Genomic DNA, 56,910 nt, shown 5'->3' with positions numbered 1-56,910 from the left:
ATCGCCGGCATGTCCCCGCCCGGACCGTTCAGATGCGGCTCCAGCACCTGCAGGACCAGACCCGTCGCCACGGCGGCGTCGAAGGCGTTGCCGCCCTTTTCCAGAATGCCCATGCCGACGGCCGAGGCGATCCAGTGGGTCGAGGTGACGACCCCGAAACGGCCAAGCACTTCGGGCCGGGTGGTGAAAGACGACATGCGGTTCCTCCGGAGAAATGATCAGTGTTCGCGCGGGTCGAGCGCGTCGCGCAGCCCGTCGCCCATCAGGTTGAAGCCCATCACGACCAGAAAAATCGCCGCCCCCGGCCAGATCGCCATCCACGGCGCCTGGCTGAGGAAGTTCTTGGCGGTGTTCAGCATCGACCCCCAACTGGGCGAGGGCGGCTGCTGACCGAGGCCGAGGAAGGAGAGCGACGCCTCGGCGATGATCGCCGTGGCGACGGTCAGCGTCGCCTGCACCAGGATCGGTGGGATCACGTTGGGCAGGATGTAGACCGCCATGATCGCGAGGTTGCCGAGGCCTATGGCGCGCGCGCCCTCGACGTAATCCTCGGTCTTGACCGAGAGCACCTGCCCGCGGGTGAGGCGAATGAAGATCGGCACGGCGGACAGGCCGATGGCGATCATCGCGTTGGTCAGGCTGGGACCCAGGAACGCGGCCAGCGCGATCGCCAGGATCAGGAAGGGCATGGCCAGCAGCGCGTCGGTCGCGCGCGCGATGATGCTGTCGGTCCAGCCGCCGAAATAGCCCGCGACCAGCCCGAAGGGCACGCCGATCACCACCGCGATCAGGACCGAGACGACGCCGGCCAGAAGCGAGGCGCGCGCGCCCCAGACCATGCGCGAAAAGAGGTCGCGCCCGATCTCGTCTGTGCCGAGCCAATGCTCGGCCGAGGGGGCGAGGCGGATCTTGCCCCAGTCGGTCGTAGCCGGATCGGCGATGGGCAAGATCGGCGCCAGAACCGCAAGCAGGACGAAGGTGATCACGACGACCGCGCCGACAAGTGCCGCGCGGTTGGCGCGCAGCTTCTTCCAGGCGCGGCTGCGGCTGCGTGTGGGAAGGGCGATGGCGGATGTGGCGCTCATAGCGTCTGCCTCATGCGCGGGTTGAGCAGGACGTAGAGGACATCGGCGATGAGGTTCATCAGGATGAAGCCCACCGCGACGCACAGCACGACGCCCTGCACGACGGCGTAGTCGCGGTTGAAGACGGCATCCACGATCAGCTTGCCGAAGCCCGGGATGGTGAAGATCTGCTCGGTCAACACGGCGCCGGCCAGAAGCTCGCCGAATAGCAGCGCCGAAAGCGTGACGATGGGCAGGACGGCATTGCGGAATGAATGTTTCAGGATCACGACCTTTTCGCGCAGGCCCTTGGCGCGGGCGGTGCGCACATAGTCCGACTGCAGAACCCCCAGCATGGCCGAGCGGGTGTGCCGCATCAGCGTCGCCGCCAGCGCCGTGCCGAGGACGAAAGCCGGCATGATCATCGTCTCGAGGGACCTGACCGGATCGCGCCAGAAGGGCTCGTAACCCGAGGCGGGAAGCCAGCCCAGATTGACCGACACCAGCAGGATCAGGAGGATGCCGAGCCAGAAGTTCGGGATCGACAGGCCAGAGAGGGCGATGAAGTTCGCGATGTAGTCGATCAGCGTTCCCTTGCGCACCGCCGAGATGATGCCGGCGGGAATGCCTACGAGGAAGGCGAAGAACATTGCCATGACGGCAAGCTGGATGGTCACCGGCAGCTTGTCCGCGATCAGTTTCGTCACCGGATGCTGCGTGCGCAGGCTCATCCCCAGGTCGCCCTGCAGCACGTTCCAGAGCCAGTGGAAATACTGCACGATCAGCGGATCGTTCAGCCGGTACTGTTCGCGCAGATAGGCCAGCACCTCGGGGTCGCGTTCTTCGCCGGCCATGACCAGCGCCGGGTCGCCGGGCAAAAGCTTTTGCAGCATGAAGACGAAGACCGACACCAGCAAGAGTGTCGGGATCGCGATCAGGATGCGCCGCAGGATGTAGGAGAGCATCGCGAAACCCCGGGGTGGAGGGGTGGGCGCCCGTCGCGGGCGCCCACGTGTCGGTTACTCGACGCGCACGCCGGCCAGGCGGATCATCCCGTCGGGATACCCTTCGAAGCCGGTCACGTTGTTGCGCAGCGCCCAGAGCCAGGTCTGGTGATAGAGGTAGATGATCGGCATCTCCTCCATCAGGATCGCCTGCGCTTCCGCGTAGATCGCGCGGCGCTCGTCCATGTCGTTGACCTCGCGCGCGGCGTTGAGCAGGCGATCGACCTCTTCGCTGCAGAAGCGGCTGTCGTTCAGGCCCCCCTCACAGGTGACGAAGGCGTGCAGGTTGCCATCGGGGTCGGTGCGGCCCGACCAGCCGACCTGGCTTCCCTCGTAGTCGCCGGCGGTCTGCGCCTGCAGCATCGAGGCGAATTCGGTCGCGCGGATCGACACGTCGAAACCGGCTTCGGCGACCATCGACTGGATGACCTGCATCAGCTGCAGTTGCACCGGGTTGTTCGCGGCCTGGATTTCGAGCGGCATGCGGTCGACGCCGGCATCCTCCATCAGCGCGCGCGCGGCCGCGATGTCGCGGCCCTCGACCGGGTGGCTATCATCGTACCAGGGCGAGGTCGGGGGGACATGCTGGTTGCCGGGCGCGTAGACGCCTTCGAAGACGACCTGGTTGATCGCCTCGCGGTCCAGCGCCAGCGAGAAGGCCTTGCGCACGCGGGCGTCCTGACCGAACGGATTGTTGGCCCGTTCGCCGTTGTTCACGTTCACCGTGACGCCCTGATAGCCCTGGCTGACCGCCGAGACGAATTGCAGCGATCCATCGGACTGCACGCCCGCCGCATCCGAGGGCGCGAGCCGCTCCAGCATGTGCAGATCGCCCGAGCGCAGGTTGGCCAGACGCACGGTCGTGTCCGGAATCGGCAGGTAGATCACGCGGTCGATGTGATAGTCGTCGGCATTGTAGTGCTCGGCGAACTTCTCCAGCACGATGCGATCCTGGTCGATCCGCTCCACAAAGCGGTAGGGGCCCGAGCAGACCGGATTCGTCGCAAGACCCAGCCCCTGGGCGTCGGCGGCGGCGGGCGACAGCATCATGCCCGACCGGTCCGAAAGCTGCGCGAGCAGCGTCGCGTCGGGGTTGGCGAGGGTGAAGGTCACCTCGAACTCGCCGGTTGCCTCGACACTCTCGACCGAGGTCAGTTCGGACCTGCGGCGGCTCTCGGGCAGGTTTTTCGAGCGGTCGATGTTGGCGACCACCGCTTCGGCGTTGAGGGGCGTCCCGTCGTGGAATACGGCGTCGTCGCGCAGCTGCATGGTGAGCGTCAGCCCGTCGTCGGACCAGGACCATTCGGTCGCCAGTTCGGGGATGAACTGCTGGTCGGGCGAGATGTTGATCAGCTTGTCGCAGAGCGATTCGAACACGATCCGGCCGACGAAGGTGCGCGCCTGATCCGGGTCCAGCACGTCGGGGTCTTCCTGCAGGCCGATGCGCAGGTCGGCGGCGTAGGCCGAACCGGCCATCGCCGCGGACGCCAGAAGCGTCGCGAAGAGTTTACGCGTGGTCATTTGCCTTCTCCTTGTTGGGGTGGATGGTCTTTTCGGCACTCGCCGCACGAAAGAGCGCGAAGCGGCGTTCGGCGGCTGCGCTGCGGGTCTCGATGTGCAGCGCCGTGGCGTCGGGGGCAGGGATCGTCCGCCAGTGATGACAGGCAACCTGTTGTTCCGGCGCGGACTCCGACAGGACGGGACGCTCGCGCGCGCAAAGCTCGGTCGCGTGTGGGCAGCGGGTGTGGAACTTGCAGCCCGGGGGCGGATTGGCCGGCGACGGGATGTCCCCGCCAAGCGCCGTGCGCGCGCCGCGCGCGCCGGGGGCGGGCACCGGAATCGCCTGCAGCAGGGCCTGCGTGTAGGGGTGGCGGGGGGCCGAGAAGAGTGTTTCGGTCGGGGCAAGCTCGACGATTTCGCCCAGATACATGACCGCGATCCGGTCGGACATGTGCCGGATCACCGCCAGATCGTGCGCGATGACGATCAGCGTCAGCCCGAACTCGTCCTTCAGATCCTCCAGCAGGTTCACGATCTGCGCCTGGACCGAGACATCCAGCGCCGAGACCGGTTCGTCCCCGATCAGCAGCTTGGGGCCGCAGGCCAGGGCGCGGGCAATGCAGATCCGCTGGCGCTGTCCGCCCGAGAATTCGTGCGGGTAGCGGTCGGCATGTTCGGGGCGAAGGCCGACGCGGGTCAGCAGTTCGGCCACCCTGGCGCGGCGCTCGGCGCCCGACAGGGTCGTGTGTACCGACAATGGCTCGCCCACGATGCGTTCGACCGTCATGCGCGGGTTGAGCGACGAGAAGGGATCCTGGAAAATGAACTGCAACTCGGCGCGCAGCTTGCGCATGTCGGCGGCGGGAAGGGCGGTCAGGTCGCGCCCATCGTAGTGGACCTGACCCTCGGACGGTTCGATCAGCCGCAGCAGAAGCCGCGCCAGCGTGGACTTGCCGCAGCCGGATTCGCCGACGATGGCGAAGGTCTCGCCGCGCCGGACCTGCAGCCAGACGCCGTTGACCGCGTGGATCGTGGACTGCTTCTGCAAAAGCCCGCCGCCCATGTGGAAGCGTCGGTGCAGATCGCGGGTTTCGAGGATGAACTCGCTCATGCGGCGCCCCGGATATGTTGCTCCAGTGGCGCCTTGATGCAGGCATTGGCCCCGCCCCCCGTATCCGGGAGCAGCGGCGGCCGGCCCGCGTCACACTCGACGCTGGCAAAGGGGCAGCGGCTGGCGAACCGACAGCCGGGCGGCATGGATTCGGGCACGGGCACGGATCCGGGAATCGTGATCAGGCGTCCCTGCCGGCCCGAGATCGCCGGCATCGATCCCATCAAGCCCAACGTGTAGGGATGCTGCGGGTCGTTGAAGATGCGCGCCACGGGGCCGCTTTCGACGACGCGGCCGGCATACATCACCGCGACCTCGTCGGCGATTTCGGCGACGACGCCCAGGTCGTGCGTGATCATCAGAAGCGCAGCACCGGTCTCTTCCTGCAACTCGCGCATCAGGTCCAGGATCTGCGCCTGGATGGTCACGTCGAGCGCGGTCGTCGGCTCGTCCGCGATCAGAAGTTCGGGATCGTTGGCCAGCGCCATGGCGATCATCACCCGCTGCCGCATGCCGCCCGACAACTGGTGCGGATAGTCGTCCAGCCGCTTTTCGGCCGCCGGCATGCGCACCTTGCGAAACATCTCCAGCGCGCGGTCACGCGCTTCGCGGGGGCTGCACCGCTTGTGCCGGCGCACCGCCTCGGCCACCTGGTCGCCGACGGTGAAGACCGGGTTCAGGCTGGTCATCGGCTCCTGAAAGATCATCGCCATGCGGTTGCCGCGAAGATCGCTCATCGCGTCGGTCGACATCGTCAGCAGGTCCTGGCCGCGAAAGCGCAGGTTGCTGGCGGTGACGCGCGCCACCCGTTTCGGCAAGAGACCCATCACCGCAAGCGAGGTCACCGACTTGCCGCAGCCCGACTCCCCCACCACGCAAAGCGTGCGCCCCGGCTGGATCGCGAAGGAGACGCCATCGATCAGGTCGATCGGCTGCCCGGCAAAACGGATCGACAGGTCCTCGACGCGCAGGACGGCTTCATCCGACATTCGGCAGGGCCTCCAGCGAGGTCTGGCGATGCAGATTGTCGTTCAGCGTCAGGATATGCGCGCGCATCGCCTCGCCCGCGGCGACGGGGTCGCGCCCGGCCAGGGCGTCGCGGATCGCCCGGTGCTGCCGCTGGTAGATCGCGAAATTCGCGGTGCTGCGCGCGCGGGCGCGAAGGGCGCGCCACTGGTCGTCGTGGCGGGCACGGTCGATGGCGTCGAAGATCATCAGGAACATGCGATTGTCGCAGGCGCGGGCGATCTCGCGGTGCAGGGCGCTGTCCCAAAGCTCGCGCTCGTCGCCGTCGCCGGTCGTGTCCAGTCGGTCGACGAGGGCCGAGATCCGTTCGATCGCCTCGGGCCGGGCGCGCAACGCGGCCAGCTGCGCGATCTGCGGCTCGATGCGCAGGCGCACCTCCATCACCTCGATGGGATTGATCGCCTGCGGCGGGGGCGCGTCCAGCGCGCCAGGCCGCGGCCCGGCATAGGTGCCGGACCCCTGCCGCCGCCAGACCTGGCCCTCCGCTTCCAGCACCTCGATCGCGCGGCGCACGGACCTGCGCGAGATGCCCAGCGTCTCGGCCAGCGCGCGTTCGGTGGGCAGGCGGGCTTCGCCGTTCTGCGGCATCTCCGCAAGAAGCGTGCGCAACCGTTCGAGCGCCAGAGAGGAATTGTCGTTGGCGGGTGTCATCATGTGGGCCAAAACGAACCAATTGGGTAATGGCTCATCGCACGGGGGAACGCCCCACGCAATAAAAATATGCAGGAAGGCGCCTTGGAAGCAGCAATCCTTCCACGAGACGTCCAAATTATGTGCATTGCGTCTGCTCAAGCGCTTCGTGCATGCGCAGATGCAAGGTGGACGCGAATTGGTCTCGGATCGCTTGCAGATCAATCGCGAGTCTTCCGAGACTGTTACAAGGTCCGATAGGGGTCGCTGGCGCGAACAGTCCGGGAGCCGCAGGCGCGGGGGCGCGCAGGTCCCGGATTGTCGGTTGACTGTCCGCAACAGAGGACACTAACCTGTTTTCCGAAAGAGGGTGGGGGACAGGTGAACGGGCCGCTGGCGACCGGAAGTCGCGCGGGCAGGGCAATCCCGACGGCCCGGATCCAGCCACCCGCGCCCTTTACCGCGCAACGTCTTGCCCGATCCCACCGGAGGCCCCCATGCCCGAAGCCGTCATTGTATCCACCGCCCGCACCGGCATCGGAAAAGCCGGACGCGGCGCGTTCAATCGCACCCATGGCGTGACGATGGCCGGGCATGTCGCCGCTGCGGCGGTGCAGCGCGCCGGGGTCGACCCGGCGATGATCGAAGATAGCATCTGGGGCACCGGCTACCCCGAGCATGTCACCGGCGGCAACCTGGGCCGGCAGGCGGCGATCCGTGCCGGCCTGCCGGTTTCGGTGGCAGGCACCACCGTCAACCGATTCTGCGCCAGCGGCCTGCAGGCCCTGGCGCAGGGCGCGCACATGATCACTGCCGAAGGCGCCAAGGCGGTGCTGGTTGGCGGTGTCGAAAGCATCAGCCTGAACCTGCCGCCGCCGCGTCATTCGCGCGAGGCGTGGATCGAGGAAAACAAGCCCGACCTCTACATGGCGATGATCGAAACCGCCGATATCGTCGCCGCGCGCTACGGCGTGACGCGCGCGGCGCAGGACGCCTATGCATTGCGGTCGCAGCAACGTATCGCGGCGGCGCAGGAGGCGGGTCTCTTCAAGGACGAGATCGTGCCGATAGAGACGGTGATGAACGTGACCGACAAGGCAACGGGTGAAACCACCGAACGCACGATCACGCTCGACCGGGACGAATGCAATCGGCCGGGCACGACGCTGGAGGGGTTGGCGAAGCTGGACCCGGTGCGCGGCGAGGATCATTTCATCACCGCCGGCAACGCCTCGCAACTGTCGGACGGGGCGGCGGCGCTGGTTCTGATGAACGCCGACGAGGCGGCACGCCAGGGGCTTTCGCCGATGGGCGCGTTTCGCGGTTACGCGGTCGCTGGATGCGAACCGGACGAAATGGGCATCGGACCGGTCTTTGCGGTGCCGCGCCTGCTGGAACGCGCGGGCCTGTCGGTCGATGACATCGACCTCTGGGAACTCAACGAGGCGTTCGCCAGCCAGGCGCTCTACTGCCGCGACCGCTTGAGTATCGATCCCGAGCGCTACAACGTGAATGGCGGCTCGATCGCCATCGGCCATCCCTTCGGCATGACCGGGGCACGAATGGCCGGGCACCTTCTGCGCGAAGGCCACCGGCGCGGCGCGCGCTACGGTGTCGTGACCATGTGTATCGGCGGCGGGCAGGGCGCGGCCGGACTGTTCGAGATTTTCTGAAGGAAACATCATGGATCTGAGCTACACGCCCGAAGAGCGCGCTTTCCGCGACGAGGTCCGCGCCTTCCTGCGCGACCGGTTGCCGAAGCGGCTGTCCGACAAGGTCCGCCTTGGTCGACACCTGAGCAAGGACGACTATCTGGAGTGGCACGCAAGACTGCGCGAGAAGGGCTGGCTGGCACCGAACTGGCCCAAGGCCCACGGTGGCGCGGAACTGAGCGCGGTCCAGCGACACATCCTCGACGAGGAAGTGACCGCCGCCCATGCCCCGCGGGTCGTCCCCTTCGGCCTGAACATGCTCGGCCCTGTCCTGATGAAGTTCGGAAGCTCCGAGCAGCAGGCACATTATCTGCCGCGCATCCTCAATGACGACGACTGGTGGTGCCAGGGCTATTCCGAACCGGGCGCCGGGTCGGACCTGGCCAGTGTGCGCACCACGGCGGTGCGCGAGGGCGACGAATACGTCGTCAATGGGCAGAAGACCTGGACGACGCTGGGCCAGCATGCCGACTGGATCTTCTGCCTGGTACGCACCGATCCGCAGGCCGAGAAGCCGCAGCAAGGGATATCCTTCCTGCTGATCGACATGAACACGCCGGGGATCGAGGTGCGCCCGATCGTGCTGATCGACGGCTCGACCGAAGTGAACGAGGTCTTCTTCAGCGATGTCCGGGTGCCGGTGGAGAACCTGGTGGGAGAGGAAAACAAGGGCTGGACCTACGCCAAGTACCTGCTGACGCACGAACGCACAGGGATCGCAGGCGTGGGGTTTGCCAGTGCCGGCCTGGCCAATCTCAAGCGTATCGCCGCCACCGAGATGTCGGGCGGCCGGCCGCTGAGCGAGAATCCGTTCTTCGCCGCGCGCATGGCTCAGGTCGAGATCGACCTCATGGCGATGGCGACGACCAATCTGCGCGTGGTGGCGCAGGCGGAGGCCGGACAGGCACCCGGTCCCGAAAGCTCGATGCTGAAGATCAAGGGCACACAGATCCGTCAGGAGATCAACTTCCTGACGCGCCGCGCCGTCGGCCCCTACGCGATGCCCTTCGCCTCGGAACTCTTGGAAGAGGGGACCAATCACGAGCCGATCGGACCGGAATATGCGGCCGCAGCCGCGCCGCAATACCTGAACAACCGCAAGCTTTCGATCTATGGCGGCTCGAACGAGATCCAGCGCGGGATCATCACCAAGACCTTGCTGAACCTTTGAGGGGGGCCGCGCGATGGATTTCACCATGAGCGATGAGCGGCGCATGCTGGCCGACAGCCTGCGCCGCACGATCGAAAGACAGTATGGACCCGAAGCGCGTGCAAAGGCCGACGACACAGGTAGCGATCCGGCGGTCTGGGCGGCGCTGGCGGAGCTTGGTGTGCTGGGCGCGCTCTTCACCGAGGAGCAAGGTGGCTTTGGCGGCGCCGGTCCCGACATCGCGACCGTTTTCGAGGAACTCGGCCGCGCCGCGGTTGCCGAGCCGGTGACCGAGGCGTTGCTGGCGGGCGGGATCCTTGCCGATTGCGGTAAGTCCGACGCTGTCGAGCAACTCATCGCGGGCGATATGCACCTCTGCCTCGCCCAGACGGAACCCGGCAACCGCTATGACCTGACCACGGTGTCGACGCAGGCCACCGAATCCGGCGGCGCGTGGGCGCTGACCGGGCACAAGTCTGTCGTGGTCAACGCCCCGGCGGCCAATCTGATCGTGGTGACGGCGCGGGTTGCCGGCGATGTGGGGGATCGGGACGGAATCGGGCTTTTCACTGTCGCAGCCAATGCCAAGGGGTTGGCGATGCGCCCCTATCCGATGATCGGTGGCGGTCGCGGTGCCGAGGTCACGCTCGACGCCACGCCGGCCGAACGCATCGGACCCGACGACACCGCCGCGCCGATCCTGGAGCGCCACGTCGCACGCGCGATCCTTGCGCAATGCGCCGAGGCCGTGGGCATGATGGACGCTATCCGCGACATGACCCTCGACTACCTGCGGACCCGCAAGCAGTTCGGCCGACCCATCGGCAGTTTCCAGGCCCTGCAGCACCGCATGGCCGACATGGCGATCGAGATCGAGCAGGCGCGCTCGGCCGTGCTGAACCTTGCCGGGCATGTTGACGAGGAGCCGGCGCTGCGCGATCGCCATGCAAGCGCGGCCAAGCAGCTAATCGGCCGCGCGGCGCGGCTGGTTGTCGAGGACTCTGTCCAGCTGCACGGCGGGATCGGGATGACGGCGGAATACGGGCTGGGCCATCTGGTGCGCCGGCTGATGGCGGTCGATCACCGCTTCGGCGATACCGACCATCACCTGGAACGCTTCATCGCGCTACGCATCGGGGCCGAGGCGGGATGAGCGACGCCGGCCTGATCGTGGACGAGACCGGCTGCCAGCGCACGCTGGGCTATGTGCTGGATGTCGGCCAGCCGGATCGACGCGCGCGGTGCCGGATGGAGGTGACCGAGGCGCATCTGAACCGCCACGGCGTGCTGCATGGCGGGCTGGTCTCGCTTCTGCTGGACAGCGCGATGGGCGCCACCGCCAGCCTTTCGATCGATCCTGCGGGCAAGGCGCCGTTCCTGACCATTTCCATCACGGTGCAATTTCTGGCGCCGGCCGGTCCCGGCACGGTCACGGCGATCGGGCAGGTCATCGGCGGCGGCGCCTCCTTGCTCTTTGTCGAGGGTGTCCTGACCGATGCCGCCGGTACGACCCTTGCCACCGCGAACGGCGTCTTCAAGCGCGTCCCGCAGCGCGTGCTTTCCGAAAACGGTGCTGCATGACCCCGGCCGACCCGGCGCTGGAAACCGAGGTCACCCGCAGCTTCGGGGCGCGCCTTCCGCTGGTGGCCGGTGGGCTGATGTGGCTTTCTGACGCGGACTACGTCGCGGCCGGCGCCCGCGCCGGCGTGATGTCCTTCATCACGGCGGCCAGCTTTCCCGAAGCCGCCGATCTGCGGCGTGAAATCAGGCGGGCGCGCGAACTGGCCGCCGGGCGTCCCTTCGGCGTCAATGTCTCGATGCTGCCGAAGCTCGTGTCCGGCGAGAAGACGGCCGATGTCTTCCGCCTGATCGCGGACGAGGGCGTGCGCTTCGTCGAAACCTCGGGCCGCAACCCCGAGGAGTTCATGCCGATCCTGAAGGACGCCGGCATCTTCGTGCTGCACAAGGTGCCGGCGGTGCGCTATGCGATCAAGGCGCAGTCGATTGGCGTCGACATGGTCAGTATCGTCGGCGCCGAGTGCGGCGGGCATCCGGGCCTCGACATGATCGGCACGATGGTCAACGGCGCACTGGCCGACCGGGATCTGCGCATTCCCTGGCTGCTGGGCGGCGGCATCGGAACCGGCGCGCAACTGGTCGCGGCGCTGGCGATGGGCGCCGCGGGGGTGGTGGTCGGGACGCGGTTTCTGGTTGCGCACGAGATCGCCGCGCATGCCGACTACAAGGCCGCGATCGCGGCGGCCAGCGAACGCGACACGGCGCTGACCATGCAGACGGTCCGCAACACGATCCGCACCCTGCGCAACGAGACGACCGAGACCGTCACCCGGCTGGAGGCCGAAGATCCCGCGATCGGGATCGAGGGATTGCTGCCCCATGTCGCCGGACGCATCGCGCGCGAGGGGTATCGCACCGGGAACTGGCAGCAGGGGATGTATTCGGCCGGGCAGGCCCTGGGCCTGACGGATGCGCCGGCGCCCCTGGCCGCCATCGTCGACCGGTTCGAGGCCGAGGCGCTGCGGGCCCTGGCGCGCCTGCGCCCCGCGACGGCCAATTACGACAGGGCGGCGCAATGATTTCGCGCATCCACGAACTTGCGGCGCCCCACGTTTCCGAGCGTCCGGATCATGCTGCGCTCATCGACCTTGACGACACCGCGATCTCCTACGAGCGCTTGGACCAAATGGTGCGCGAGGCCGCGGATTTCCTCGGGCGCCACGGCCTGCGCCCCGGCGACCGCTTGTTGATCGTTGCCGAGAACTGCGCCGCGCTGGCGGTGGCCATATTCGCCGCCAGCCGGCTCGACGCCATCGCCACGCCGGTCAATGCCCGGATGACAGCCCCCGAACTTGCTCGCATCCGCGCGCATGCCGAACCACGCGTGGTGATCTACACCTCGGCCGTCTCGGCCGACGCGCGGACGCATGCCGAGGGCGCCGGCGCCGCGGCGGTTTCGATGGCCGGCTTCGCGGTGCATGTCGAGGGCGATCTGCCGGCCACACCCGAACCCGTCAGCCCGGGCCGCGACCATGTCGCCGCGCTGCTCTATACGACCGGCACGATGGGCACGCCGAAGGGGGTGATGCTGACCCATGGCAACCTGCTTTACGGCGGGGAAGCCTCGGCTGCCTTGCGCAGCCTGCAACCGGCGGATGTCATCTACGGCGTGCTGCCGATCACGCATGTCTTCGGGCTGAATTCGATGCTGGTCGCGGCCAGCTGGGGCGGCGCGACCATCCGCCTGGCCGCGCGCTTTACCGCCGCCGCGCTTTACGACGCGCTGTGCCGGGACGTCACCATCCTGCCCGCCGTTCCGCAGATGCACGCGCTTCTGATGGGCCATGCGCGCAGCCTCGGTCTGACCCGGCTGGAGGGGGGGCGTTTGCGCTATGTCTCCTCCGGTGCGGCGCCGCTGGACCCCGACTGGAAGCGACGGGCCGAGGCGTTCTACGGCCTGCCCCTGCAGAACGGCTACGGGATGACGGAATCGACGGCCGGGATCACCGTCACCCGCAACCCGCCCGGCGCGCTTGATGTCAGCGTCGGCAAACCCTTTCCCGGGGTCGAGGTCCGCCTCGACCCCTCGGTCGGCGCGCAGGCAGACGGCGGGGTTGGCGAGATCCTGACGCGCGGCCCGCATGTGATGAAGGGATACTTTCGCGCGCCAGAGGAAACCGCGAAGGTGCTCGACGCCGCCGGATGGCTGCGTACCGGCGATCTGGGCCGGTTCGACGCCGATGGCAACTTGCATGTCGTCGGCCGCTCCCGGGAACTGATCATCCGTTCGGGCTTCAACGTCTACCCGCCCGAGGTCGAGGCCGCGCTCAACGACCATCCCGCCGTCGTGCAGTCGGCAGTCGTCGGGCGCAGTCTGGCGGGTAACGAGGAGGTACTGGCCTTTGTCCAGATCGCCGAACCCGGTGGCGTGACCGTTGCCGAACTGGCCGCCCATGCGGCCGCGCGGCTCAGTCCCTACAAGCGCCCCTCGCGCATCGTGCTGGCCACCGCCCTTCCCGCGGCGGCGACCGGAAAGATCCTGAAACACCGCCTGATCGACCATTTCGCCGAGCAGCTTTCCGGTCCTTCTGACGCGTCCTGACCGCCGCCCCGTTCGGCGCGCACCACCGGTCGCTGCGGCACGCGAGATCCCGACCGCAGACGAACATCAGAGGCATTCGGGTCGGGACTGCTCTTGCGCGCCCGCTTATTGCGGATGATTTCTTCCAGAACCGAATATTGCAGTTTTGTGACACTGTGATAGCGTTCACACGATCAAGCTGAAAACGCTTTTCTGGGAGGAGAAAGCAGCCATGGAAATTCAACGCAACCTTTTGGCGACAGGCGCCTGCCTTGCTGCCTTGCTGATGTTCGGCGCGACGGCCGCAACGGCGCAGGATTGCCCCAACCGCGGCGATCTGGACGACATGTTCTGCGATGCCGACGGCGATCTCGTGGCCGATACGCCCGAGGATTCGTCGCAGTGGCGCGACCCCTCGACCCTGGTCTTCGCCTACACCCCGGTCGAGGATCCGGCGGTCTACGCCAATATCTTCTCGGAACTCGTCGACTACCTGAAGGAATGCACCGAGCGCGACGTCGTCTATTTCAACGTCCAGTCGAACGCCGCGCAGATCGAGGCGATGCGGTCGGGCCGTCTGCATATCGGCGGCTTCTCGACCGGGCCCACGGGCTTTGCGGTGAACCTGGCCGGCGCCGTACCCTTCGCGGTCAAGGGCGATGCCGAGGACTGGCAGGGCTACAACCTGATCGTCGTCGTGCGCGCCGACAGTGACATCGAAAGCCTGACCGATCTGGCCGGCAAGCGCTTCGCCCATACCTCGGCCTCGTCCAACTCGGGGAACCTCGCGCCGATGGCGCTGTTCCCGGAAGAAGGTCTGACCCCGGGCGAGGATTACGAGGTGATCTTCTCGGGCGGGCACGACAATTCGGTGATGGGCGTCGATTCGGGCGACTATGACGGGGCCGCCGTCGCGTCCGACGTGTTCGAGCGGATGGCGCGCCGCGGCCAGGTCGACGAGGACGATTTCCGCATCGTCTACCGGTCCGAGCGCTTCCCGACCTCGTCCTTCGCCTATGACAGCCGCCTCGCGCCGGAATTGCGCGACCGCGTGCTGGGCTGCTTCATGGACTACCGCTTCACCGAGGAAATGCAGCGCGAGTTCGACGGCGCCGACCGGTTCTACCCGGTGACCTACGAGGAACACTGGGCGGTTGTGCGCCGGGTCGCCGAAGCCTCGGGCAAGCCGTTCAATCGCACGACTTGGGAAGCGCAGTGAGCGACAGCCTGCGCGACGCAAAAGCCAAAAGCGACGACGCGCGAAAACCGGACCGGGGGGGCAACCCCCCGGTCCGACCGGCTGCGAACGGGCAGGACGCCGTGCTGTCCCTGCGCGGCCTGAACAAGGAATACGAACGCGGCAAGCCGGTCCTGACCGACATCTCGCTCGACTTTCCGGCGCGCGGCGTAGTGGCGATCATCGGACCTTCGGGCACCGGCAAGTCGACCCTGATCCGCTGCATCAACCGCCTGGTGGAGCCGACCTCGGGCGAGGTGCTGCTGGGCGGTCGCGACCTGACGAAACTGCGCGGCGCGCGCCTGCGGGCGGCGCGTCGCGAGATCGGCATGGTCTTTCAGGAATACAACCTCGTCGAGCGCCTCAGCGTGATCGAGAACCTGCTCTGCGGGCGCTTGGGCTACGTCCCCCTCTGGCGGGTCTGGACCCGCCGCTACCCCGACGCCGACATCGCGCGCGCGTTCGAGTTGCTGGACCGCGTCGGCCTGGGCGAATTCGCCACGCGCCGCGCCGATGCGCTGTCCGGCGGGCAGCGGCAGCGGGTGGGGATCGCGCGCGCGGTCATGCAGTCGCCGAAGCTGCTGCTGGCGGATGAGCCGACCTCGTCTCTCGACCCGCGCACCTCGGTCGAGATCATGACCCTGATGCGCGACATCGCCGCCGAGCGTGACATCCCCGTCATCATCAACATCCACGACGTGGCACTGGCCAAGCGCTTTGCCACGCGGATCGTCGGCATGTCCGAGGGGCGCGTGGTCTACGACGGTCCGCCCGAGGATCTGGCCGACTCGCATCTCCAACAGATCTACGGCCGCGGCGACGCGGGCGAGTGGATCGGATGAGCGCCGACACCGCCCCACAAGACGCCGCCGGCCTGCGCGCCCGCGCTTTCCGCCCCGACTGGCGGATGCGGGCGATCTGGGCGGGATTCGCCGTCTATGTCGTCTACGCCGCCGGACAGCTGAACTTCACCTGGGACCGCTTCGTCATCGGCCTCGACCGGGGCGCGGTCTTTCTGGGCCGGATGTTCCCGCCCGAGTTCGCGCGCTGGCAGCTTCTGGCCGAGGGGCTGCTGGAAAGCCTGCAGATCGCGGTGATCGCCTCGGCGGTGGGGATCCTCCTGTCGCTGCCCATCGGCCTGATGGCGGCGCGCAACCTGATGCCGGTCTTCGTGACCGTGCCGGCGCGCGCGCTGATCGCGCTGGCGCGGTCGTTCCACCCGATCATCGTGGCGATCATCTTCGTCAAGGCCATCGGCTTCGGCCCGCTGGCCGGCATCTTCGCGCTGATCCTCGGCTCCATCGGCTTTGTCGCCAAGCTTTTCGCCGAGGCGATCGAGGAAATCTCGCTCAAGCAGGTCGAGGCGGTGCGCGCCACCGGGGCAAGTTTCATGGGCGTCGTCATCATGGGGGTGCTGCCGCAGGTCCTGGCCCGCTTCATCGGCTTCTCGACTTATCAGCTGGACAGCAACCTGCGCAATTCGACCATGGTCGGCATCGTCGGCGGCGGCGGCATCGGCGGCACGCTCTTCGCCGCGTTCCAGCGCTTCGACTATGACTTCGTCGCGGCGATTCTGATCTGCATCATCGCCATGATCATGGCGGGCGAGCTGATCGCCACATGGTTGAGGAAGACCTTCCAGTGACCCTGTCCGCCGACACCCGGGAAACGCCGCGCTGGGAACGCTTCACGCCGAGCCAGCGACTGGCGCGCTTCGCTGTCTATCTGGGCATGGTCATGGTCGTGGTCTGGTCGGTGCGCAACGTGCGGATCATCCCCGAATTCCTCTATGACGCGCACAATCAGATGGCGGATCTGTTCACCCGGATGTGGCCGCCCGACCTGGCCTATTATCCAAGCACGGTGCACGGCGCGCTGATCGAGACGCTGCATATCGCCACCCTCGGCACGATCCTGGCCATCGTCATGGCGGTGCCCGTCGGGCTGATGGCCGCGCGCAACATCGTGCCGTTCCGGCTGGTCAACGAATTCGCCAAGCTCATCCTCGTCGCCTCGCGCTCGGTCAATTCGCTGGTCTGGGCGCTGCTCTTCGTCGCCGTCTTCGGCCCCGGCGCGCTGGCCGGGACCATCGCCATCGCTTTCCGGTCCATCGGTTTCGTCGGCAAGCTGCTGGCCGAGGCGATCGAGGAAGCCAATGCCGGCCCGATCGAGGCGCTGACGGCAGCCGGGGCGTCCTGGCCGAAGGTGCTGATCAAGGGCTACTGGCCGCAGGTCCAGCCCGCCTTCTGGTCGATCGCGCTGTTTCGCTGGGACATCAACGTGCGCGAATCGGCGGTGCTGGGGCTGGTGGGCGCGGGGGGCATCGGGCTGATCCTGGACAGCGCGATGAACTTCTTCCAGTGGACGCGGGTGGCGACGATCCTGATCGCCATCTTCACCGTCGTCATCCTGGCCGAAATCGTGGTCACGCGGATCCGCAAGCGCCTGATCTGACGCGCCGCCCCGTTCGGGGCCTTGCCGCGCGGCGCGGGGCGCATCATATGAAGCCGCACGCATCCAGCGAGGTTCCGACGTGACCGACGACCGGCCGATCATGCTGCTGACGGGGGCAAGCCGGGGGATCGGCCACGCGACCGTCAAGCATTTCCAGAAGCACGGCTGGCGGATCCTGACGGTCTCGCGCCAACCCTTCTCGGCCGATTGCGGCTGGCCCGAGGCGCGCGAAAGCCATATCCAGGCCGACCTGGCCGAGATCGAGGCGATCGGCGATCTGGGCCGCGAGGTGCGCGCGCGCCTGCCGCAGGGCAAACTGCACGCGCTGGTCAACAACGCCGGCATCTCGCCCAAGGGGCCCGAGGGGGCGCGGCTGGGCCTGATGGGCACCTATGCCGCGGTCTGGGCGCAGGTGATGAACGTCAACCTGATCTCGACCGCGCTTCTGGCCCGCGAATTGCTGCCGGAACTGGAGCGCGCCGGCGGCTCCATCGTCAACGTCACGTCGATTGCCGGGACGCGCGTGCATCCCTTTGCCGGCACGGCCTACGCGGCGTCGAAAGCCGCGCTGGGGTCGCTGACGCGCGAGATGGCCCACGAATTCGGCCGCCGCGGCGTGCGCACCAACGCCATCGCGCCCGGAGAGATCGAGACCTCGATCCTGTCGCCGGGCACGGACGAGCTGATCGCGGCCGAGGTGCCGATGGGCCGGCTGGGCGACGCGGCCGAGGTTGCGGCGACGATCTACTTCCTCTGCACACCGGCGTCGTCCTACATCAACGGCGCGGAAATCCACATCAACGGTGGCCAGCACGTCTGATTCCCGCGGCAGGGCGGTCCGCTGGCGGACCTGTCGGTAAGGCATTGTTATATCAAAATTATTTCGCGAAATTAACCGCAATGAAACTTCTGGGTCTCGAAAGTTTCACTACGGTTAATTTTTCGATTTTGAATAACGAAATCAATTCCTTGCGAAGGTGCTCAAATTTGAGCACCCGGTTTGCCAGGGCGCTATGAAAGCGTGTCCAGAACCTCGTCCAGGGTGGCGAGGAAGAGGTCCGCGTTCTCCGTCGAGAAGACCAGCGGCGGGCGGATCTTCAGCACGTTCGCCTCGGGCCCCGCGGCGCTGATCAGGACGCGCCGGTCCCGCAGCCCATTCACGACGGCCGCGGCCATCTCGGGCGCGGGCTGGCGGGTGCCCGGGTCGCGGACCAGTTCCACCCCGACGAAGAGCCCGGCGCCACGAATGTCGCCGATCACCGGATACCGTTCCGCCAGCTTCCGCAGTCCGGCGGTCAGGTAGGCGCCGACATCGCGGGCGTTGGCGACGATCCCCTCGCGCGCGATCACGTCGAGCACCGCCATGCCGACGGCGGCCGAGACCGGGTTGCCGCCAAAGGTGTTGAAGTAGCGCATCTCGCGCCCGAAGCGTTCCAGCACCTCGGGCCGGGCGACCATGCCCGCCAGCGGGTGGCCGTTGCCCATCGGCTTGCCCAGCGTGACGATGTCGGGGGTGATGCCGTGGCGCGAAAAGCCCCACATCCCGGCGCCGGTCCGGCCGAAGCCCGGCTGCACCTCGTCGGCGATGAACAGCCCGCCGGCCTCCCGGATCGCGGCGACCGCGCCGGCCAGAAAGCCCGCCGGCTCGGCAAAGACGCCGTCGCTGGAAAAGATCGTGTCGACCAGAAGCGCCGCGGGCGCGATCCCGTTGGCGCGCAGGTCGTCGATCGCGGCGCGCACCTCGGCCTCGAACGCCGCGCCGACATCGCCCCCGTCGCCCCGGTAGCCATCGGGCGCGGCGACGGTGCGGACGTGCGGCCCCAAGGTCATCGCCGGACCCAGCGAGGGCGAGAGTTCCGCCAGCGAGGCAGTCACGCCGTGATAGGCAAAGCGCGTGACGATGACCCCGGTGCCACCGCTATGCGCCCGCGCCACGCGCAGGGCCAGATCGTTCGCCTCGCTGCCGGTACAGGTGAAGATGACGTTGCCCAAGGCGTCGGGGAAATGGCCGAGCAGCCGTTCGGCGTAGTCCAGCACGCCCTCGTGAAGGTAGCGGGTATGGGTGTTCAGAACCGCCGCCTGCGCCGCCAGCGCCGCGACGACATGCGGGTGGCAATGGCCGACGCTGGCCACGTTATTGTAGACATCCAGATAGCGTTCGCCGTCGGGACCGTGGAGCCAGACGCCCTCGCCCCGCACCAGATGGACGGGGTTGGCGTAGAACAGCCGGTAGGCGGGGCCCAGCAGGCGCTGGCGCCGGGCGATCAGGTCGCGGTCGCGCGCGGGCAGGGCGGATGCGGCATCGGGGTCGTAGGCGTTGATCATGGTCATCGTGTCAGTCCTTCCGGCAGAGATGGCGGAAATAGTCCTGCGCCTGCGCGCGCGGGATCTGGTCGAGGCTTTCCAGCCCGATCCAGGCCAGCCGGTTGTTGCGCAGGATGTAGTCGCGATTGTCGGGATGGCGCGCCGCCCGCCAGCCCGAGATGGCGACGCTGACCACCATTCGCGCGGCGATCAGGTCGAAGAGGAGTGCGCATTCTTCTTCCTGCAGCGGCAGCACGTCATGGTAGCCCGCGACCAGGTCCGCCATTGCGGCCAGCGGGTGGTCCGCCTGTGCCGGATGATAGGCGGCGGCGACCGCCAAGTCGTTGACCAGCGGGGCGTGCACCATGTCGCCAAAATCGATGATTCCGGCGATGCGGCCGGGGTCCTCGGCGCTGACCAGCACGTTGTGCGGGTTGAGGTCGTTATGGATCACCTGCGCGCGCAGCTGGTCAAGGACCGGCAGGGCGTGCGCTTCGAAATTGTCGAGGAAGCGGCGGGCGAGGCCGCGTTGCTGCGGGTCGGGGATATGGTCCAGCAAGCCGCGAACCCGGTCCGCGTGCTGGATGTCCCACAGGAGTTCATGATGCGCGGCGGGATGTGCGAAGCCCTGCAGGGCGCGCGCGAGCCGGGCCAGCACCGCGCCCAGGTTGCGCCGTTGTGCGGCGCTTGCCGGCGCCCGGTGCAGCGGCTCGCCGTCGAGATAGCTGAGCACCCGGACAATGCGCGGGGCCTCGCCCGGTCGCGCGAAGAGCCAGTCGGGGGCGCCGTCGCGGGTGAGGTGGACGCGCGGCACGGGCAACGCGGGGTCGCGCGCCGCGACATGCAGCAACGCCGCGGTCTGGAAGGCAGTGACCTGCGGGTCCTCGGACGGGTGGCTGAACTTCAGCACGAATTGCGCCGCGCCGTCGACGCGCAGGTGGAAGTTGCTGTCGCGTTCGCCGCTGAGCGGGGAGACCGCGGCCGAGAGGCCGAAGACATCGCGGGCGATCGCCTCGGCCTCGGGCAGGGATACCGCGGGTGCGGCGGTTTCCAGAAGCGACCCGAGACTGGGGGGGGAGGGGGAGGACATGCGCGGGCTCCCTCGGTCAGGCGGGTTCGGGCGAGCGGTCGGCGTGGGCGACGACGCTGTGCAGCAGCACATTGAGGCCGGGTTCGAGGTCGGCGGGGGTGGCGTTTTCGTGGTTGTTGTGGGTGATGCCGCCGTGACAGGGGGTGAAGATCATCGCCGTGGGGCAGATGCGGGCAAGGAAGTAGGCGTCGTGCCCGGCCTGGCTGGGCAGGTCGCGATGGCTGTAGCCAAGGCGCGCGGCCTGCTGGCGGATGCCGTCGACCATGCCGGCATCGAAGATCGCGCCGCCCCAGTCCCAGCGATCCACGACCTGGGCGGTGCAGCCGGCCTGCGCGGCGGCGTTGGCGGCGGCGCGGATGACGCGTTCGGCCATCAGGTCCGAAGTCTGCGGATCGTCGTGGCGCACGTCGCAGACCGCCTGCGCCCAGTCCGACAGCGTGCCGGCCTTGTTGGGCCAGGCGACCAGCCGTGCGCCGGTGCCCTTGCCGCCGGTGTCGGCGAAATCCCAGCCGATGTCGTCGACCGCGACCAGCAGGCGGGCGGCGGCGATCAGCGCGTTCTTGCGCAGCTCCATCGGCCAGGGGCCGGTATGGGCGGTCTCGCCGTGGAACTCGACCAGAAAGCCGTGGGAGCTGTAGGCATGGGTGACGATGCCGACCTGCACCTTGTCGGCATCGAGGATCGGGCCCTGTTCGATGTGGAGTTCGAAATAGGCGTCGAGGGGCCGGCCACCGGGTTCCGCGTTGCCCAGATAGCCGATGCGCGCCAGTTCATCGCCGAAGGTCGCGCCGTCGTCGTCGGTGCGGGCGTGGACCCAGTGGACGGTGTATTCCCCGGCAAAGCATCCCGCGGCGGTCATCGGCGGCGAAAAGCGCGCGCCTTCCTCGTTGGCCCAGTTCACGATCTCGATCGGGCGTCGCGTGGCATGGCCGGCCGCGTTCAGGCAGCGTATCATTTCCAGCGCGCCCAGGACGCCGGCGATCCCGTCGAACCGGCCGCCGTTCTGTTGCGTGTCCAGATGGCTGCCGACGAGGACCGGCGGCAGCCCATCGTCCAGCCCCGCCCGGCGCGCGAAGATGTTTCCGACCCGGTCGACGGTCACTTCAAGCCCCGCCTCGCGGCACCAGGTCACGAAAAGATCACGCATCTGCCGGTCCGCGTCCGAAAGTGCGAGGCGGGACAGGCCATTCTCGCGCCCCGTTCCGATGCCGGCGGAGCGGTCGAGGGTGGACCAGAACCGGTCGATATCCACGCGGACCGCAGGGGAAAGGGGCATTGTAGACCTCAAGAACGTTGGGCGCCCGGGTTCAGGCGGATCAGGGCCGGTCGCCGGACGGCGCGTTCGACAGAACCTTGCTGTCGATGATCACCGCGCCGCCGCCGAAGAGGTCGTCGCGGATCGCCTGTTTCGCGGCCTTGCCGTCTTTCCGGCGGATGGCTTCGAGGGCGACGTAGTGGTGCTCGATCATCGTCCGACCTCCGCCCGTATAGGCGGCGGCGATGACCGGCCCCATCTGCAGCCAGAGGTTTTGCAGGATGCCGCGCAGGGTCGGCATTGCCGCAATCTCGGCCAGCTGGAAATGGAAGACCTGATTCATAGCGACCGCGCTGGCGATGTCACCTTCGGCGAGGACACGCTCGTTCTCGGCCAGCAGGGATTCGAGGCGCGCGACATCTTCGGGCGAGGCGGCCTTGGCGGCGCGTTCGGCGGCCAGCCCTTCGAGTTCGAGCCGGATGTCGCGGATTTCCAGATAGCGGGTCGAGTCGAGGATGGGCACGCGGATGTCGCGCAGGCTCCGCATCTTCAGCGCGCCTTCGTGCACCAGCCGGATCAGCGCGTCGCGGACGGGTGTGGAACTGGTGCCCATCTGCTCGGCCAGATCGCGGATCCGAAGCCGCTGGCCGGGCTGCAGCGCGCCTTTCACCAGGGCGCCGGCGATCCGCTGATAGACCACCTCGCCAAGGTTCACGTGGTCGATGGCTTCGAAGTCGCTAGCCATACTGCGATCCGTTGCCGAGGCGCGCCAAGGCAAGTCGGTAGAGCTTGCGATGCGGGCGCTGGGTCATCCGCTGCCCTCTCCGCCGCGCAGACCGTCGAGAAATTCGCCGAGGCAGTCGCCGATGACCGAGACCTGATACCCCCCCTCCTGCACGACTAGTGTCGGCAGGCTGAAGTCGCGCACGCGGGCGCCGACGGCCCGGAAGCCCTCGGTCGTGACCTTCAGGAGGCCGATGGGGTCCTCTGCATGCGCGTCATAGCCAAGCGAGACGACCAGCGCCTCGGCGCCGAAGTCGCGGATGCGGGCGAGCGCAGTGTCGATGGTGGCGAGGAACGTGGCGTTGTCCGATCCGGGCGCGACGGGAAGGTTCAGGTTGAAGCCCGTTCCGTCGCCCACGCCTTCCTCGTCCGCGTAGCCGGTGAAGAAGGGGTAGTAGTGGACCGGATCGACATGCACGGAGGCGGTTATCACGTCGCTTCGGCGGTAGAATACCTCTTGCGTGCCGTCGCCGTGATGGGCGTCCACATCCAGCACCGCGACGCGCTTGTATCGCCCGCGCAGACGCTCGGCACCGATGGCGGCGTTGTTGAGATAGCAGAATCCCGACGCCCGGTCGGCCCGCGCGTGGTGCCCCGAGGGTCGGCAAAGCGCGAAGGCGGGACCGGCGCCGTCGATCACCGCATCCGCCCCGGCGACCGCCGTGTGGGCGGAGCGCAGCGCCGATGTCCAGGTCGCCGGGCCGATGGGGACTGCGAGATCGCCAAGGAAATAGTTGGTCTGCGCCACGATCGAGCCTGACCGGCAGGGTGGGCGCGCGGTCCATTCCGGCCGGCCGTTCCAGTAGGGTGAGGCATTGGGCAACACCTCGGGCCCCGCGTCCGGAAGCTGCGACCAGCGTTCATAGGCGCTGGACAGATATTCGACGAAGGGACGCGTATGGATCGCCAGAATGGGGTCGAGCCCATAGTCCGGTGGCGCCTCTGGCGTGATTCCGCGCCGGGAGAGCGCGGTCAGCAGCGCCTCGGTCCGGCTGGGCAGATCCTTTGGATCGCTGATCCTGCCGAGTTGCATGAACTGCTGGGGGTCGTGCCGGCTTTGCTCGGGGTCGAAAAACGCTCGCATGGTCGGTTCCTTCATCATCTCAATCTTCGGTGCCGGCGGCCGCGCCCTGGGCTGCGGCGCGCACCGCCGACAGGGTGGTGTCGGGGGTGATGCCGTCGGGATCGTACTGCAATTCGATCAGCGCGGGCATCGACCGGGTCTGCGCGAAGTCGACGGCGCGGTCGAAGGCGGCGGCGAAATCCTCGGTCCGGGTCACGGTCTCTCCATGGCCGCCGTAGACGCGTACCAGCGCGGCGAAATCGGGATTGATCAACGACAGCGCGTGAACCCGCGCGGGATACTCGCGCTCCTGATGCTGGCGGATGGTGCCCCACATTCCGTTGTTGAAGACCAGGATGACGATGCCCAGCCGATTCTGTGCCGCGGTGCCGAGTTCCTGCATGGTCATCTGGAAACAGCCGTCGCCGGCATAGCAAAGCACCATCCGGTCAGGGAAGGCGAGCTTCGCGGCGATGGCGCCCGGCAGACCGTAGCCCATCGCGCCGCAGATCGGCGAGGCTTGCGTGCCAAGGCCCGAGAACTGCAGGAAGCGATGCGGGAAGAGGGCGAAGTTGCCGGCGCCGAGGGTGACGCAGGCATCCTTTGGCAGACGGTCGCGCAGACCGGCGGTGATCTGCGCCAGATTCAGCGGCCCCGGCATCTGCGTCGGGCGCAGCGAGGCGAGGTAGTCGTCATTGGCGGCCTTCGCGGCGCCGGCCCAGCGGGGCGGGCGCTTGGGCGCGAGGTCCGCCGCCGCCGCGGCAAAGCCGACCGGGTCGGCGGCAATGGCGAGATCCGGGCGGAAAACGCGGCCGAGTTCGTTCGCGTCCGGGTGGATGTGCACCAGCCGCTGACGCGGGATGGGGCTTTCGACATGCCGGTAGCCCTCGGTCGTCGGTTCGTCCAGACGGGTGCAGACGGCGAGCAGCAAATCAGCGGTCTGCAACCGGCGGGCCAGTGCCGGGTCCATCCCGAAGCCGACATGGCCGGCGAAGTTGGGATGGCGGTTGTCGAAACATTCCAGCCGTCGCCACGAGACGCCGACAGGTAGGTCGAAGCGTTCGGCAAAGCCGCGAACCTGTGCGAGTGCGTCCTCGGTCCAGTTGGCGCCACCGACGATCATCATCGGTCGCTCGGCCGCCTCCAGCAGATCGGCAAGGCGCGCCATCTCGTCCGGGGCGGGGTGCGGGTGGGGGCGCGGGGCGGGGGGCACGTCGGCCACCGTGGCCTCGCCCCAAAGCGTGTCCTCGGGCAGCGCCAGGACCACGGGGCCGGGGCGCCCTGACTGCGCCACTCGGTAGGCGCGCGCGATGAACTCGGGGATGCGCTCGGTGCGGTCGATGCTGGCGACCCATTTCGCCATGGTGCCGTACATGCGGCGGTAGTCGATTTCCTGAAAACTGTCGCGTTCGGTCGTGTCCGATCCGATCTGACCGATGAAGAGGATCATTGGCGTGCCGTCCTGATAGGCGGTGTGCAAGCCGATGCCGGCATTGGTTGCGCCGGGGCCGCGGGTGACGAAGCAGACGCCGGGCGTCCCGGTCAGCTTGCCGTGGGCGTCGGCGGCATAGGCGGCGCCCCCCTCCTGCCGGAAGCCGACGGTCGCGATCCGGTCGCGGTGGGCGTAAAGCGCGTCGATGCAGGGCAGGAAGCTTTCGCCGGGTACCATGAAGACCCGTTCGGTCCCGTGCAGCAGCAACTGGTCGATCAGGATCGCGCCACCTTGACGGGCAGTCGCTGCGGGCATGAGACTCTCCTTAAACTTTGTGGTCGCGTCGGCTGCGGACCCAGGCCTCGCGGGTGGAGTCGGCGTGCGGGGCCGGCGCACGGCGTGCGTTCCGTTTGCGAGCCGTATCGAAGTATGACGCATCATATTTCATCGTCAAGCGCCGTTTGCCGGTCTATGGGGGATCGATCCCTGGGAGGTGCGCTTGACGGTCGTGGCGGGACATGCATCCTCGGCCCGGCCCGATTGGAACGCAGGACGAACCCAATGCAGCCAGCGACCGCGCATGTCGAACTTGAGAACGACTTCTGCATCACGACACGCTGGACCTTTCCGCCCGACACCGCCACCGGGTGGCACCGCCACGCACACGATTACGTTGTGGTGCCCACGATCGGGGGCGAGTTGACCATCGTGCACCCCGATGGATCGACGACTGTCAACACCCTGACTGCCGGCGCGCCCTATGCGCGCGATGTCGGAACGGAGCACGACGTGCAGAACCGGTCGGACGCCTTGGTCGAGTTCCTGGAGATCGAAATCAAGCGCGGCTGATGACGAAAACCGGGCAACCGGGACGCGTCGAGATTGGGGCCTTGAGACGCGTTCGGTTGGGCGCCGGGCCCACCGGGACTGCAGCTGTAGCCTGCAATTTTCAGGTGAAGCGCCCACTGAAAACACGTCTTGACGAAAAAATATGATGCGTCATACGTTGAGATGAGGCTTCCTGTCCCTCTGGAAGACAAGTTTTCTGGGGGCGGGGTTGTCGGACAAGCTTCATCGAACCGGACGACGGGGGTCGATCAACCATGGAGTTCTTAGCTGATCCAGCCGGTGCGACTTGCGCCAGTGTTCAGGGATCGAGGACTGTGATCGGGCGCAGACGTCGCCTTTTTGACGGCATTGCGGTACACTTCACGATCCCTACTTGCCCCACGTCCGACCTGAGGGCACGATGTTGCGGCAAACCGGAGGCAGCATCCCAGGCCGCCTGACCAAAACACCGAACGCGGACCCGGAGGAAGAAGCCGGGCCAACCTTGCCGCCAACGCGGCCTACCAACAGGAGACGACCAACCATGAGAATTCCGACTCGCTCGCTCGCGCTCATCGCGGCCATGACGATGATCGCGCCAGCCCATGCCCAGCAATCGGGTGGCACGCTGAACCTCGTGATCCAGCCCGAACCGCCGGGACTGATGATGGGCCTGCTGCAGAACGGCCCGACACAGATGGTTGCCGGGGATATCTACGAATCCCTGCTGCGCTATGACACCAACCTGGACCCGATGCCCTCGCTGGCCCGCGAATGGGAGGTGTCCGAGGACGGGTTGACCTACACCTTCCACCTGCACGAAGACGTCAAGTGGCATGACGGTGAGGATTTCACCGCCGAGGACGTGGTCTTCACCGTTGATGTCTTTCTGCGCGAAACGCATCCGCGCCTGCGCGCTTCGCTGGTGCATCTGGAAAGCGTCGAGGCGGTGGATGACCACACTGTCGTCTTTACGCTGAAGCAGCCCTTCGGTCCGTTCCTCGGCGTCTTCGAGGCCGGCACGATGCCGATGATCCCGAAGCACATCTATGAAGGCACGGATTTCGCCAACAACCCGATGAACTCCACCCCCATCGGCACCGGCCCCTTCAAGTTCAACGAATGGCGGCAGGGCAGTTTCATCCACCTGGTGAAGAACGAGGATTACTACCTCGACGGCAAACCCTATCTGGATGAGGTCTATTATCACGTCATCCCCGACGGCGCCTCGCGCGCGGTGGCCTACGAGACGGGGACGGTCGATGTACTGCACGGCGGTTCCATCGAGAACTTCGATATCGAGCGGGTTGCGGCCCTGCCCAACACCTGCATCACCGATGCTGGCTGGGAATATTTTGGTCCGCACAGCTGGATGTGGCTGAACAACCACGAAGGCCCGATGGCCGATGTCAACGCCCGCCGGGCCGTGATGCACGCGATTGACCGCGAATTCGCGCGCGATGCGCTTTGGGCCGGGCGCGGGCAACTCGCGACGGGGCCGGTGTCGTCGTCGACCCGCTTCCACGATCCCGATACGCCTTCGATCGACTATGATCCGGAAAAGGCGCGCGAGTACCTGGCCGAGTCGGACTATGACGGCGAGACGCTGCGTCTGTTGCCGCTGCCATACGGCGAGACCTGGCAACGCTGGGCCGAGGCGGTGCGCCAGAACCTGCAGGAAGTCGGCTTCAACGTCGACCTGGTACCGACGGATGTCGCCGGCTGGAACCAGCGCGTATCGGACTGGGATTTCGACCTGGCCTTCACCTATCTCTACCAGTACGGCGACCCGGCGCTGGGCGTGTCGCGGACCTATGTGGAAAGCAACATCGCCAAGGGATCGCCCTGGAACAACGTCGCCGGCTACCGCAACGCCGAGGTGGACGAGTTGTGGATGCAGGCCGCGGTCAGCCCCTCGCCGGAGGAGCGTCAGGAAATCTACTCCGAAATCCAGAACCGGATCGTCGAGGATGTTCCGGTCGCCTGGCTGCTGGAACTGGGTTTCCCGACGATCTATCGCTGCAACGTCCAGAACCTGGTGACGACCGGCATCGGCATTAACGACGGTCTGCGGGACGCCTGGATCGAACAGTGATCCCGGAGAAGAACCCGACATGACGGCCTCGGGCGGCGCATGTCGCCGCCCGAGGCCTGCCCCTGCCGCCCATCAGGCCCCGGCACCGCCGACATCTCCAAGCGTGCCAATTGCCTGATCGAGGCGTCCCCTGACGCAAGGAGGTCGCGGCCGTGATCCGTTTCATTCTCGCCCGGCTGGTCAAGGCAGTGGTGATCCTGCTGGCCATCCTGGTGCTGAATTTCACCCTCATCCACATGGCGCCGGGCGACCCTGCAGCGGTCATGGCCGGCGAGGCCGGCGCGACGGACGAGCAGTTTCTTGAAGATCTTCGCCGTCGGTTCGGGCTGGATCAGCCGTTCCTCGTGCAGCTCTGGATCTACGTCAAGGGCGCGATCCAGCTGGACCTTGGCTATTCCTACCGGCGCGGCATGCCGGTGGCCGAGCTTCTGTGGGACCGCCTGCCCGCGACGCTGCTGCTGACCGGCACCGCCTTCTTCATCTCGATCATACTGGGCGTGATCGCGGGAGTCGCCGCCGCCGCGCGTCAGGGGCGCTGGGGCGACACGATCATCTCTACCCTGGCACTCTTGTTCTACGCCACACCGCTCTTCTGGATCGCACTGATGAGCGTGCTGCTCTTCTCGGTCGTCCTCGGCTGGCTGCCGGGCTTCGGCTACGAAACGGTTGGTGCGAACTACACCGGGATCGAGCGGGTGATCGACATCGGGCGCCACTTGATCCTGCCGGCGACGACGTTGGGCCTGTTTTTCACCGCTGTCTACATGCGGATGACCCGCGCCTCGATGCTGGAAGTGTCGCGGCTCGATTTCGTCAAGACGGCGCGAGCCAAGGGGCTGAAACCCCGCGTGATCCAGCGCCGGCACATCCTGCGCAACGCGCTTTTGCCGGTGATCACGCTGGCCGGCCTGCAGGCGGGCCAGATCGTCGGCGGCGCGGTGCTGACCGAGACGGTCTTCGCCTGGCCCGGCATCGGCCGCCTGATGTTCGAGGCGATCAACCAGCGCGATTACAACGTGCTTCTGGGCGTCTTCTTCGTCTCGGCGGCGATGGTCCTGCTGTTCAACCTGATCACGGACATCATCTATGTCCTCGTCGATCCCCGGATAAGGATCACGCAATGATTAAGGCATGGAAACGCTTCGCGCAGAACCATGGCGCGGTGATCGGGCTTATCATCCTGCTGCTTGTGGTGCTGGTTGCCGTTCTCGGACCGATGTTCTTTCCACAGAGTCCGTGGCGCATGGTCAACCGGCCCTTCCTGCCGCCATTCGCCGTCGATGGGGTGCCGCTGGGCACCGATGCCGTCGGGCGTGACGTACTGATCGGGCTGATACATGGTGCGCGGGTGTCGCTGATGGTTGGGCTTGTCTCGACAGTTGTGGCGTTGCTGATCGGCGTACCGATCGGGGCGCTGGCGGGATTTTTCGGCGGATGGGTGGATGACGCGCTGATGCGCTTTACCGAGTTCTTCCAGACGATCCCCAGCTTCGCGCTGGCCATCGTGCTGCTGGCAATCTTTCAGCCCTCGCTTTTCTACATCATCCTGACCATCGCCATCGTCAGTTGGCCCCCTGTCGCCCGCCTTGTGCGCGGCGAGGTGCTGAGCCTGAGGACGCGCGAGTATGTCGAGGCGGCGATCCTGTCGGGGCAGACGAACCTGCAGATCATCCTGCGGCAAGTGCTGCCCAACGCGCTGCCGCCGATCATCGTGCTGGCGTCGCTGATGGTGGCGACCGCGATCCTTCTGGAAAGCTCGCTTTCGTTCCTGGGCCTCGGTGATCCCAACGTGATGTCCTGGGGTTACATGATCGGCGCGGCGCGCACGGTGCTGCGCACGGCCTGGTGGCTTTCGTTCATCCCCGGGATTGCGATCCTGCTGACGGTGCTGGCGCTCAACCTGATCGGCGAAGGGCTGAACGATGCGCTGAATCCCCGCCTGACGAGGAGAAGCGAATGAGCCTTCTGCAGATCAAGGATCTGGCGATCGCGCTGCCCAAGGGCGCCGACCGCCCGCATGCGGTCGAGCAGATCGACTTCGACCTCGCCCCCGGTGAGATCTTGTGCATCGTCGGCGAATCCGGTTCGGGCAAGTCGATGTCGGCGAACGCGGTCATGGGCCTGCTGCCCGAGGGGGTGCGGCCGGTCAAGGGCGAGATCGTCTTCGACGGGACGGATATCCTGGGCCAGACCGAGGACCAGATGCGCGCGGTTCGCGGACGCGACATCGGCATGATCTTCCAGGAGCCGTTGAGCGCGCTCAACCCGCTGATGCGCGTGGGCGCTCAGATCGCCGAGGTGTTCGAGGCGCATGGCCTGCTCAGCCCCGGCGAACGGCAGAAACGCGCGCTGGAACTGCTGCGCGAAGTGCAACTGCCCGACCCCGAGAAGGCGATCCGCGCCTATCCGTTCCAACTGTCGGGCGGGCAGCGCCAGCGCGTCATGATCGCCATGGCGCTGGCGCTGGAGCCGCGCATCCTGATCGCCGACGAACCGACTACGGCGCTGGACGTCACGACACAGGCGCAGATCCTCAAGCTGATCGAGGATCTGCGGCAGAAGCGAGGCATGGCGGTGATCTTCATCACCCATGATTTCGGCGTTGTCGCCGACATCGCTGACCGGGTGATCGTGATGGAAAAGGGCCTGATCGTCGAACAGGGCAGCGTCGATGACGTCCTCCTGCGCTCGAAGCATCCCTACACGCAAAAGCTGGTGCGCGCGATCCCGGGCATCGTCGCCGGCGAGAAGCACGATTTTTCCGAAGCCCCGGTGATCCTGAAGGTCGATGGTCTGACCAAGGTCTTCACCACTGGCGGCGGGTTCTTTTCCAAGCCGCGCGTGGTGCGCGCGCTCGATGATGTGAGCTTCGATCTCTATACCGGCGAGACAATCGGCATCGTGGGTGAATCCGGTTCGGGGAAATCCACCTGCGGGCGCGCGCTCGTCCGCCTGCTGGAACCCGACAGCGGCACGGTCGAGATGGCCGGGGTCGATATGGCAAAACTGAGAGGGGCTGATCTGCGCGCGAACCGGCGCAAGATCCAGATGATCTTTCAGGACCCATTCTCGTCACTCAACCCACGGGCGCGGGTGGGTCGTATCCTAAGCGAAGGGCAGATCGCCTATGGCACCCCGCGCCGTGAGGCGCTGGCGCGTGCGCGTGAGCTTCTGTCGCTGGTTGGGCTGGACGCATCGGCGGTAGATCGGTTTCCGCATGAATTCTCGGGTGGCCAACGGCAGCGCATCGGTATTGCCCGCGCGCTGGCGCTGGATCCCGACATCATCATCGCCGACGAGGCCGTGTCGGCGCTGGACGTGTCGATCCAGGCGCAGGTTCTGGACCTGCTGGCGGATCTGAAGGAGCGGCTGAACCTGTCGATGCTGTTCATCACCCACGACCTGCGCGTCGCGGCGCAGGTCTGCGACCGGATCATGGTCATGCAGCACGGCAAGGTGGTGGAGATCGGACCGGCGGACCGTGTCCTGATGGCGCCCGAGCATCCCTATACCCGCAGCCTGCTGGATGCGGTGCCCGGTAAGGAATACGAAGAAGCGCTCAAGAAAGTGGTGGGGCAGTAGGTGGTGCAGGACTTGACGCAGGAGATACTCGCAGCGGTCGAGGCGCGGTTCGACGACCAGATCGCGCTGACGCAGAAGCTGATCGCGTTGCCGTCGCGCCGCAATGAGGAAGGCGCGGCGCAGGCGTTCATGGCAACCGAACTGGCGGCGCGCGGCTACCGGGTCGAGGAGGTGGAAACCGACACGCAGGCACTGCGCGACCATCCCGGCTTTTCGCCGATTTCCGAACATGCCTCGCAGGTGCCCAGCCTTGTCGCCACGCACGAGCCGCGCAGCGCGAAGGGGCGTTCGCTGATCCTCAACGGCCATATCGATGTCGTCCCCGAAGGCCCAGCCGAGATGTGGACGACCCCGCCCTATGATCCGCGTCTTGAAGGCGACTGGCTGTACGGACGCGGGTCGGGCGACATGAAGGCGGGGCTGATCGCCACGTTGGCCGCGCTGGATGCGTTGAAAAGACTGGGTTTTCAGCCGGCGGCGCGGGTGCATGTCCAGTCCGTGGTCGAGGAGGAATGCACCGGCAACGGCGCTCTGGCCTGCCTGGTCGCGGGCTACACCGCCGATGCCGCCATCATCCCCGAGCCCGAAGACGACAAGCTGGTGCGCGCCAATCTGGGTGTTCTGTGGTTCGAGGTGGCGATCAGCGGGCGGCCCGTGCATGTGCGCGAAGCCGGCAGCGGCGTCAACGCGATCGACGCGGCGCATCGGGTGGCGGAGAGTTTGCGCAAGATTGAGGCGCGGTGGAATGCGGAGGCGCCGGAGCATCGGTACTTCGAGGATCTGGCGCATCCGATCAACTTCAACGTGGGGCGGATCGAGGGGGGGGACTGGGCCTCGACCGTGGCGGCGTGGTGCAAGATGCAGTGCCGCATCGCCATCTATCCCGGCGACGACCCGGCGGCCCGCGCGGCCGAGATCGAGGCGCATCTGCGGCAGGATCTGGGCGACGATCCGTTCCTGTCGAACAGCCCGCCGACGGTCACCTGGAACGGCTTTTTCGCCCGCGGCTACGTGCTGGAAGAAGGCAGCGAAGCCGAGGAAACATTGGCCCATGCGCATATGCGGGCCTATCGCGCGCCGCTCGAAAGCTTCACCACGCCGGGCTATCTGGACGGGCGGGTTTTCGTGATCTACGCGGGCATGCCTTGCCTGGTCTACGGGCCGTTGTCGGAGGCGATTCACGGCTTCGACGAGCGGGTGAGCCTGCCGTCCTTGAAGCGGGTGACGCAAACGATCGCGCTTTTCATCGCGGATTGGTGCGGGCTGGAGCCGGTCGACGCCGAGGCCTGAAAACGCCGTCGGCGGGCGCCGGCAAGGGTGCTGGCAGGCGTATGGCAAGTGGCTGGCAAGCGTATGGCAAACGTATGGCAGTTCCGAACGGTCGGATCGCAATTCGTCAAGGATTGGGACCCGGCGTGCGGCCCAGTTTCGGGGTCTACGGCGGGCCGGTAGGGGTGCCGAGCGAGAGCGGCGGTCTGCATCCGGACCGATCCGACTGATCGGTTCGGTCAGGTCCGTTCGATGGTCAAGCGGCGGTTAGGGAGAAGCTGGTCAGTCGCGGCCGCGGTCGAGGCGCGCGGCGCGGCCGCCGCGGCGTTGGCGCAGAAAGCTCGCGCGTTCGGGCAGGGCCGTCATCACCGCGCGGCGTTCGTCCGCGCTCATCCGGGTCCAGGCGGCGATCTCGTCCAGGGTGCGGTGGCAGCCGGTGCAGATGCGCGACGCGGGATGGATCACGCAGATCTTCACGCAGGGGCTTTCGATCTCGTCCCGCTTCCAGATCCGGTCGGTCGACTGGTCGTTCATGGCTCTACCTCGGGACACTTGCACCCCTGCGCGTCGTCCGGCCGAACATAGGGATGCGGCGGCACCTGTCCAGCCTGTCAGCGACGCATTTCGGCCAAACGGTCCAGAAAACCCTGCAGGATGATGCTGGCGGCGACCTTGTCGATCACCTCGTCGCGGCGGGCGCGGCGGGTGCCGGCCTCGATCAGCATCTGCTCGGCGGCGAAGCTGGAAAGCCGCTCATCCCAGAAGCCGATGGGCAGGTCGGTCAGCCGCGACAGGTTGCGGGCGAAGGCGCGGGTGGACTGGCAGCGCGGCCCTTCGCTGCCGTCCATGTTGAGCGGCAGGCCCAGCACGATCCCCTCGACCCGGCGCAGGGCGAGCATTTCCAGCAGCTCCTGCGCGTCGAGGGTGAACTTGCGCCGGCGGATCGTGTGGTGGGGCGAGGCGACGGACTGGCGCGTGTCCGACAGCGCGATGCCGATGGTCTTGGTGCCGAGGTCGAGCCCGGCCAGCACGCCCTCGGCCGGCAGGGCCACGGCGAAGGCGTCCAGATCGCCGTGGACGCTCACCGGTCAGTTCGCCACGCCGGCGCCGCGTGCGGCGGCCTGGATCTGGGCCAGCCCCTCGGTCTGGTCGGCGAAGAGGCGTTGCGCCTCGGCCCAGATGGCGCGGGCGCGGTCCTGTTCGCCCAGAACGCCCAGGGCGGCGATCAGGCGCGCCCAATCCTCGGCCGGGCCGCCCGAGGCGGCGAGGCGCGCCGCCAGCCCCTCGACCATGCCGCCGATCATCGCCGCGCGTTCCTCGGGGTCGAGGTCCATCGCCGCCTGCATGTCGGCGGAGGAGGGGCCGCGCGCGCCGGTGGCCTGGGCCGGCGGCAGCGTGTAGCGAACGCCCGCGACCTCCGCCAGTTCCGGCAGCGTGGCGCGCAGATGCGGCACCCAGGGCGCGTCGGGGCGGCTGTCATCCAGCAAACCGCGCCAGAGGCGGAAGGTCAGGTCGGGCCGGCCGGTCTGGGCGAACATCAGCCCGGTGTAATAGCGCGCCAGCCCGTTCGTGGGATCGCGGCGCAGAATGCGTTCCAGCACTTGCTCGCTCTCCGGCGAGACGACGCCGCCCGCGGCGATCACCTGAAATTCGGCCAGAAGCACCAGGTCGGGCACCGGCGCCTCGTCACCCTGCAACGCGACGACCTGCGCCTGGGCTTCGGCGGCGGCGGCGATATTGCCGATATTGGCCTCGTTTCGCGCCAGCAGGCGGTGGCCTTCGACATCAAGCGGGCGGGTCTGCAGCGCTTCGCGCAGGCGTTCCAGCAGGGCTGCGAATTCGGCGTCCGGTTCGCCGGGTTGCGGGCGCTGCGGGTTGGCGGCCCATTCGGCGGCAAGCTCGGCCTGGCTGGGGCGTGCCGCGCGCATCTCGGTCGCCTCGGCGTGGCGCTGGGCGAGGGGCAGGTCGGGATAGCCCGGCGCCCCCTCGCGCCAATAGAGCACCGCGGCGAGGATCGCGACCGCCGGGATCAGGGCCAGTCCCAGCGTGCGCATGGACGGCGGCGCCCGGCCGATGTCGACCCGCTTGGCGCGATCGGCGTCCAGCAGGCGGCGGCCGATCTCGGTGCGCAGGCGCTCGGCTTCCTCGGGGGTGACGGTGCCGCGCGTCAGATCGCGCTCGATCTCGCGCAGTTGCGCGGCGTAGACCTGCATCTCGCGCTTGGGCGCGGGCGCTGTGCTGGTGCCGGCCCGCGCCTCGGCCCCGCGCAGGAAGCCCAAGGCGATGAGCGTCGCCACGATCAGCACGATCACCGCGGCGGGCAGCAGAAACAGCCAGAGATCCATCTTGCTCCTCGTCTTCTGCGGCCCTTCTAGCGCGTTGCGGGGGGGCGCGAAAGCGCGCGGGCTGCGGTTTGCGGTCGCGCCCGCGTCATCTTTTCGTGCCCATGCCCGCGGCCTTCCGGTTGCGGGGACGCGGCGATTGCGCGCAGGGGGGCCGCGATGTCGGTTTTCGCCGGGACCTGCCGCTTGCAGGCATGGCCGGACCGCGCCGGCACGCCAATAGAGCCGCAACGGGCCGTCCGGCGGGCGGCCGCGACGGAAGGGGCGCGCCGCATGAAACGCTACTCGGTCTTTGCCATCGCCCGCGAGGCCCTGCGCCAGCACAAGGGGTGGGAGCGGGCCTGGGCCTCGCCGCTGCCGCGCAAGTCCTACGACGTGGTGATCGTCGGCGCCGGCGGGCACGGGCTGGCGACGGCGTATTACCTGGGCAAGGTCTTTGGCATCACCAATGTCGCGGTGCTGGAAAAGGGCTGGCTGGGCGGCGGCAACACCGGGCGCAACACCACCATCATCCGCTCGAACTATCTGCAGGACCCGTCGGCGGCGATCTACGAGAAGGCGCGCGGGCTCTACGAGACGCTGAGCCAGGAGTTGAACTACAACATCATGTTCAGCCCCCGCGGGGTGATGATGCTGGCGCAGACCGAGCACGAGGTGCGCGGCTACCTGCGCACCGAGCGGGCGAACGCGCTGCAGGGGGTGGAGACGCGCTTCATCGGCCCGGCCGAGGTCAAGAAGCTGGTGCCGATCATCCGGCTGGACGGGCCGCGCTATCCGGTGCTGGGCGCGCTCTGGCAGGAACGCGCGGGCACGGCGCGCCACGATGCGGTCGCCTGGGGCTATGCGCGGGCCTGTTCGGACATGGGGATGCACATCATCCAGAACTGCGCGGTGACGGGCGTCGAGGCGGTGGACGGCAAGGTCTCGGCCGTGCAGACGACGCAGGGGGACATCGGCTGCAAGAAGCTGGGGATCGTGGTCGCGGGGCATTCGGGCGCGTTGGCCGACATGGCGGGGTTCCGGCTGCCGGTGGAATCGGTGGCGCTGCAGGCGCTGGTCAGCGAGCCGATCAAGCCCTGCATGGACGTGGTGGTGATGGCCAACACCGTGCACGGCTACATGAGCCAGTCCGACAAGGGCGAGATGGTGATCGGCGGCGGCGCGGATCACTACAACAACTACACCCAGCGCGGGTCCTGGATGCACGTCGAGGAGACGGTGCGCGCGCTGATCGAGACCTTCCCGATGCTGTCGCGCCTGAAGATGCTGCGGCAATGGGGCGGGATCGTCGACATGACCGGCGACCGCTCGCCCATCATCTCGAAAACGCCCTTGGGCAACTGCTTCATCAACTGCGGCTGGGGCACCGGCGGGTTCAAGGCGATTCCCGGGTCCGGCTGGGCGATGGCGGAACTGATCGCCAAGGGCGAACCGGGGCCGCTGTCCGAGGCGTTCAGCCTCTACCGTTTCCGCGAAGGGCGGTTCATCGACGAAAGCGTCGCCGCGGGGGTGGCGCATTGATGGGCGGATCGGCGATCATTTGCCGGCGGGGCGAAACTATCCGGAACGAGACACGGCACGCGTGTGTTTCTAAGGTGAACGTAAACACCACGGAGTACCGAAAATGGCCACTGAACACGACACCCGCCTCCCGCCGCGCGAGCCACGCGACCCGCGCGCAGCCAGCAACCCGGCAACCAGCACCCCGAATCCGGCCCATGGACCGGACGTCGCCCGCCATTCGCATGTCCACAATGAACCGCCCGCGTCGTCGCGGTCGAATGTTCACAATGACGCGAAGGCAAAGGACAGCGGCTACGGCAGAATCGCGCTCATCGTCGGCGGCGTCATCGTCGCGGCGCTGGTGCTGTTCATGCTGTTCGGCGGCGGCGGTACGTCCGATCAGACCGCCCCGGCAACATCACCTGGCACGACCGCACCGGCAGCCGGTGAAACGGCCCCGTCCGGCACTGGAACCGGAACCGGCACGGGCACTGGAACCGGCACGGGCACTGGAACCGGCACGGGCACTGCGCCCACTGACGGATCTGGCGCGCCCGCGACCGGGGGGACGGCCCCGCTCGACTGACGCAAGCCGGGTTCGGTCGGCCACGCTGCCGGCCGAACCCGTCCGCGACGCCACGTCCGAATGGCCCGTAGGGAACCGCGTCCGTGCTGCCCGTGTTGCCTTGAAAAGGCACGAAAACACGGAGAGTAGCAAATGGCACAACCTGGGTCTGGAGGGCGCGGCGCCTTCGGCTTCATCCTTGGTGCGGTGGTCGTCGTGGTCGCCGGCCTCGTCTGGTACATTGCGACCGACGGCAACATGTTCGGCCGGAACGAGGCCAGCATCACCATCGAACTTCCTGATTGACGCGCGGGCACGTCCCGCCCCTGCATCCCCCTTGTCCGGGCCGGCCCCTGCGCCGCGCCCGGATTTCTGCTGTCCGCAACCCGCCCGTTCGCAGACGAAGGTTCGTCCATGCTTTTGCTGACCTGTCCCCATTGCGGCGTCGCCGCCGAGGAAACCGAATTCGCCAACGGCGGCGAGGCACATCTGAAGCGGTTCGGCCCCGGCTCCGAGGATGCCGCCTTCGAGGGCTACATGTTCAACCGCAAGAACCCGCGCGGCGTGCATTTCGAGCGCTGGCGCCACGCCTATGGCTGCGGCAAGTGGTTCATCGCCGCGCGCTGCACCGTGACGCTGGAGGTGTTCGCGACCTATCCCGCGCAGGTGAGCGAACCGCCGAAAGACGTGATCGACACCATCAAGGCCCGCCGGCCGCAATGGGGGGGCTGGGCATGAGCCATCGTCTGGAAAAGGGCGGTCGCCTGATCGACCGTGGCACGCGGCTGGATTTCAGCTTCAACGGCAAGCGGATGCAGGGCTACGCGGGCGACACGCTGGCCTCGGCGCTTCTGGCCGGCGACCAGATGCTGGTGGGTCGGTCGTTCAAGTACCACCGCCCGCGAGGCGTCGTCGCCGCGGGTGCCGAGGAGCCGAACGCGCTGCTGGGCCTGGGCAAGGGGCAGCGGTATGAGCCCAACCAGCGCGCAACGACGACCGAACTTTACGCCGGGGCGAAGACGGTCAGCCAGAACCACTGGCCGAGCCTGGAGCACGATGTCGGCGTGGTGAACAACGCCTTCGGGCGCTTTCTGTCGGCGGGCTTCTACTACAAGATGTTCATCCATCCCCGCCCGTTCTGGAAGCATGTCTACGAGCCGTTCATCCGCCGCACTGCGGGACTGGGCCGCGCCCCCGAGGCCGAGACTGTCGATGCCGACCGCTACGAGCAGGTCTACGCCTTTGCCGATGTGCTGGTGATCGGCGGCGGGATCGCCGGGATCGCGGCGGCGCGTGCAGCGGCGGAGGCCGGTCGCCGCGTGATCCTGTGCGAGCAGAACGCGCATTGGGGCGGCCGCGCGCCAGTCGATGGCGCGGTCATCGACGGGCAACCCGCCGGTGACTGGGTGGCGGCGCAGATCGCGGCGCTGCGGGCGCTGGCGAACGTGACGCTGCTGCCCCGCACGATGGGCGCGGGGGTGCACGACCACGGCTATGTGCTGGCCTATCAGCGCGTGGCAGACCACGAACCCGGCGCCGAGAAGCCGCGCCACCGGCTCTGGCGTGTGCGCGCGGGCCGGACGATCACTGCCACCGGCGCCATCGAACGCCCGCTTTCCTTTGCCGGCAACGACATTCCGGGCGTCATGCTGGCCAGCGCCATGCGCGACTATGCCGTGAACTGGGGCGTGGCACCCGGCCGGCGCGTGGTGGTGGTGACCAACAACGACGACGCCTATCGCACGGCGCTGGCGCTTCACGACGCGGGCGTGACCGTGCGCGCCGTGATCGACGCCCGGTCCGAGGCGAAGGGCGCGCTGCCCGAAGCGGTACGCGCGCGCGGCATTCGCGTGGCGACCGGTACCGCCATCCGCCGGGTCGAGGGCGGCAAGCGCGTCACCGCGGTCGAGCTTTGCCCGCAGGAGAGCGACGGGGCCGAGGCCAGCGAGCGCATCCATTGCGACGCGGTCGCCATGTCCGGCGGCTGGTCGCCGGTCGTGCACCTGTGGTCGCATTGCGGCGGCAAGCTGACCTGGGACGAGGGGCAGGCCGCCTTCCGCCCGGACCCCGACCGCCCGCCGCTGGGCCATGACGGGCAGGGGTTCGTGATCGCCGCGGGCAGCGCCAATGGCGAGATGCGGGCCGGCACGGTGCTGGCCGATGCCCATGCCGCCGGGCTGACGGCCGCCGGCGCGAAGAAATCGACCGCGCCGGGGGCCGAGGATACGGCTGAGGAACCGCTCGCCCCGGTCTGGATGATGCCTGTGCGCGCCACCTACAAGCTGCGCAGCAAGATGTGGCTCGATCCGCAGAACGACGTGAAGGTGTCGGACATCCAGCTGGCCGCGCGCGAGGGTTACGAATCGGTCGAGCACGCCAAGCGCTACACGACGCTGGGCATGGCGACCGACCAGGGCAAGCTGAGCAACATCAACGGCCTTGCGATTCTGGCCGATGCCCTGGGCCGGCCGATCCCGCAGGTCGGCACCACCACGTTCCGCCCGCCCTTCACCCCGGTCTCGATGGGGGCCATTGCCGGCGAGGCGCGCGGGGGCCTCTTCCAGCCGCTGCGCCGCACGCCGCTGCACGACTGGCACGCCGAAAACGGCGCCGACTGGGAACCCGTCGGCCATTGGCGCCGGCCCTATTGCTACCGGCAACCGGGCGAGAGCCGCCACGATGCGGTCCTGCGCGAGGTGAGCGGGACGCGCGAAAGCCTGGGGCTGCTGGATGCCTCGACGCTGGGCAAGCTGCTGGTAAAGGGGCCGGATGCGGGCCGCTTCATGGACATGCTCTACACCAACATGATGAGCACGCTGAAGCCCGGCAAATGCCGCTACGGGCTGATGTGCAACGAGAACGGGTTCCTGTTCGACGACGGCGTCGTCGCGCGCCTGTCTGAGGATGCGTTCCTGTGCCACACCACGACCGGCGGGGCAGAGCGCGTGCACGCCTGGATGGAAGACTGGCTGCAATGCGAATGGTGGGACTGGAAGGTCCATGTGGTCAACCTGACCGAGCAATACGCCCAGATCGGCGTGGTCGGCCCGAACGCGCGCAAGCTGCTGGAGCAGCTGGGCACCGACATCGACCTGTCGAAAGACGCGATGCCGTTCATGGATTGGCGCGAGGGGCGGCTGGCGGAGATACCGGCGCGGGTCTTCCGCATCTCGTTCTCGGGCGAGTTGTCGTTCGAGGTCGCGGTGCCCGCCGGTCACGGCAGGGCGCTGTGGGACCGGCTGATCGACGCCGGCGCGGAATTCGGCGCCGTGCCCTACGGGACCGAGGCGCTGCACATCATGCGCGCCGAGAAGGGGTTCATCATGATCGGGGACGAAACCGACGGGACGGTGATCCCGCAGGACCTGGGCCTCGACTGGGCCATCTCGAAGAAGAAGGACGATTTTCTGGGCAAGCGCGGGATGGAGCGCGCGGCGATGGTGGCGCCCGAGCGCTGGAAGCTGGTGGGGCTGGAAACCGTCGACGGTTCGGTCCTGCCGCATGCCGCGCTCTGCCCGCTGGAGGGCAAGAACGCGAACGGCCAGCGCAAGACGCAGGGACGCGTCACCTCGACCTACCACTCGCCGACGCTGGGCCGCGGCATCGCGCTGGGGCTGGTGCATCGCGGGCCGGAAAGGATGGGCGAAGTGATCGAGTTTCTGGGCGATGGCGGCCGGATGATCCCGGCGACGATCGTCGAGACCTGTTTCTACGACAAGGCGGGGGAGAAGCAGAATGTCTGACGCGGTGAGCGCCCTGCCCGGCGCACGGTTCGCGGGTCTCGTCGATCTGGCCGAGGCCGGACCCTGCGGCATGATCACGCTGCGCGGCGATCTGTCGGCCGCGGCCGTCGCCAAGGCGGTGAAGGACACCACCGGGCTGGCCCTGCCGAAGCCGCGGCAGGTTGCCATCGGCAAGGCCGCGTCGGTTGCCTGGATGGCACCGGACGAATGCCTGATCGTGCTCGACTACGCCAAGGCCGCCGAGACCGTCGCAGCGCTGGAAACGGCGGTCGCGGACGCGTTTGCCACCGTGGCCGAGGTTTCGGACGCGCGGGCCGTCTTCACGATCCGGGGCGCGCAAGCGCGCGACGTGCTGGCGAAGGCTTGCCCGGTGGACTTCGCCGATTTCCCGGTCGGCACGATTCGCCGCACCCGTGCGGCCCAGGGCGCCGCGGCTGTCTGGCGGTCGGGCGAGGAGGAATTCACGCTTGTCTGCTTCCGCTCGGTCGCCGGCTATATGTGGGACCTGCTGACCACGCTGGCGCGCCCCGGTGGCGAAGTCGGACTCTATCGCTGAGGCGCGCCCACGGGCCGGCTATGCGGCCAACGATCGGACGGCGCGCCGACGCCGCACAAGACCCAGCGCACCGAGCCCGCCAAGCAGCAACCAGCCGGCCGCCGGAAGCGGAATCGGCGGGATGTCAGCGTCGGTATAGGTGAAGGTGGTTTCGCCGATGGCGCGCGACCTCAGCCCCGCGGCAGGGGCAGGGGCCATCTGAAAGGCCATGATGGCACCGGCATTCACGCAGAACTGGCAGGTGAAGAAACCGGGGTTGAGGGTCGTGTCGATGACTTGCGTCTCGTTGATGCCGATGGGGTCCCCGAATCCGTCGGTCGCGGTGCCGGCCCGATACTCGATATCCCCATCGACGAGGCCGCCGCTGTAGAAGGCGAGTTCCGGGATATCGCTGCGCCGCGAGATCTCGACGTCGGTGTTCCCGCCCGCAAGCTCGATTTCCTCGATCGACAGCGTTGCATCGTCAGCGTTGATGACCACAAGGCCAAGATCGGCAAGGACCGTGCCCTGCAACAGCGTACCCGGATCGAACGGGTTGACGCCGGAGATGACGGCGACACCGACGTTGCCGCCTTCGCTGGTGTTCGGTGTCGTGTAGGTCAGGCCCATCCAGATCGAGGGATTGACCGTGGTCTGCAGGCTCAGCCGCAGTTCGGCCGGCACAACGCTGCCGTCGCAAAACTCGACAAGTTGGATCACGCTGCCGTCGCAGGAATAGAGCGTGGTGCGCCCGCTGATCCAGAGATCCGGGGAGGGGTTGTTGGTCAGCCGGGCATAGTTCAGCGTGCCGCCAAGCTTGACCGCCAGCAGGCTGTAGGTGCGGAGGGTGTCCGCATCAGCCAGAAGGCGGTCGAGATCGGCTTCGCTGATCAGTTCGGTGGCAAGGACTTCCGGATCGGCGACCTGGGCGGTCGCGGAGAGGGGTGAGGAAAGGGCGAGCGCGGCTGTCAGCAGCGCCAACCGGCAGGCGAGCGAGGGGTGGGCCATGGCAAAACTCCCGGAATTGAGCAGCGAACCTCGGGCCGCTTCTGGCCTCCGCGCCGCTGCCGTCGTTAAAAGTCGAAGGGCAGTGGTCGAAGTCGAAAGGCAGTGGTCGAAGTGAAGTGCGCCATGATACTCCGGAAATCCGGAAAAATCTACAACTACACCAATAGGTTGCGGGCACTCATCCCATCTTTCGGATAGGGCGAGAGAAGGCGGACGGAACCGGGCGGGCGATCACGCCTCGGGCACAAGGATTTCCCGTTTGCCGACGTGGTTCGCCGAGGTGACGACGCCCTGGTCCTCCATCTGCTCGACGAGCCGCGCGGCCTTGTTGTAGCCGATGCCCAGCTTGCGCTGGATGTAGGAGGTCGAGCATTTCCGGTCGCGCGCGACGATGGCCACGGCCTGATCGTAGAGTGCGTCATCGCCCGAGGATTCGCCGAGGCCGAGGACCAGGTCAATGTCGGCTTCGCGGTCGGATTCCGGCCCTTCGACGACACCGGACATGTATTCCGGCGGACCGAAGGACTTGAGGTGGCGCACGACGTCCTCGACCTCCTCGTCGGAAACGAAGGGGCCGTGCACGCGGATGATCTTGGACCCGCCGGCCATGTAGAGCATGTCGCCCATGCCCAGCAACTGCTCGGCCCCCTGTTCGCCGAGGATCGTGCGGCTGTCGATCTTCGATGTGACCTGAAAGCTGATCCGGGTGGGGAAGTTGGCCTTGATCGTGCCGGTGATGACATCGACGGAGGGGCGCTGCGTGGCCATGATCAGGTGGATGCCACTGGCCCGCGCCATCTGTGCCAGACGCTGGATGCAGGCCTCGATCTCTTTCCCGGCGACCATCATCAGGTCGGCCATCTCGTCCACGATCACCACGATGAAGGGCAGAAGTTCGGGCGCGAATTCCTCGGTCTCGAAGACCGGCTCGCCGGTTTCGTCGTCGAAACCCGTCTGCACCGTGCGCTTGAACATCTCGCCCTTGGCCAACGCCTCGCGCACGCGGCCGTTGAAGCCGTCGATGTTGCGCACGCCCATGCGCGACATCTTGCGGTAACGCTCCTCCATCTCGCCGACGACCCATTTCAGCGCGACGACTGCCTTCTTGGGGTCGGTGACGACGGGGCTGAGCAGATGCGGGATGCCGTCGTAGACCGAAAGCTCCAGCATCTTGGGGTCGATCATGATCAGCCGGCATTCGTCTGGCGAGAGCTTGTAGAGAAGCGACAGGATCATCGTGTTGATCGCCACCGACTTGCCCGAGCCGGTGGTCCCGGCGATCAAGAGGTGCGGCATCTTGGCGAGGTTCGCCACCACCGGCTCGCCGCCGATATCCTTGCCGAGCGCGAGCGGCAGGCGCATCTGGCTGTCGCCGAAGTCCCGCGCGCCGAGGATTTCGCGCAGCACGACCTTCTCGCGCCGCGCGTTGGGCAGTTCGATCCCGATCACCGACCGGCCCGGCACGGTGGAAACGCGCGCCGACAGCGCCGACATCGACCGCGCGATGTCATCGGCCAGACCGATCACGCGCGAGGCCTTAAGCCCCGGTGCCGGTTCCAGTTCGTAGAGCGTGACGACCGGACCGGGGCGGACCGCGACGATCTCGCCCTTGACACCGTAGTCATCGAGGACGGATTCCAGCATCCGCGCGTTCTCTTCCAGGGCCGAATCCGACAGCGTCAGGCGCTGGATGCGGCCCGGATCGGTCAGCAGGCCGAGTGGCGGCAGCTCATAGGCCGCGCGATCTGTGTCGAAGGGCAGGGCGGGCTGCGCCTCGGCGCGGGCGCGGCTGGAGGGGGGCGTGTTGCGCCGCGCCGCGGGTTGCACGACGCGCCGTGCCGGCGACTGGTCCTCATCGGCCGAACTGCGCAGGACTGTCGCGGTGTCGTCGTCGATCAGGTCGTCGTCGGGATCTGCTTCCTCGGCCAGGTCGAGCGTGGCGGCACCATCCGGGGCCGAGGTGCGCGCCGCCAATGCGCCGGGCACCACCGGCTCCACCCGTAGACTCGGCACCGCGCGCTTGCGGGCGCGGATGACATCGGTGATGCGGTTGCGAATGCGCGCCTCGTCCGAGGATTCGACCGGATCGCGCAGGGTCATCCGCCGACCCAGGGCCGAGACGCGGGCCAGAAGGCCCGTGGGCCGCTCTTCCGCGATCAGAGGATCGTCGTCGTGGGAGCCGTCCGCAAGATCCGGTTCTTCAGGCGAGGGCAGGATCCGCGCACCGGTTGGCCGATGCGCAAAGACCGGTGCGCCCGCCGGGACCGAAATCGCGGGTTCGGCGCGCAAGACGCGTCCCCCGATGCTCGCCGGGACGGCGGCCGTGGCGTCGAGCGGGGCAAACTTGCGCGCGTCGCGCAGCTCATCGCGCCGTTCTTCACGCCGTGCCTGCCAGGCAAGGATCGCGCGCGCGAACCTGCGCATCGCGCCGGTCAACACCGCGATCAGCATGGCGTAGGCCAGCACGAGGCCGCGCAACCACGCCCGCGCCAGCGCGACGATCTCTTGCCGGTTGAGGCCGAGGACATGCATCCAGATCGCCACCATCGCCAGGAAAAGGGTCAGCGTCAGCAGGTTCAGGGCCAGCGCCGATCCGATCGGCAACGCGGTCAGGATCGCCCCCAGGAGCGTGTCGCCGAACATCCCCCCCAGTCCGAAATCCAGCGCCCAGCCCGGACCCGGCACCAGCGACGCCAGCCAGAGCGTTGTCACGCAGATCGCGATCGGAAGCACCATCGCCCGTGTCGGGATCTGCGCGACCCCACGGTCGAGGATCAGCCGTATCCCCCAGACCGAAAGCGCCACGACGATGCCCCATCCGGCCCGCCCGGCGATCAGCACGACCGGCGCGGCCACGGTTGCGCCCGGCCGGCCAAGCGCGTTCTGCACGGGGCCGTCGGTCGCCGCCATCCATCCCGGATCCTCGGGCGCATAGGTCCACAGCACCAGTCCGAGGAGCGCTGCGAGCGCGATCAGGGCCAGTCCCAGAAGTTCCCGCCCGCGCCGGGTCAGCTGCGCCTGCACCTGGCGGTCCAGAAGGGGCTCGCGCTGGGGACTGTGATAGGATGCCATGAAGAACCTCGGTTACGAATAAAGACAGCCGCGCAGGCGGGTCAGCGCCGCGCGCATTTCATCTGGCGGCGCGACAAGGGCGGCGCGAATGAAACCCTGGCCGGGGTTCTGTCTGCCGGTTTCGCGCGAAAGGTAGGCACCGGGCAGCACGCGCACGCCGGTTTCGCGCCAGAGCTTCAGCGCCGCGGCCTCGCCATCCTCGACCGGAAGCCAGAGGAAGAATCCGGCCTGCGGCGCCATGTATCCGTTCAGCCCGGCGAACACCTCGTCGGCGATGGCGTACTTTTCCTGATAGAGTGCGCGGCTTGCCTCGACATGCGCCTCGTCCGCCCAGGCGGCGGCGGCGACGGCCTGCAGCGGTTCGGGCAGCGGCGCCCCGGCGTAGGAGCGCAGTTGCCGGATGCGGCGGATACTCTCGGGACCGCCGGCGACGAAACCCGAGCGCAGGCCCGGCAGGTTCGATCGTTTCGAGAGCGAATGGAAGGCCAGAACACGCTCGGGGTCGGCGCCGACCTCGGCCGCGACCTCGAGGATGCCGGGCGGGGGTGTGTCGCGCCAGATCTCGGAATAGCATTCGTCGGCGAAGATGCGGAAATCGTGCTTTTCGGCCAGCGCCAGCAGATCGCGCCAGTAGGCGCGGTCGGCGACCGACCCCTGCGGGTTCGCGGGCGAGCAGAGATAGGCGATGGCCACCCGGTCCAGCACCTCGGCCGGCAGGGCGGCGTAGTCGGGCAGATGACCGGTCTCGGCGGTGGCCGAGACATAGGTCGGCTCGGCGCCGACGGCGAGCGCGGCCACGGCATAGACCTGGTAGAAGGGGTTCGGCGTCAGCACGACGGGCTGCGCGCCGGCCTTGCGCTCGGGGCAAAGCGCGAGCGCGGCATTGAACAACCCTTCGCGCGTGCCGTTGAGCACCATCAGCCGGTCGATGGGGACGGTGACATCGTAGCGGCGCGCGATCCAGTCCGAAATGGCCTGCAGCAGGGCGGGGGTGCCGTCGTTGCTGGGGTAACGCGCGAAGCCGTCCAACGCATCGTTCAGGACCTCGGCCAGGAACGGGGGCATCGCGTGGCGCGGCTCGCCGATGGTCATGGCGATCGGCGTGCCCCCCGGCGAATGCGCATCCAGAAGGGCCCGCAGACGCGGGAACGCATAGTCCGGCAGATGCGCGAACCGCTCGGGATAATCCATCGCTGCCTCTTCGCTCGGGGTCGTTGCGCCCCTTTCGCGTGGCAGCATAGCCCGAACCGGGCCTTCGGTCCAGTCACCGCCCCGCGCGTGTCGTGGGGGTCAGGCCTCTGTGGCAATTGCGTCGCGTCCCCACCGGGCCGACCGCAAGGGTCCGCACGGTGGGGACGGACTGGGTCAGCTGGCGGCCTTGACCGCGCGACGGGTCATGACACCGACCAGATGCGCGCGATAGGCCGGCGTCCCGTGCAGGTCGTTGATCATGCCGCCGTCGGGCACGCGCAGATCCGCCAGCGCCTCGGGCGCGAAGCTGCGGACCAGAGCTTCCTCGGCCTCGGTCCAGCGGAAGACACCGTCTTCCGACGCGCCGGTGACCGCGACCCGTACGCCCTCGGCGAACTTGGCGACAAAGACACCGGTCAGCGCGAACCGCGAGGCGGGCTGCGCGAACTTGGCATAGGCCGAGACTTCGGGGATCGGAAAGCGGACCGAGGTGACGATCTCGCCCTCTTCCAGCGCGGTGGTGAACATGCCCTGGAAGAAATCGTCCGCAGCGATTTCTCGCCGGTCGGTCACCACAGTCGCGCCTGTCGCTAGGACCGCGGCGGGATAGCAGGCCGCCGGGTCGTTGTTGGCGATGCTGCCGCCCAGCGTGCCGCGGTTGCGGACCGCCGGGTCGCCGATCTGCAGGGCCAGTGCTGCCAGGCCCGGAAATTCCGCGGCGGCGTCCCGCGCCACCGCGGCATGCGAGGTGCCGGCACCGATGACAAGCACGTCGCCGTCGCGGCAGACCCCCTTAAGTTCGGCGATGCCGGTCAGGCTGACCAGCGTTTCGGGCGCGTTGAGCCGCGCCTTCAGCGTCGGGATCAGCGTCTGCCCGCCCGCGATGGGTTGCGCCCCCTCGGCGGACAGCGCCTTCACGGCGTCGTCGATACTGCTCGGCTTCACGAAATCGAAAGCGTACATTTTCAGCCTCCCGTCACTTCTGCATCGCCGCCCAGACGCGCGCGGGCGTCAGCGGCATGTCGATATGGGTCACATGCGTGTAGCCGCCGCGTTGCAGCGCGTCGATCACCGCGTTGACAACGGCGGGGGGCGAGCCGATGGCGCCGGCCTCGCCGCAGCCTTTCACGCCCAAGGGGTTGTGCGTGCAGGGTGTGACGCAGGAATGATCCACCCGGAAGGACGGCAGATCGTCGGCGCGCGGCATGGCGTAATCCATGTACGAGGCCGAGAGGAGTTGCCCGTTCTCGTCGTAGGTGCAGTTTTCCAGCAGCGCCTGGCCGATCCCCTGCGCCAGCCCGCCCTGGACCTGACCGTCGACGATCATCGGGTTGACGATGTTGCCGAAATCGTCGGCGGCCGAGAAGGCGAGGATCTCCACCTTGCCGGTCTCGGGGTCGACCTCGACCTCGCAGCCATAGCCCCCCGACGGGTAGGTGAAGTTCGACGGGTCGTAGAAGGCGGTTTCCTCCAACCCCGGCTCAAGGCTTTCGAGCGGGTAGTTGTGCGGCACGTAGGCGGCCAGCGTCACGCCGGCCCAGTCCACGGACTTGTCTGTGCCCGCGACCGCGAACTTGCCGTCCTTCAGTTCGATATCGGCCTCCGACGCCTCCAGCAGATGCGCGGCGATCTTCTTGGCCTTGTCGATGATCTTGTTGGTGGCCTTCACGATGGCCGACCCGCCCACGGCAAGGCTGCGCGAGCCATAGGTCCCCATCCCCATCGGCGTGTTCGACGTGTCGCCGTGATGGATTTCCACCTGCCCCGCGTCGATCCCGATCATCTCGGCCACCACCTGGGCGAAGGTCGTCTCGTGCCCCTGCCCGTGGCTGTGGCTGCCGGTGTAGACGCTGATCGATCCCGTGGCGTTGACCCGCACCGTCGCGCTTTCATAAAGCCCAGCGCGGGCGCCCAATTGGCCCACCAGGTTCGAGGGCGCGATGCCGCAGGCCTCGATGTAATGCGCGATGCCGAAACCTCTGAGCTTGCCATTCGCCTTCGACGTCTCGGCGCGCGCAGCAAAGCCCGCGTGGTCGGAGATCTCCAGCAGCTTGTCCATCGTCGCGTGGTAGTTGCCGGTATCGTAGACCACCGCGACCGGCGTCTGGTACGGGAACTGCTCCGGCTTGATGAAGTTCTTGCGCCGCAGTTCCACCGGGTCGACGCCCAGTTCGCGCGCGGCCTTGTCGATCACGCGTTCCAGCTGGAAGGTCGCCTCGGGCCGGCCGGCGCCGCGGTAGGCATCGACGGGTATGGTGTTGGTGAAGACCGCCTTCACGTTCACGTAGATCAGCGGCGTGGTGTAGTTGCCGGCCATCAGCACGCCATGCAGCCAGGTCGGCACCGAGGGCGCGAAGGTGGACAGATAGGCGCCCATGTTGGCGCGGGTTTCGGTCCGGATCGCGGCGAACTTGTGGTCCGCGTCCAGCGCCAGTTCGATTGTGGTCACATGGTCGCGGCCATGGGCGTCCGACAGGAACGCCTCGGCGCGCGAGGAGGTCCACTTCACCGGGCGCTTCAGTTGCCGCGCCGCGAAGGTGCAGAACGCTTCCTCGGCATAGTGGAAGATCTTGGAGCCGAACCCGCCGCCCACGTCCGGGGCGACGACGCGCAGCTTGTGCTCGGGGATGCCCAGCACGAAAGCCCCCATCAGCAGCCGGATCACATGCGGGTTCTGGCTGGTGGTGTACAGCGTCGATTGGTCGTTCCACGCGTCGTAATCGCCGACAGCGACGCGCGGCTCCATCGGGTTGGCGACCAGCCGGTTGTTGACCAGATCCAGCCGCGTGACATGCGCGGCCTTGGTGAAGGCCTCGTTGACCGCCTCGCGGTTCTCCTCGACGAAGCCCCAGTCGTAGCAGAGGTTCGAGGACAGGTCGTCATGGACCTTGGTCGCGCCCTCGGCCAGCGCGGCCTTCATGTCGATGACGGCGGGCAGTTCGTCGATGTCGAAGACGATCGCCTCGGCGGCGTCGCGCGCGGCATCGGGCGTCTCGGCCACCACCGCGGCGATCGGATCGCCGACATGGCGCACCTTGCCCTCGGCCAGGACCGGGTGCTTGGGTTCCTGCATGGGCTGGCCGTGGCGGTCGGTCACCTGCCAGCCGCAGGGCAGGCCGCCCACACCCTCGAAATCCTTGGCGGTGAAGATTCGGATGACGCCCGGCATGGCATCGGCGGCGGCGGTGTCGAGACCGTTGATCCGCCCGTGCGCCATGTCCGAGCGCAGGAAATGCACATAGGCCTGTCCGCGCAGGTTGATGTCGTCGGTATACCGGCCGTTCCCGGTCAGGAACCGGATATCCTCGCGTCGCTTGGTGCTCGCGCCGATGCCGCCTTGCGCCTCGATGTCCTTGGGCATGCTGTCCTCCCTGTGGTCCAGATGCTGAACCGATGGTTCTGAAAATCCCCGGCAATGCTGACGGGTTGCGCGGCCTATTCGGCGGCGACGCCCAGCTGGCTCACGTCCTGACCCGAGGCGGCCATGACCGCTTTGACGATGTTGTGATAGCCGGTGCAGCGGCAGATGTTGCCTTCAAGGTAATGCCGGATCTCGGCTTCGGACGGCGTCGGGTTTTCCTCCAGCAGGGCAGCGGCGGACATCACCATGCCGGGCGTGCAGAAGCCGCATTGCAGGCCGTGATGGTCCTGGAACGCCTGCTGCAGGACCGACAGCGAGCCATCGGCATTGGCCATCCCCTCGATCGTCGTGACCTCGGCGTCGGCGGTGTCCATGGCCAGCACGTTGCAGGATTTCACGGGCTTTCCATCGACATGCACGACGCAGGCGCCGCATTGGCCGGTGTCGCAGCCGACATGGGTACCGGTCAGGCCCAGTCCTTGGCGCAGGAACGCGGACAGCAGCGTCCGCCCCTCTGCCTCGGCCGAAACCGTGCGTCCATTCACCTTCATGCTCAGGCGCGTCATCAACCCCTCCCCGGATCGTTCGCTTTTCCGGGCCAGACTGCGACAACGAGATCGGTTCGGCAAGAGGCTTGATCGGAGGGCGGAACGTCGTGCGGGTAACGCAGGCTTCCCGCACGGATCAGCGACATGCCATGCTTGGCGCGAAGGGGCTAGACCGGACGGTACGCGGCCCCGCCGGCGTCGAGTTCGACCGGGTTACGCTTGCGCGGTGAAGAAAGTTAGGCTTGCTGCGCGGTCAGCTGTCCATCTTCAGCGCGTTGATGAACGCCTGCTGCGGGATCTCGACTTTGCCGAACTGGCGCATCTTCTTCTTGCCGGCCTTCTGCTTTTCCAGAAGCTTCTTCTTGCGCGTGACGTCGCCGCCGTAGCATTTCGCCGTCACGTCCTTGCGCATCGCCGACAGCGTTTCCCGCGCGATCACGCGCCCGCCGATGGCCGCCTGGATCGGGATCTTGAACATGTGGCGCGGGATCAGTTCCTTCAGCTTCTCCACCATCGCGCGGCCGCGCATCTCGGCGCGGTCGCGGTGGACCATCATCGAAAGCGCGTCGACGGGTTCGTCGTTGACCAGCACCGACATCTTGACCAGCGTGTCCTCGCGGTAGCCGGTGATCTGGTAGTCGAAGCTGGCATAGCCCTTGGTCACCGATTTCAGCCGGTCGTAGAAGTCGAAGACGACCTCGTTCAGCGGCAGGTCGTAAACGACCATCGCGCGGGAGCCGGCGTAGGTCAGTTCCTCCTGGATGCCGCGCCGGTCCTGACAGAGCTTCAGCACGTCACCTAGGTACTCGTCCGGCACCATGATCGTGGCGCGGATGCGCGGCTCCTCGATATGGTCGACATGGGTCAGGTCGGGCATGTCGGCGGGGTTGTGCAGCTCCTGCATGGTGCCGTCGCGCATGTGGATGCGATAGACGACCGAAGGGGCGGTGGTGATCAGGTCCAGATCGTATTCGCGCTCCAGCCGGTCGCGCACGACTTCCAGGTGCAGCAGGCCGAGGAAGCCGCAGCGGAAGCCGAAGCCGAGCGCGGCCGAGGTTTCCATCTCGTAGGTGAAACTCGCGTCGTTCAGCGCCAGTTTCTCGATGGCTTCGCGCAGACCCTCGAAATCGTTGGCGTCGACCGGAAAGAGGCCGCAGAAGACCACCGGGATCGACGGCTTGAAGCCGGGCAACGGCTTTTCGCATGGCTTCTTCTCGTGCGTGATCGTGTCGCCGACGCGGGTGTCGCGGACCTGCTTGATCGATCCGGTGAGGATGCCGATCTCGCCGGGGCCCAGCTCGGCGATGTCGACCATCGCGGGCTTCAGCACCGCCAGCTTGTCGACGCCGTAGGCGGCGCCGGTCTGCATCATCTTGATCTTGTCGCCCTTGCGGATGACGCCGTCCATGACGCGGATCAGCACGACGACGCCCAGGTAGGGGTCGTACCACGAATCGACCAGCATCGCCTTTAGCGGCGCGTCGCGCTCGCCTTTCGGCGGCGGCAGGCGCTTGACGATGGCCTCCAGCACGTCGGGGATGCCCAGGCCGGACTTGGCCGAGATGCGGATCGCGTCCGAGGCGTCGAGGCCGATCACGTCCTCGATCTGTTCCTTCACGCGGTCGGGCTCGGCCGCCGGCAGGTCGATCTTGTTCAGGACCGGCACGATCTCGTGGTCGGCATCGAGCGCGTGGTAGACATTGGCCAGCGTCTGCGCCTCGACCCCCTGGGAGGCGTCGACGACCAGAAGCGAGCCTTCGACCGCGCGCATGGAGCGGCTGACCTCGTAGGCGAAGTCGACATGGCCGGGCGTGTCGATCAGGTTCAGCACATAGGTGTGGCCGTCCTGCGCGGGATAGTCGATGCGCACGGTGTTGGCCTTGATGGTGATGCCGCGCTCGCGCTCGATATCCATCGCGTCGAGCAACTGCTCCTTCATGTCGCGTTCGGCCACGGTGCCGGTCAGCTGTATCAGCCGGTCGGCGAGCGTGGATTTGCCGTGGTCGATATGCGCCACGATCGAGAAGTTGCGGATGCGCGAAAGTTCGGTCATGGGGCCGCATATGCGGCGGAATCGCGGGGCGGTCAATGGGCAGGCATCGGTGCTTGCCTTTGCCCGGCCGGCGCGGCAAGGCTCGCGCATGACGCGCGCGCCGTCCCCCGCCCGAACGCCCGTGACCGCCCGACTGCGGCGGCACTGGCTGGTGCTGGCGCTGGCGCTTCTTTGCATCTCCGTCGAACTGGCGCTGATCGGGGCCGAGCGTGGGCTCTGGGGGTCGGCGCGCTGGCGGATGATGGCCTATCTCAACGGCGGGTTCTGGGCCGGGCTGGTCCGCGCGGGGTGGGAGGGCAACTACGCGCTGCAGCCGGTCACGATGTTCGTCAGCCATGCGCTGCTGCACGCGGGGTTCACGCATCTGGCGACCAACGTGATCGCGCTGATCGGCCTGGGGGCGGCGGTGCGGGTGCGGATGGGGCAGGCCGGGCTGGTGCTGGTGCTGGCGGCGTCGACCCTGGGCGGCGGGCTGGCCTTTGCCGCCTTCGGGCCGCTGGGCCAGCCGATGGTTGGCGCGTCCGGGGCGCTTTTCGGCGTCGCCGGCGCGCTTCTGGTGCTGATCGCCGAGGGGGAACGGCAGACCGGGCAGCCGCGCACCGGCATCGCCGTGCTGGCGCTGGCGCTGATGGCGCTGAACGTGCTGTCGGCCTGGCTGGTCGGCTGGCAGATGGCCTGGGAGGCGCATGCCGGCGGGTTCGCCGCCGGCGCGCTGGCCGCCTTCGCCTGGAGCGCGCGGCGGCTAAGCTAGGCGCGACAGGCGGTCAGACCACGACCTCCAGCGCCTCCTGCGCGCCGACGCCGAAGACGCGCTTGTAGCGTTCGATCTCGGCCTCGGGGCCCATTGCCTTGTTGGGGTTGTCCGACAGCTTGACAGTCGGCCGTCCGTCCGCCGCGACCGCCTTGCAGACAAGGCTGAAGGGCGCCAGCCCATCGCCCGGCGCCAGCCCCCGGAAGTCGTTGGTCAGCAACGTGCCCCAGCCGAAGCTGACCTTGACCCGCCCGCGGAACTGGGCGTGCAGGGTTTCGATCCGGTCGACATCCAGCCCGTCGGAGAAGATGATCAGCTTCTCGCGCGGGTCCTCGCCGTGCGCCTGCCACCAGCGGATGGCGGTTTCGGCGCCGGTGGCGGGATCGCCGGAATCGACGCGCACGCCGGTCCAGCCGGTCAGCCATTCGGGCGCGCGTTTCAGGAAGCCCTCGGTGCCGAAGGTGTCGGGCAGGATGATGCGCAGGTTGCCCGAATGCTCCTCGTGCCAGTCGGCCAGCACGCGGTAGGGCGCCTCGGCAAGTTCCTCGTCGGTGCGGGCGAGCGCGGCGTGGACCATCGGCAACTCGTGCGCGTTGGTGCCGATCGCCTCCAGGTCGCGGCGCAGCGCGATGCGGCAGTTCGAGGTGCCGATGAAGGCCGGGCCCAGCCCCTCGACCAGGGCCTGGACACACCATTCCTGCCAGAGGTAGGAATGCCGCCGCCGCGTGCCGAAATCGGCCAGCCGCAGGCCGTCGAGCTGGCGCAGGCGTTCGACCTTTTCCCAGACCCGGGCCATGGCGCGGGCGTAGAGAACCTGCAGCTCGAAATAGCCCATGTCCTTGAGAACCGCGCGCGAGCGCAGCTCCATCAGGACCGCCAGCGCCGGGATTTCCCACAGCATGACCTCGGGCCAGGGGCCTTCGAAGGTCAGCTCGTACTGGCCGTCGCGCTTTTCCAGGTGGTAGGGCGGCAGGCGCAGGTTTTCGAACCATTCCATGAAATCGGGGCGGAACATCTGCCGCTGGCCGTAGAAGGTGTTGCCCCGCATCCAGGTGCTTTCCCCCCGCGTCAGGCGGAGCGAGCGGACATGGTCGAGCTGTTCGCGCAACTCGCCCTCGTCGATCAGTTCGGTCAGGCGGATCTGCTTGCTGCGGTTGATCAGGCTGAAGGTGACCTGCGTGTCCGGCCGGTTGCGAAAGACCGACTGGCACATCAGAAGCTTGTAGAAGTCGTTGTCGATCAGCGAACGCACGATCGGGTCGATCTTCCAGTTGTGGTTGTGCACACGGTTGGCGATATCGACCATCGGGCGGGCTCCGTTCAGGGCGTTGACGGCAGAGTATAGACAGTGCGCGGCGGGCGCAAAGGGGGCGCGGCTTGACAGTGCCGGTCCGCGGCCCCGATAGACAGCGAAGGAGGAGCGCGCGATGGCGGAACGGATCGGGGTGATCGGCGCGGGCGCTTTCGGCACGGCGCTGGCGGTGGCGCAGGCCGCCGCCGGGCGCGAGGTGGCGCTGTGGCTGCGCGACCCGGCCGCGGCGGCCGAGATGGCCGAGGGGCGCGAGAACCGCGCGCGTCTGCCCGGTGTGCGGCTGCCGCCGGGGGTGGTCCCGACCGCGGATATCGCCAATGCAGCAAGGGAAATCGTGCTGCTGGCCGTGCCCACGCAGCGGCTGCGCGAGGTGCTGCAGGCGCAGGCGGAGCGGCTGGCCGGCTGCACGCTGGTCGCCTGCTGCAAGGGGGTCGAACTGGGCACCGGCCTGCTGCCGACCGAAGTGATTGCGGATGTCCTGCCGGGGGCGCGGGTGGCGGTGCTGACCGGGCCCAGCTTTGCCGCCGACATCGCGCGCGGCAAGCCCACGGCGCTGACCCTGGCCGCCACCGCGCCGGGCGCCGAGGCGCTGCAGGAGGCGCTGTCGACACGAAGCCTGCGGCTTTACCTGACCGGGGATCTGACCGGCGCGCAGATGGGCGGGGCGTTGAAGAACGTCATCGCCATCGCCGCCGGGGTCAGCATCGGCGCGGGCCTGGGGGAAAGCGCGCGGGCGGCGCTGATGACCCGCGGTTTCGCCGAGATGACCCGCCACGCCGAGGCGCGCGGGGCCGATAGCGAGACGCTGCACGGCCTGTCGGGGCTGGGCGATCTGGTGCTGACCTGCACCTCGGAGAAGTCGCGCAACTATCGCCACGGGCTGGCGCTGGGCGCGGGCCGCCCGCCCGAGGCCGGCGCGACGGTCGAGGGGGTGGCGACCGCCCGCGCGCTGGCTGCGGCGGCGCCGGCGGATGCGCTGCCGGTCACGGCGATGGTGGCGGCGCTGGTCGACGGGAAGGTGACGCTGGCGGACGCGGTCGAGTTGCTGCTCAGCCGGCCGCTGAAGCGCGAGCGGGAGTGACGGCGCGGCCCACGGCGGGCGGTTAACGAAAACCTGCGGGGGCGCGCGGCGGGGGGCGGCGCGGCACGGGCGATTTTCGGACAGAGCGCTGAAAACACGCGACTTTTGCCTGCTGGCAAGCGTATGGCAGGCGTATGGCAAGCGTATGGCAAACGTAGGTAGTGGGTCAGTTTGAATTTTCGGGATTCACAATGCGAAAGAACTCTGATTCAGTTGCGCGAGAGGCTGGAGGGTTCCTGATGCAAAACATGTCCCACGCAGTGATGGCTCAGCGCCGCGAACCGCTAAACAGCGCTGACGATTTTCCCACGCCGCCCTGGGCTACACGCGCCCTTGTGGAGCATGTGATTGGTTTAGATAGGGTACGCGACGCAACGTGCCTAGAGCCAGCGTGCGGCAGAGGCTACATGTCCGGGCCTCTTCGAGAATATTTCGCCCACGTCGACGGATTTGATGCCTACCCTTATGGATCAAATGAGATCCGTAATTTTCTGACCTTCCCCTACGAGGTAGGCTCGCATGATTGGGTTATAACAAACCCACCATTCCGCATAGCGGAGGATTTTGTTGCCAGAGCGCTGTCGGTCGCGCGGAAAGGCGTGGCGATCCTGGCCCGAACGGTATTTCTGGAAAGTGTCGGGCGATACGAGCGAGTTTTCCGAAATGCGCCGCCTGCCTTGTTTGCCCAATTTTGTGAAAGAGTACCGATGGTCAAAGGCCGAGTTGACCCAAAGGCGTCCACCGCGACCGGATACGGGTGGTTCGTCTGGGATCTTGAGGCCAAAGAACAAGCAACCAAGGTGGTTTGGATACCGCCATGCCGCAGGAACTTAGAGCGCGACGGCGACTATCAGGTTTCGTGCTTGTCGAAAGCGGCGATCCCGTCTTGAAGAAGCTTTTTGGCTCCATCTACGTCGCCAGCCTCTATGGCCGCTAATGCCCTGCCGGCAACCCCCCTTACGCGTCGACCTTTCGGACCGGGCGAACCTTTCGGCGGCAAGTCAGCGGCTGGGGCTAGTGGTAGCGAGCCGTGAGATCCCTTTTCTACCTCCACAATACGCGCTTGGTTCTCGCCGAACCAAGCCGCGATGTTGTGCTGCTTGTCTCCTCTAGCAATCATTCCCAGGACAATAGACGCGTCTTTGTTTGTTAGAGCC

The 56,910-nt window shown here is 67.4% G+C and carries 50 protein-coding genes (1 of these 50 only partly in view); 26 read left to right on the top strand and 24 right to left on the bottom strand.

What is annotated here, in order from left to right; all coding sequences use genetic code 11:
- The 7 genes in view from IM708_RS06010 to IM708_RS05980 are tightly spaced (at most 54 nt apart) and all read right to left on the bottom strand, a layout consistent with a single transcriptional unit that may run on beyond the window.
- Nucleotides 1-197: the 5' end (the start) of a gamma-glutamyltransferase family protein gene (locus tag IM708_RS06010; protein ID WP_209425427.1), read on the bottom strand. The gene continues 1,591 nt to the left of window position 1, outside the view; only the first 197 of its 1,788 coding nucleotides appear in the window; the start codon lies at nt 195-197; the stop codon falls past the left edge of the window.
- A gap of 21 nt (nt 198-218) precedes the next feature.
- Entirely contained in the window at nt 219-1,085 is an 867-nt protein-coding gene (locus IM708_RS06005) for an ABC transporter permease (RefSeq protein WP_209425426.1), read from the bottom strand.
- Entirely contained in the window at nt 1,082-2,029 is a 948-nt protein-coding gene (locus IM708_RS06000; RefSeq protein WP_209425425.1) for an ABC transporter permease, read from the bottom strand. The genes IM708_RS06005 and IM708_RS06000 overlap by 4 nt, the downstream gene beginning before the upstream one ends.
- Before the next feature lie 54 nt (nt 2,030-2,083).
- Nucleotides 2,084-3,589, bottom strand: a complete 1,506-nt coding sequence (locus tag IM708_RS05995; RefSeq protein WP_209425424.1) for an ABC transporter substrate-binding protein — start codon at nt 3,587-3,589, stop codon at nt 2,084-2,086.
- Nucleotides 3,576-4,679 (bottom strand): dipeptide ABC transporter ATP-binding protein, encoded by a 1,104-nt coding sequence (locus IM708_RS05990; RefSeq protein ID WP_209425423.1) that lies wholly within the window; start codon nt 4,677-4,679, stop codon nt 3,576-3,578. Before IM708_RS05990 ends, IM708_RS05995 begins: the two co-directional genes overlap by 14 nt.
- Complete coding sequence (locus tag IM708_RS05985) at nt 4,676-5,668, bottom strand: ABC transporter ATP-binding protein (RefSeq protein WP_209425422.1); 993 nt, start codon at nt 5,666-5,668, stop codon at nt 4,676-4,678. Before IM708_RS05985 ends, IM708_RS05990 begins: the two co-directional genes overlap by 4 nt.
- Nucleotides 5,658-6,356, bottom strand: coding sequence for an FCD domain-containing protein (locus IM708_RS05980; RefSeq protein WP_245243023.1), 699 nt, complete (start codon nt 6,354-6,356; stop codon nt 5,658-5,660). Before IM708_RS05980 ends, IM708_RS05985 begins: the two co-directional genes overlap by 11 nt.
- Before the next feature lie 476 nt (nt 6,357-6,832).
- Here IM708_RS05980 and IM708_RS05975 point away from each other — a divergent pair, with 476 nt between their 5' ends.
- From IM708_RS05975 to IM708_RS05925, 11 genes are all read left to right on the top strand, one after another.
- On the top strand, nt 6,833-8,008 hold the full coding sequence (locus IM708_RS05975; protein ID WP_209425420.1) for an acetyl-CoA C-acyltransferase: 1,176 nt from the start codon (nt 6,833-6,835) through the stop codon (nt 8,006-8,008).
- A 10-nt stretch (nt 8,009-8,018) separates the two neighbouring features.
- Nucleotides 8,019-9,218, top strand: a complete 1,200-nt coding sequence (locus IM708_RS05970) for an acyl-CoA dehydrogenase family protein (RefSeq protein ID WP_209425419.1) — start codon at nt 8,019-8,021, stop codon at nt 9,216-9,218.
- Between the two features lie 13 nt (nt 9,219-9,231).
- Complete coding sequence (locus IM708_RS05965; protein WP_209425418.1) at nt 9,232-10,350, top strand: acyl-CoA dehydrogenase; 1,119 nt, start codon at nt 9,232-9,234, stop codon at nt 10,348-10,350.
- A complete protein-coding gene (locus tag IM708_RS05960; RefSeq protein ID WP_209425417.1) occupies nt 10,347-10,778 on the top strand; it encodes a PaaI family thioesterase in 432 nt (143 codons plus the stop codon). The genes IM708_RS05965 and IM708_RS05960 overlap by 4 nt, the downstream gene beginning before the upstream one ends.
- Nucleotides 10,775-11,794: a nitronate monooxygenase gene (locus IM708_RS05955; RefSeq protein ID WP_209425416.1), complete on the top strand. Its 1,020-nt coding sequence runs from the start codon at nt 10,775-10,777 to the stop codon at nt 11,792-11,794. Before IM708_RS05960 ends, IM708_RS05955 begins: the two co-directional genes overlap by 4 nt.
- A complete protein-coding gene (locus IM708_RS05950; protein WP_209425415.1) occupies nt 11,791-13,317 on the top strand; it encodes a class I adenylate-forming enzyme family protein in 1,527 nt (508 codons plus the stop codon). Before IM708_RS05955 ends, IM708_RS05950 begins: the two co-directional genes overlap by 4 nt.
- A 211-nt stretch (nt 13,318-13,528) precedes the next feature.
- On the top strand, nt 13,529-14,515 hold the full coding sequence (gene phnD / locus IM708_RS05945) for a phosphate/phosphite/phosphonate ABC transporter substrate-binding protein (protein ID WP_209425414.1): 987 nt from the start codon (nt 13,529-13,531) through the stop codon (nt 14,513-14,515).
- A 101-nt stretch (nt 14,516-14,616) separates the two neighbouring features.
- Nucleotides 14,617-15,375, top strand: a complete 759-nt coding sequence (gene phnC / locus IM708_RS05940; protein WP_209425469.1) for a phosphonate ABC transporter ATP-binding protein — start codon at nt 14,617-14,619, stop codon at nt 15,373-15,375.
- Nucleotides 15,372-16,178 carry a phosphonate ABC transporter, permease protein PhnE gene (gene phnE, locus IM708_RS05935; protein ID WP_209425413.1) on the top strand — a complete coding sequence of 269 codons (807 nt, stop codon included), beginning with the start codon at nt 15,372-15,374 and terminating at the stop codon, nt 16,176-16,178. The genes phnC and phnE (IM708_RS05935) overlap by 4 nt, the downstream gene beginning before the upstream one ends.
- On the top strand, nt 16,175-16,987 hold the full coding sequence (phnE, locus tag IM708_RS05930) for a phosphonate ABC transporter, permease protein PhnE (RefSeq protein WP_348524945.1): 813 nt from the start codon (nt 16,175-16,177) through the stop codon (nt 16,985-16,987). Before phnE (IM708_RS05935) ends, phnE (IM708_RS05930) begins: the two co-directional genes overlap by 4 nt.
- A 100-nt stretch (nt 16,988-17,087) precedes the next feature.
- Nucleotides 17,088-17,807, top strand: coding sequence for an SDR family oxidoreductase (locus IM708_RS05925; RefSeq protein ID WP_209425468.1), 720 nt, complete (start codon nt 17,088-17,090; stop codon nt 17,805-17,807).
- Between the two features lie 191 nt (nt 17,808-17,998).
- Here IM708_RS05925 and IM708_RS05920 read toward each other — a convergent pair whose 3' ends face one another.
- The 6 genes from IM708_RS05920 to IM708_RS05895 form a co-directional block, all read right to left on the bottom strand.
- Nucleotides 17,999-19,318 carry an aminotransferase class III-fold pyridoxal phosphate-dependent enzyme gene (locus tag IM708_RS05920; protein WP_209425411.1) on the bottom strand — a complete coding sequence of 440 codons (1,320 nt, stop codon included), beginning with the start codon at nt 19,316-19,318 and terminating at the stop codon, nt 17,999-18,001.
- 4 nt (nt 19,319-19,322) lie between these two features.
- A complete protein-coding gene (locus tag IM708_RS05915; RefSeq protein ID WP_209425410.1) occupies nt 19,323-20,381 on the bottom strand; it encodes a phosphotransferase in 1,059 nt (352 codons plus the stop codon).
- Nucleotides 20,382-20,397: 16 nt separating this feature from the next.
- Nucleotides 20,398-21,657, bottom strand: a complete 1,260-nt coding sequence (locus IM708_RS05910; RefSeq protein ID WP_209425409.1) for a Zn-dependent hydrolase — start codon at nt 21,655-21,657, stop codon at nt 20,398-20,400.
- Nucleotides 21,658-21,697: 40 nt separating this feature from the next.
- Nucleotides 21,698-22,381, bottom strand: a complete 684-nt coding sequence (locus tag IM708_RS05905; protein WP_209425408.1) for a GntR family transcriptional regulator — start codon at nt 22,379-22,381, stop codon at nt 21,698-21,700.
- Nucleotides 22,382-22,444: 63 nt separating this feature from the next.
- Nucleotides 22,445-23,503 carry a histone deacetylase family protein gene (locus tag IM708_RS05900; RefSeq protein WP_209425407.1) on the bottom strand — a complete coding sequence of 353 codons (1,059 nt, stop codon included), beginning with the start codon at nt 23,501-23,503 and terminating at the stop codon, nt 22,445-22,447.
- Nucleotides 23,504-23,522: 19 nt separating this feature from the next.
- Nucleotides 23,523-25,229 (bottom strand): thiamine pyrophosphate-binding protein, encoded by a 1,707-nt coding sequence (locus IM708_RS05895; RefSeq protein ID WP_209425406.1) that lies wholly within the window; start codon nt 25,227-25,229, stop codon nt 23,523-23,525.
- A gap of 246 nt (nt 25,230-25,475) precedes the next feature.
- On the opposite strand from IM708_RS05895, the gene IM708_RS05890 reads away from it, so the two are divergent.
- The 6 genes from IM708_RS05890 (at nt 25,476) to IM708_RS05865 (ending at nt 32,709) form a co-directional block, all read left to right on the top strand.
- Entirely contained in the window at nt 25,476-25,763 is a 288-nt protein-coding gene (locus IM708_RS05890; protein WP_209425405.1) for a cupin, read from the top strand.
- Between the two features lie 562 nt (nt 25,764-26,325).
- Nucleotides 26,326-27,837: an ABC transporter substrate-binding protein gene (locus IM708_RS05885; protein WP_245243031.1), complete on the top strand. Its 1,512-nt coding sequence runs from the start codon at nt 26,326-26,328 to the stop codon at nt 27,835-27,837.
- A gap of 152 nt (nt 27,838-27,989) precedes the next feature.
- Nucleotides 27,990-28,961 carry an ABC transporter permease gene (locus tag IM708_RS05880; protein WP_209425403.1) on the top strand — a complete coding sequence of 324 codons (972 nt, stop codon included), beginning with the start codon at nt 27,990-27,992 and terminating at the stop codon, nt 28,959-28,961.
- A complete protein-coding gene (locus tag IM708_RS05875; protein ID WP_209425402.1) occupies nt 28,958-29,797 on the top strand; it encodes an ABC transporter permease in 840 nt (279 codons plus the stop codon). The genes IM708_RS05880 and IM708_RS05875 overlap by 4 nt, the downstream gene beginning before the upstream one ends.
- Nucleotides 29,794-31,419, top strand: coding sequence for an ABC transporter ATP-binding protein (locus IM708_RS05870; RefSeq protein ID WP_209425401.1), 1,626 nt, complete (start codon nt 29,794-29,796; stop codon nt 31,417-31,419). Before IM708_RS05875 ends, IM708_RS05870 begins: the two co-directional genes overlap by 4 nt.
- Entirely contained in the window at nt 31,420-32,709 is a 1,290-nt protein-coding gene (locus IM708_RS05865) for an ArgE/DapE family deacylase (protein WP_209425400.1), read from the top strand.
- A 261-nt stretch (nt 32,710-32,970) separates the two neighbouring features.
- On the opposite strand, the gene IM708_RS05860 is transcribed toward IM708_RS05865, so the two are convergent.
- The 3 genes from IM708_RS05860 to ccmI all read right to left on the bottom strand — a co-directional run bounded on the left by IM708_RS05860 (nt 32,971) and on the right by ccmI (nt 35,033).
- Nucleotides 32,971-33,222, bottom strand: a complete 252-nt coding sequence (locus IM708_RS05860) for a DUF1289 domain-containing protein (protein WP_209425399.1) — start codon at nt 33,220-33,222, stop codon at nt 32,971-32,973.
- A gap of 77 nt (nt 33,223-33,299) precedes the next feature.
- Complete coding sequence (ruvX, locus tag IM708_RS05855) at nt 33,300-33,773, bottom strand: Holliday junction resolvase RuvX (RefSeq protein WP_209425398.1); 474 nt, start codon at nt 33,771-33,773, stop codon at nt 33,300-33,302.
- 3 nt (nt 33,774-33,776) lie between these two features.
- Nucleotides 33,777-35,033, bottom strand: a complete 1,257-nt coding sequence (ccmI, locus tag IM708_RS05850) for a c-type cytochrome biogenesis protein CcmI (RefSeq protein WP_209425397.1) — start codon at nt 35,031-35,033, stop codon at nt 33,777-33,779.
- Between the two features lie 270 nt (nt 35,034-35,303).
- Between ccmI and IM708_RS05845 the strand changes: the two genes are divergently transcribed.
- The 6 genes from IM708_RS05845 to IM708_RS05820 all read left to right on the top strand — a co-directional run bounded on the left by IM708_RS05845 (nt 35,304) and on the right by IM708_RS05820 (nt 41,397).
- A complete protein-coding gene (locus IM708_RS05845) occupies nt 35,304-36,551 on the top strand; it encodes a sarcosine oxidase subunit beta family protein (protein WP_209425396.1) in 1,248 nt (415 codons plus the stop codon).
- A gap of 103 nt (nt 36,552-36,654) precedes the next feature.
- Nucleotides 36,655-37,119 carry a hypothetical protein gene (locus tag IM708_RS05840; RefSeq protein ID WP_209425395.1) on the top strand — a complete coding sequence of 155 codons (465 nt, stop codon included), beginning with the start codon at nt 36,655-36,657 and terminating at the stop codon, nt 37,117-37,119.
- A gap of 132 nt (nt 37,120-37,251) precedes the next feature.
- Nucleotides 37,252-37,404, top strand: a complete 153-nt coding sequence (locus tag IM708_RS05835) for a hypothetical protein (RefSeq protein ID WP_209425394.1) — start codon at nt 37,252-37,254, stop codon at nt 37,402-37,404.
- 108 nt (nt 37,405-37,512) lie between these two features.
- Nucleotides 37,513-37,836 carry a sarcosine oxidase subunit delta gene (locus IM708_RS05830; protein WP_209425393.1) on the top strand — a complete coding sequence of 108 codons (324 nt, stop codon included), beginning with the start codon at nt 37,513-37,515 and terminating at the stop codon, nt 37,834-37,836.
- Nucleotides 37,833-40,841: a sarcosine oxidase subunit alpha family protein gene (locus IM708_RS05825; protein ID WP_209425392.1), complete on the top strand. Its 3,009-nt coding sequence runs from the start codon at nt 37,833-37,835 to the stop codon at nt 40,839-40,841. The genes IM708_RS05830 and IM708_RS05825 overlap by 4 nt, the downstream gene beginning before the upstream one ends.
- Nucleotides 40,834-41,397, top strand: a complete 564-nt coding sequence (locus IM708_RS05820; RefSeq protein WP_209425391.1) for a sarcosine oxidase subunit gamma family protein — start codon at nt 40,834-40,836, stop codon at nt 41,395-41,397. The genes IM708_RS05825 and IM708_RS05820 overlap by 8 nt, the downstream gene beginning before the upstream one ends.
- An 18-nt stretch (nt 41,398-41,415) precedes the next feature.
- Here IM708_RS05820 and IM708_RS05815 read toward each other — a convergent pair whose 3' ends face one another.
- The 7 genes from IM708_RS05815 to lepA all read right to left on the bottom strand — a co-directional run bounded on the left by IM708_RS05815 (nt 41,416) and on the right by lepA (nt 52,609).
- Entirely contained in the window at nt 41,416-42,384 is a 969-nt protein-coding gene (locus tag IM708_RS05815) for a VPLPA-CTERM sorting domain-containing protein (protein ID WP_209425390.1), read from the bottom strand.
- A gap of 231 nt (nt 42,385-42,615) precedes the next feature.
- Entirely contained in the window at nt 42,616-45,456 is a 2,841-nt protein-coding gene (locus tag IM708_RS05810; RefSeq protein WP_209425389.1) for a DNA translocase FtsK 4TM domain-containing protein, read from the bottom strand.
- 12 nt (nt 45,457-45,468) lie between these two features.
- Complete coding sequence (locus tag IM708_RS05805; RefSeq protein ID WP_209425388.1) at nt 45,469-46,647, bottom strand: aminotransferase class I/II-fold pyridoxal phosphate-dependent enzyme; 1,179 nt, start codon at nt 46,645-46,647, stop codon at nt 45,469-45,471.
- 174 nt (nt 46,648-46,821) lie between these two features.
- Nucleotides 46,822-47,610 carry a xanthine dehydrogenase family protein subunit M gene (locus tag IM708_RS05800; RefSeq protein WP_209425387.1) on the bottom strand — a complete coding sequence of 263 codons (789 nt, stop codon included), beginning with the start codon at nt 47,608-47,610 and terminating at the stop codon, nt 46,822-46,824.
- Nucleotides 47,611-47,623: 13 nt separating this feature from the next.
- Nucleotides 47,624-50,008 carry a xanthine dehydrogenase family protein molybdopterin-binding subunit gene (locus tag IM708_RS05795; RefSeq protein ID WP_209425386.1) on the bottom strand — a complete coding sequence of 795 codons (2,385 nt, stop codon included), beginning with the start codon at nt 50,006-50,008 and terminating at the stop codon, nt 47,624-47,626.
- Nucleotides 50,009-50,082: 74 nt separating this feature from the next.
- Entirely contained in the window at nt 50,083-50,574 is a 492-nt protein-coding gene (locus IM708_RS05790; protein WP_209425385.1) for a (2Fe-2S)-binding protein, read from the bottom strand.
- Nucleotides 50,575-50,809: 235 nt separating this feature from the next.
- On the bottom strand, nt 50,810-52,609 hold the full coding sequence (gene lepA / locus IM708_RS05785) for a translation elongation factor 4 (RefSeq protein ID WP_209425384.1): 1,800 nt from the start codon (nt 52,607-52,609) through the stop codon (nt 50,810-50,812).
- Here lepA and IM708_RS05780 point away from each other — a divergent pair.
- On the top strand, nt 52,590-53,360 hold the full coding sequence (locus IM708_RS05780; RefSeq protein ID WP_245243022.1) for a rhomboid family intramembrane serine protease: 771 nt from the start codon (nt 52,590-52,592) through the stop codon (nt 53,358-53,360). The two genes, lepA and IM708_RS05780, sit on opposite strands and share 20 nt — an antisense overlap.
- 13 nt (nt 53,361-53,373) lie before the next feature.
- On the opposite strand, the gene pncB is transcribed toward IM708_RS05780, so the two are convergent.
- Complete coding sequence (gene pncB / locus IM708_RS05775; protein WP_209425383.1) at nt 53,374-54,666, bottom strand: nicotinate phosphoribosyltransferase; 1,293 nt, start codon at nt 54,664-54,666, stop codon at nt 53,374-53,376.
- Between the two features lie 121 nt (nt 54,667-54,787).
- Here pncB and IM708_RS05770 point away from each other — a divergent pair, with 121 nt between their 5' ends.
- Together IM708_RS05770 and IM708_RS05765 are read left to right on the top strand one after the other, a co-directional pair.
- Nucleotides 54,788-55,753, top strand: coding sequence for an NAD(P)H-dependent glycerol-3-phosphate dehydrogenase (locus IM708_RS05770; protein WP_209425382.1), 966 nt, complete (start codon nt 54,788-54,790; stop codon nt 55,751-55,753).
- A gap of 407 nt (nt 55,754-56,160) precedes the next feature.
- Nucleotides 56,161-56,643 (top strand): hypothetical protein, encoded by a 483-nt coding sequence (locus tag IM708_RS05765; RefSeq protein ID WP_209425381.1) that lies wholly within the window; start codon nt 56,161-56,163, stop codon nt 56,641-56,643.
- Nucleotides 56,644-56,910 lie beyond the last annotated feature (267 nt).

It is taken from the genome of Pararhodobacter sp. SW119, assembly GCF_017811755.1.
In the GTDB taxonomy this organism is placed as follows: Bacteria; Pseudomonadota; Alphaproteobacteria; order Rhodobacterales; family Rhodobacteraceae; genus Pararhodobacter.
The sequence above is the reverse complement of the archived record's forward strand: the minus strand, read 5'-3'. Positions and strand labels throughout refer to the sequence as shown.

What these genes read in the sequence shown, in the direction of transcription:
- IM708_RS06005 (WP_209425426.1), bottom strand. Translation starts at nt 1,085, where the DNA reads ATGAGCGCCACATCCGCCATCGCCCTTCCCACACGCAGCCGCAGCCGC.
- IM708_RS06000 (WP_209425425.1), bottom strand. Translation starts at nt 2,029, where the DNA reads ATGCTCTCCTACATCCTGCGGCGCATCCTGATCGCGATCCCGACACTC.
- IM708_RS05995 (WP_209425424.1), bottom strand. Translation starts at nt 3,589, where the DNA reads ATGACCACGCGTAAACTCTTCGCGACGCTTCTGGCGTCCGCGGCGATG.
- IM708_RS05990 (WP_209425423.1), bottom strand. Translation starts at nt 4,679, where the DNA reads ATGAGCGAGTTCATCCTCGAAACCCGCGATCTGCACCGACGCTTCCAC.
- IM708_RS05985 (WP_209425422.1), bottom strand. Translation starts at nt 5,668, where the DNA reads ATGTCGGATGAAGCCGTCCTGCGCGTCGAGGACCTGTCGATCCGTTTT.
- IM708_RS05980 (WP_245243023.1), bottom strand. Translation starts at nt 6,356, where the DNA reads ATGACACCCGCCAACGACAATTCCTCTCTGGCGCTCGAACGGTTGCGC.
- IM708_RS05975 (WP_209425420.1), top strand. Translation starts at nt 6,833, where the DNA reads ATGCCCGAAGCCGTCATTGTATCCACCGCCCGCACCGGCATCGGAAAA.
- IM708_RS05970 (WP_209425419.1), top strand. Translation starts at nt 8,019, where the DNA reads ATGGATCTGAGCTACACGCCCGAAGAGCGCGCTTTCCGCGACGAGGTC.
- IM708_RS05965 (WP_209425418.1), top strand. Translation starts at nt 9,232, where the DNA reads ATGGATTTCACCATGAGCGATGAGCGGCGCATGCTGGCCGACAGCCTG.
- IM708_RS05960 (WP_209425417.1), top strand. Translation starts at nt 10,347, where the DNA reads ATGAGCGACGCCGGCCTGATCGTGGACGAGACCGGCTGCCAGCGCACG.
- IM708_RS05955 (WP_209425416.1), top strand. Translation starts at nt 10,775, where the DNA reads ATGACCCCGGCCGACCCGGCGCTGGAAACCGAGGTCACCCGCAGCTTC.
- IM708_RS05950 (WP_209425415.1), top strand. Translation starts at nt 11,791, where the DNA reads ATGATTTCGCGCATCCACGAACTTGCGGCGCCCCACGTTTCCGAGCGT.
- phnD (WP_209425414.1), top strand. Translation starts at nt 13,529, where the DNA reads ATGGAAATTCAACGCAACCTTTTGGCGACAGGCGCCTGCCTTGCTGCC.
- phnE (WP_209425413.1), top strand. Translation starts at nt 15,372, where the DNA reads ATGAGCGCCGACACCGCCCCACAAGACGCCGCCGGCCTGCGCGCCCGC.
- IM708_RS05925 (WP_209425468.1), top strand. Translation starts at nt 17,088, where the DNA reads ATGCTGCTGACGGGGGCAAGCCGGGGGATCGGCCACGCGACCGTCAAG.
- IM708_RS05920 (WP_209425411.1), bottom strand. Translation starts at nt 19,318, where the DNA reads ATGACCATGATCAACGCCTACGACCCCGATGCCGCATCCGCCCTGCCC.
- IM708_RS05915 (WP_209425410.1), bottom strand. Translation starts at nt 20,381, where the DNA reads ATGTCCTCCCCCTCCCCCCCCAGTCTCGGGTCGCTTCTGGAAACCGCC.
- IM708_RS05910 (WP_209425409.1), bottom strand. Translation starts at nt 21,657, where the DNA reads ATGCCCCTTTCCCCTGCGGTCCGCGTGGATATCGACCGGTTCTGGTCC.
- IM708_RS05905 (WP_209425408.1), bottom strand. Translation starts at nt 22,381, where the DNA reads ATGGCTAGCGACTTCGAAGCCATCGACCACGTGAACCTTGGCGAGGTG.
- IM708_RS05900 (WP_209425407.1), bottom strand. Translation starts at nt 23,503, where the DNA reads ATGCGAGCGTTTTTCGACCCCGAGCAAAGCCGGCACGACCCCCAGCAG.
- IM708_RS05895 (WP_209425406.1), bottom strand. Translation starts at nt 25,229, where the DNA reads ATGCCCGCAGCGACTGCCCGTCAAGGTGGCGCGATCCTGATCGACCAG.
- IM708_RS05890 (WP_209425405.1), top strand. Translation starts at nt 25,476, where the DNA reads ATGCAGCCAGCGACCGCGCATGTCGAACTTGAGAACGACTTCTGCATC.
- IM708_RS05885 (WP_245243031.1), top strand. Translation starts at nt 26,326, where the DNA reads ATGACGATGATCGCGCCAGCCCATGCCCAGCAATCGGGTGGCACGCTG.
- IM708_RS05875 (WP_209425402.1), top strand. Translation starts at nt 28,958, where the DNA reads ATGATTAAGGCATGGAAACGCTTCGCGCAGAACCATGGCGCGGTGATC.
- IM708_RS05870 (WP_209425401.1), top strand. Translation starts at nt 29,794, where the DNA reads ATGAGCCTTCTGCAGATCAAGGATCTGGCGATCGCGCTGCCCAAGGGC.
- IM708_RS05860 (WP_209425399.1), bottom strand. Translation starts at nt 33,222, where the DNA reads ATGAACGACCAGTCGACCGACCGGATCTGGAAGCGGGACGAGATCGAA.
- ccmI (WP_209425397.1), bottom strand. Translation starts at nt 35,033, where the DNA reads ATGGATCTCTGGCTGTTTCTGCTGCCCGCCGCGGTGATCGTGCTGATC.
- IM708_RS05845 (WP_209425396.1), top strand. Translation starts at nt 35,304, where the DNA reads ATGAAACGCTACTCGGTCTTTGCCATCGCCCGCGAGGCCCTGCGCCAG.
- IM708_RS05840 (WP_209425395.1), top strand. Translation starts at nt 36,655, where the DNA reads ATGGCCACTGAACACGACACCCGCCTCCCGCCGCGCGAGCCACGCGAC.
- IM708_RS05835 (WP_209425394.1), top strand. Translation starts at nt 37,252, where the DNA reads ATGGCACAACCTGGGTCTGGAGGGCGCGGCGCCTTCGGCTTCATCCTT.
- IM708_RS05830 (WP_209425393.1), top strand. Translation starts at nt 37,513, where the DNA reads ATGCTTTTGCTGACCTGTCCCCATTGCGGCGTCGCCGCCGAGGAAACC.
- IM708_RS05825 (WP_209425392.1), top strand. Translation starts at nt 37,833, where the DNA reads ATGAGCCATCGTCTGGAAAAGGGCGGTCGCCTGATCGACCGTGGCACG.
- IM708_RS05820 (WP_209425391.1), top strand. Translation starts at nt 40,834, where the DNA reads ATGTCTGACGCGGTGAGCGCCCTGCCCGGCGCACGGTTCGCGGGTCTC.
- IM708_RS05815 (WP_209425390.1), bottom strand. Translation starts at nt 42,384, where the DNA reads ATGGCCCACCCCTCGCTCGCCTGCCGGTTGGCGCTGCTGACAGCCGCG.
- IM708_RS05810 (WP_209425389.1), bottom strand. Translation starts at nt 45,456, where the DNA reads ATGGCATCCTATCACAGTCCCCAGCGCGAGCCCCTTCTGGACCGCCAG.
- IM708_RS05805 (WP_209425388.1), bottom strand. Translation starts at nt 46,647, where the DNA reads ATGGATTATCCCGAGCGGTTCGCGCATCTGCCGGACTATGCGTTCCCG.
- IM708_RS05800 (WP_209425387.1), bottom strand. Translation starts at nt 47,610, where the DNA reads ATGTACGCTTTCGATTTCGTGAAGCCGAGCAGTATCGACGACGCCGTG.
- IM708_RS05795 (WP_209425386.1), bottom strand. Translation starts at nt 50,008, where the DNA reads ATGCCCAAGGACATCGAGGCGCAAGGCGGCATCGGCGCGAGCACCAAG.
- IM708_RS05790 (WP_209425385.1), bottom strand. Translation starts at nt 50,574, where the DNA reads ATGACGCGCCTGAGCATGAAGGTGAATGGACGCACGGTTTCGGCCGAG.
- IM708_RS05780 (WP_245243022.1), top strand. Translation starts at nt 52,590, where the DNA reads ATGCGCGAAAGTTCGGTCATGGGGCCGCATATGCGGCGGAATCGCGGG.
- lepA (WP_209425384.1), bottom strand. Translation starts at nt 52,609, where the DNA reads ATGACCGAACTTTCGCGCATCCGCAACTTCTCGATCGTGGCGCATATC.
- pncB (WP_209425383.1), bottom strand. Translation starts at nt 54,666, where the DNA reads ATGGTCGATATCGCCAACCGTGTGCACAACCACAACTGGAAGATCGAC.
- IM708_RS05770 (WP_209425382.1), top strand. Translation starts at nt 54,788, where the DNA reads ATGGCGGAACGGATCGGGGTGATCGGCGCGGGCGCTTTCGGCACGGCG.
- IM708_RS05765 (WP_209425381.1), top strand. Translation starts at nt 56,161, where the DNA reads ATGTCCGGGCCTCTTCGAGAATATTTCGCCCACGTCGACGGATTTGAT.